Genomic DNA, 57671 nt, shown 5'->3' on the forward strand with positions numbered 1-57671 from the left:
CCTGACAGGCCTCTGCATCAGGCTCCCCATGGCCATATCGGGCATCAAACCGAAAAAACCTGAGCGCTCTCAACGCATCTTCTTCGATCCGTCGTCCTGCTTCTCCGACAAACCGAACACGATGATCGGCAAGATCCTTTAAACCACCGAAATAGTCATGAAGAACGTCATGCCGGTCCAGTGACATGGCGTTGATAGTAAAATCCCGACGCGCCGCATCCTCAGCCCAATCTCCCGTCCAGGAAACAACAGCGTGTCTGCCATCTGTTTCCTCATCACGGCGCAGGGTTGTGATTTCGTAAGGTTCCCCTCGAATCACAGCCGTCACTGTGCCATGCGCCAGCCCGGTGGGGATGGTTTTTATTCCACCGGATTTGAGGATGCTCAGGACATCTGCGGGAGCGTCAGGGGTTGCCATATCAAGGTCATGAACCGGCATACCACGCAGAAGATCCCGCACGGACCCACCAACCAGCCGTGCCTCTGGCAACAAACGCCACACCTCATCCAGACCGCGTCGATCCTTCACGCGGGCCAGAAGTCCCGAAGCCTCTTTCATGGCTGACGTGAAAGCGGGAAAAAACAGTCCTGACTCCAGACCCCCAGACAGGGTTTGCCTTCCGCATGCCCCGGTACGGCCAGCGCCGCGAGTTCGAAATGAACAGAGCGACTGATTCGCGCAAGGATCGGAAAATCGCCCTCACCGTCTCTCAGATGCACATAGGGAATAGAACCGCAGTCATCAGCGGGCCGATCCCAGTCACAGGAGATCGGATGGTCCGGCCCGACGCAGACAAGTTCATCCATATTCGTTCGGAAACAGAGCGTCTGACGCCGCCCACAGCTTCCTTTGAAGTCCATTTCCACAGCAATGTAGGGCACATCCTCCACCTGTATAACACCGCTTTCCATCGGTGTTTTCAGCCAGTATGTGCCCTCCGCATCCCGGGTCAGCATGGACGAAAACATGCAAAGCATCGCTTTCCGCGTTACCGGAGAACCGCGATAGAGCCATGTCCCATCCCGACGGATCAGAAAGGGTAATTGGCGCACACCCTTGCCTTGACCTGCGTCAGAAGTGGTTTCGGATGCCCCTGTCGCGGGGAAAACGTCTGATCGGGAGGCATCCCGACAATCATGCGCGCTCAATTTTCCCTCCGGTTAAAATGAAAACTTCTCTTCTCACACCAAGTTGGGTGCAATCGAGCCTTGATGAAACCCCCACACCTGTCAGACTGGTGATATGAGCGAGCAGCATTATTCTACCGGCGCCTCCGCCGGAACCCTCCAGGGCGAAGCGGATGTGGCCGAGGCCGACCGTCTGGCCCCCGTTCTCCGCGATGTCCATCAGGCTATTGGCGGAATTGTGCTGGGACAGGACCGTGTGATCGAGCAGGTTCTCGTCACGATCCTTTCTGGCGGTCACGCGCTTCTGATGGGTGCACCCGGTCTCGGCAAGACACTTCTCGTCAATACAGCGTCCCGCGTGCTGGGCCTTGATGCGACCCGCATCCAGTTCACGCCTGACCTCATGCCGTCCGACATTACAGGTGCGGAGATTCTGGATCAGGACGTCAACGGACAGCGGGCCTTCCGATTCCTGCCCGGCCCGATCTTTGGACAACTTGTTCTGGCCGACGAAATCAACCGTGCCAGCCCGCGCACCCAGTCCGCGCTTCTACAGGCCATGGCCGAACACCGCGTGACGCAGGGTGGCAAGGATTATGTCCTGCCTTCACCCTTCCACGTTCTCGCGACGCAGAACCCGATTGAGCAGGAAGGCACCTACCCGCTGCCCGAGGCTCAACTCGACCGTTTCATGCTTCGTATTCCGCTGGATTTCCCGAACCGGAATGCAGAGCGCCAGATGCTTCTGCAAACCACGGGCGCCACAACAGCCCACGCCCCTACTCTGATGAACGCAACAACCCTTCTGGCTGCCCAGAAGCTGGTTCGTCGTCTGCCCGTGGGAGACAAGATCGTCGATGCCATTCTGGCCCTGACACGGTCCCTGCGCCCTGAAGATGCTTCTGCGTCCGCTGATGTGCGGGATGCCGTTTCTTTCGGACCAGGCCCACGTGCCGCACAGGCCCTCATGATCGCCACCCGCGCCCGCGCCCTTCTGAACGGTCGTTTGGCACCAAGCCTTGATGACGTCGTGGCATTGGCCGAGGCGGTCCTGTCTCACCGTATCGGGCTTGGCTTCGGTGCAAGAGCTTCTGGCGTGACGGTTGAAGCCCTGATCCGCAAACAGGCCCAGACGATCCTCTGAACCCCGTGAAAAGTCCCACCGAAGCGCTCCGCGGTCTGTTCTCCCGCAAGAACAGCCGCTCCTCAGAGTCCATGACCGCCCCGGCAGAGCGTCTAGCCCTGCCGGCCCTTCTGCTGCATGCTGAAAAGATTGCCGCCAGCCTTCAGGTTGGCACGCATGGGCGCAGACGGGCTGGCAGCGGCGAAGACTTCTGGCAGTTCAGGCCCTACAATGCCGGAGAACCCGCAACGGCCATCGACTGGCGGCAATCCGCCCGGTCCCCGATTGACAACACCTTTTGGGTGCGGGAACGGGAGCGGGAAAACGCACAGTCCCTGCTGATCTGGTGCGACCCGTCTCCGTCCATGGACTGGCGTTCTGCGGGCACGTTGCCTACCAAACGCGAACGCGCCCAACTCTGCACGCTGGCTCTTGCTGGTGCCGCCCTCAGGGGGGGGGAAAAGGCCGGGCTTTTGACGGGGCCGGAAGCGGGACGCACATTCGCTGGCCGTCAGGTGCTTGGACGTCTTGGTGAAGCCCTTCTCCATTCCTCGCCAGATGAACCAGAGCTCCCCCCTCTGGACGGTATCCAGCCGCAAACAGATCTCGTCCTCATCAGTGATTTTCTGTGGGAAGAAGATCGGATTGATGCCGTTCTCAAGCACTGCGCCAACCGACCGGTCTGGACGCATCTGCTGTGTATTCTTGATCCCGGTGAGCGCTCCCTCGACCAGAAGGGACGTATCCGGTTTTCCGGGCTTGAAGGTGGCGTTCTGACCCTTCCCGCAGTTGAGAGCCTCGGGCCAGCTTACGAACAGGCCATGTCCGCGCATCTCACCGCCCTTCAAAGCAGCGCAGGCCGTCTTCACGCGGATTGCATCATGCATGACACCTCACAGGCCCCGCTCCCGGCGCTTCTAGCCCTACATCTTGCCATGGGAGGCGGCCGATGATCTTCCTGTCCCCGCTTCTGCTCCTGGGTCTGCTGGCGCTCCCCGCTCTGTGGTGGCTCGTCCGCGCTACGCCGCCAGCCCCGCAGGAAAAAACCTTTCCCTCCCTACTGCTGCTCAAGCGACTGACAGCCCGGCGTGAAGATGCAGCGCGCTCACCGTTGTGGCTGCTCATTCTGCGGATTGCGGCAGTCGCTCTCGTTATTTTTGGCCTCTCCCGACCAGTCTTTATTCCACACACGAGTGACACAACGAACGGCCCCCTCCTGATCGTTCTCGATGATGGTTGGGCATCCATCCCGCACTGGAATGAACGTGTGGCAGCAGCCTTGTCTTTAGGTCAAACCGCTCTTCGCAATGGCAACCCCGTCACGGTCGTTCATGCTGCCCGATCTTCAGATGGCGCCATGCCTGAACCGTTCACGACACAGGATGGACACGCCCTGTCCGAACATCTGGAGCATCTGCACGCACACTCCTGGCCCGTGGATCGCGCTGGACTTGCAGACCTGCTCCAGAGGGTTGACCTGTCTGACAAGCATGTCGTCGTTCTGTCTGATGGGCTTGCATCCCCCGATGATGCAGTCCTTCAGGCAGCATTAGGCAAGTCGCGCTCCGTACAGGATATGCGCTGGAACGCGTGCGACATCCTGCGTCTGTCGGCAGGCCCTAATTCCGACGGGGCTCTTCACGCCAAAGCTGAAGGCCTGAACTGCCCTTCCCGCGCTGTCACGATTCGCGCGGTTGCCGCCAATGGAGGCACGCTTGCTACCTTCCCCGCACAGGTTGGCGAGGACAAAACCCTCGTACTCCCGGCTCTGCTACGAAATCAGCTCGATCATTTCACGCTCGAAGGTATGAACGGACCAGCTACAACCGTTCTGCTCGGCGACGCCGGTCACCGCCGCCCGGTCGGCCTGCTACAGACACCGGGCGATACCACTCCTCTTATCGGTTCGGCATTCTTCCTGAACCACGCCCTCGATACAGTGTCGGAGCGTCATAACGGCGACGCGAATGCATTGCTCGGTTCGTCCCTTTCCGTTCTGGTCGCAACGGATGGGGCGCTGTCTGGCGACCAGACCCGCAAGCGTGTTCTGGAGTGGGTGCGCCACGGTGGGATGCTGATCCGCTTCGCAGGTCCCGGCCTTGCCGCAGAGCCGTCCTCCCAGCAGGACACATCTTCTGCCGATCCGCTCCTTCCCGTCCCGCTGATGAACGGCATGCGCCAGCTTGGCGGCCCCATGTCCTGGGGGAAACCACAGGCACTGGAGCCCTTTCCGGCCTCTTCGCCTTTTGCTGATCTGAATATTCCTACTGATGTCACAGTCTCCCGTCAGGTTTTGGCAAAGCCTGAAACCGGCCTTCAGGAGCATGTCTGGGCCGCGCTGGCAGACGGAACACCCCTTGTTACCGCCCGTACGGAAGGAAACGGGGAAATCATCCTGTTCCACGTCACACCCTCTCCCGATTGGTCCAACCTGCCCATTTCCGGGCTGTTCCCACAAATGCTGGAACACCTGATTGAACGCTCAGCCGGTGTGGCCGGAAGCGGACCAACCGATCTTGCTCCATGGCGTATGCTCGACAGCGATGGAGGCCTCGTCATGCCTCCCGAAGCCGCACGCTCCATTCGGGCCACTGATCTTTCAAAGACAAACGTTAGCGTAACGCATCCTGCAGGTCTTTACGGCCCAGCGCATGGAACTCGCGCGCTCAATGTTTCCGATCACGCCCCCCCCCTAAAGGAAGAACCTCTGCTTGGAGCCCGCATTACTCCGGACGGCGCGCACCCGGATCGCCCGATCGGACCGTGGCTGCTCTCCGCCGGACTTCTGGTATTGATGGTGGATTTTGTTCTGTCACTCCGACGTCGTGGACTGCTTGGCCCAGTAACCGCATTGCTTGTTCTGATCGCTATGCCACAGGCGCAGGCACAGACAGGCAGCCACACGCCTCCTGCCCTTCCGGCGTCTGCGCCGCAAGCAGCCCTCGAAACCCGTCTCGCCTATGTTCTGACTGGACATGACGATGTGGATGAAGCCTCAAAAGAAGGCCTTCAGGGCCTGTCCGATTATACCAGTGCGCGGAGTTCAGCGACTCTCGGCCATCCGGATGGCGTGACACCCGGCAAAGATGATCTTGCGTTCTATCCAATGCTCTACTGGCCCATTACCGCAGATGCCCAGCCCGATGCTGCTAGGACCAAAGCCCTGAATGCCTTCATGGATCACGGCGGTATCCTGCTGATCGATCAACAGGGCGCAGGCACGGATATGGATGCCGGATCCGGCGGCGCAGTCCGGGCAGCTCTGAAGCGCGTCACGGATGGGCTAGTCATTCCTCCCCTCGCCAAATTGACGGACAAACACGTTCTGGGACACACCTTCTATCTTTTGCACAGCGGTTTTCCCGGCCGGATCAACGGTCAGCCCGTTTATGTCGCCCGCAACGGAGACGAGGCGAATGATGACGTCAGCCCGGTCATCATCGGCAATGGAGACTGGGCACATGCCTGGGCCGTCGATGCATCCGGCAACCATCCTTATGCAGTCCTGCCCGGCGGAGACGACCAGCGCACACAGGCCTATCGCTTCGGGGTAAACATGGTGCTCTACGCCCTGACTGGAAACTACAAAAGCGATCAGGCTCACTACCCTGAAATGCTGCGCCGACTGGGACAGGACAATCCAGATGGGCAGACAAACACAGGCAGCACGGATGAAGACGAGGAGGACGCACCATGACGTTCGATCTCGTTCCTCTTCTGCCGCTCTGGCTGCTCATCACGATTGCAGCCGTCATTACCATAGGCGCAGTGTACGGTTTCATCCGTGGCGCACGTGGGATGATCTGGCGCGCTCTTGCCGTTCTTTTGCTTCTGGGCTGGATGGCGGGACCGCGCTCGCTCCATCCGGTTTTCAAGCCTGTTCCTCAGGATGCGCTCCTGATCGTGGATCGCTCTCCCTCCATGCAGGTTGGCCAAAGAACAGCGCTTGCCGATCAGACTGCCAGCCAGATCATGCAGGATGCCGCTCATCTCCCCGGCCTGACTCTACACCGGATCGACGTTCCCGGAGGCAACGGGAACGGCACACGCCTGTTCGACGCAATGGATCATGCTGACCTGCCGCAGGGTCGCTTTGCCGGTGCAATTGTTGTCACGGACGGGATGGACCATGACGTGCCCGCGCATCTACCTGCGCGATTCCACGGCCCAAATGGGCAGACGCTGCCGATGCATCTCCTTGTGGCGGCCAAGAGAGAAGAAACAGACCGCAGACTACGTATTCTCAGCACGCCGCCCTATGCCATCGTCGGGCAGAACGCGATCATTCGCCTTCAGGTTGATGATCTCGGATCGCCCGCCGTGAAAGAAGCAACGCTGACTGTACGCGCAGGCGATGCCGCCCCTGCGACACGCACGATCCAGACCGGCCAGCCGCAGGACATCACTGTCCCGGTTCAACACCCCGGCGAAACGCTGGTTGGCCTGTCCGTTTCCGCCCTTCCTGGTGAAGCCTCACAACTCAACAACTCTGATGTCATCCGGATCCGCGGCGTGCGGGACAGGCTCCGCGTCCTGCTGGTTTCGGGAGTGCCCAACCAAAGCGAACGCGTCTGGCGCCGCCTTCTGAAAGCTGACCCGTCTGTTGATCTGGTCCACTTCACCATTCTGCGTTCTCCCAACACGGATGACGGCACACCGCTTTCCGATCTCGCGCTGATTCCATTCCCTATTCGGGAACTGTTCCAGGAAAAGATCCGCAGCTTTGATCTCATCATTCTGGATGGGTTCCGAAACAGCAATATCCTGCCCGAAGAGTATCTCACCAACATTGCGGACTATGTGCGCAAGGGAGGCGGCCTGCTTGTTACGGCCGGTCCGGAATTCGTGCAGGACGGGTCTTTGCAGGACACGACACTGGCGCAGGTTTTTCCCGCTCATGTCCCAACGGACGGGATCGTCACCCAGCCTTTCCGCCCCGGCCTTACAGATCTCGGTAAGGCGCATCCTGTCACCGCAGGTCTTGGAAACAGCAGCGACTGGGGGCCTTGGTATCGGTCTGCCAAAGTTGATCAGTCTCACGGGCAGAATCTGATGAGCGGGCCTGACGGCTCTCCTCTTCTTCTACTCGATCGTGTGGAACAGGGCCGCGTGGCCATGCTTCTGTCTGATCAGCTTTGGCTCTGGTCTCGTGGCGAAGGCGGTGGCGGCCCGCAGGCCGAACTGCTCCGTCGCCTGTCCCACTGGCTGATGAAAGAGCCAGACCTTGAAGAAAACCGCCTGACGGCGCGCATCGAAAATGGACAGCTTCTTGTCGAGCGCCATGCTCTTGGCCAGACGACCATCACACCGCAGGCCATGGTGACACTCCCGGATGGCCGGACCCAACCCCTCTCCATGACGGGCGGAAAAGGACTGTGGACTGGCACGCTCCCCGTCAATGGAAACGGAATCTGGACTATCCGGCAGGATGGCCTTGTCGCTTTCGCAAGCCCCGTGTCTCAGGATGCTTTGGAACGGCAGGATCTCCGCGCAACGGCGACCGTCATGGGAGCAACCGCCAACACCTCGGGCGGCAGCCAGAACTGGGCAGGGCTTTCAATCCCGCATCTTCGACAGGTTCAGGCCGGGCAGGATTTGTCTGGATCCGGCTGGATTGGCCTTCCTGTGAGCAAGGCCGCTGTCGCCGGAGAAACGCGGACCCAGGACCTGATCCCTGGATGGCTCGCTCTTGTTCTCGCTCTTGGATGTCTTGGGCTCGGCTGGTGGCGGGAAGGACGCTGATGTTGCGACGTGTGACAAGTTGGGGACGACGATTCTGGAGACTCGCACAGGACTTCAGATCGCAGTATATTGACCCTATGCGACTGCCTCTGACCCTTCCCCGCCTTTTGCTGATTGCCGCCCTGGCAGCCACACCGACAATTTTTGTGCCTTGGCACTCTGCCCATGCGCAGGACGCCGATGACGCAGAGGCTGAACAGGAAGCCGAGGAATCCGCCAAAAAGGCTGAGGCCCGCAAAGCTGCCAAGCGGGCAGCGCCTCCATCAGCATTGCCCGGTGCTGAAGCCTCCGACGATGATGCCGGCCATGCCCGTACGGATACGAACCCGACAACGGCCCTGTTTGATGCCGTCAATCGCGGTTCACTGAACGCGGCCAAGGAAGCCCTGAATCGCGGTGCGGACATGAACGCGCACAACATTCTCGATCAGACGCCCCTCGACATGGCCATCGATCTAAATCGCAACGACATCATGTTCCTGCTGCTCTCCATGCGCACTTACAATCCTGATGGCCGTCTGGAAACAAGCGTTCAGGATAGTGGCGTTCAGATGAAAGGCGGAAGCGGCCATCTGACAATCGGCGGCAGCGCTGCCACCTCAAGCCGCAAGAAAGTTGCTCCACGTTTCGATGAAAAGGGCGCTAGCACTGATCCGGCTTCCGGTTTTCTGGGCTTCGCCGGTCGCTAATCCCTTCATTTTCAGAGACACAAAAAAAGCCGAAAGGAATTTTCTCCTTTCGGCTTTTTTTATTCATCGGCCTATGCGTCATCAGTTCCGAGAGATCGGACGAACACCACCATACTTAATATTTTCGTCCCCCATGGCAGGGGTCCGGGTACGGCTCACGTGCAAGGTAACCTCCAAACACGTTTCAGAAGCCGTACAAGCAGCTCTCTGCAGCTCTTGAAGCTGCAGATGGCGTCTGGGGAAAATTAGCCCACGTTTCGGAGGGCTACACTCTCCTGACGCAGGATATCAATCGGCACCATCTGCCCGTCACGCTCGAAGAACCAGAACGTCCACCCGTTGCAGGACGGCGCATTCGTTAGCATTGCGCCCAGCTTGTGAATGGACCCCCGCTGATTGCCAGACACGAGCGTTCCATCAGGCGTCACCGTCGCCTTCAGGCGTTTCTGACGGTCATAGAGAACTGTTCCAGCAGGCAGAACACCTGTTTCCACGAAACTGCCAAACGGAATACGCGGCATCTCGCGCTTCGCCGGCGTGACGGCGATTTGCTCGGAGGTCAGGCGTTCTTCACGCGCCACACGCTCCCGCGCAGCCTTCACATAATCCGGATGACGCTCGATGCCGACATAATGACGTCCCAGCCGCTTGGCGACGGCAGGCGTTGTGCCGCTTCCGCAGAACGGATCCAGCACGACATCTTCCACATTCGTGGACGCCACAAGCACACGATGCAGCAGGCTCTCAGGCTTCTGGGTGGGATGCAGCTTCAGGCCATGCTCGTTCTTCAGGCGCTCGTTGCCCGTGCAGAGCGGCAGATACCAGTCGGACCGCATCTGAAGATCATCATTCAGCGCTTTCATGGCCTGATAGTTGAACCGATACCGGCTCTGCGGGCTTTTGGCGGCCCAAATCATGGTTTCGTGGGCATTCGTGAAACGACGCCCACGGAAGTTCGGCATGGGGTTGGATTTGCGCCAGATGATATCGTTCAGGATCCAGAAGCCAAGATCCTGAAGGATAGCGCCCAGACGGAACACGTTGTGATAGGAGCCGATCACCCAGATCGTGCCGTCCTTGTCCAGAATACGATGTGCTTCGGACAGCCATTCCCGCGTAAACTTGTCATAGGCGGAATAGTCGTCGAACTTGTCCCAGGCGTCATCAACACCATCGACAACCGTCTCATCCGGGCGACGCAGTTCGCCACGAAGCTGAAGATTATATGGCGGATCGGCAAAGATGCAGTCCACACTGCCATCTGGCAGGGTCTTCATCGTTTCCACGCATTCACCACGCAGGATCTGGTCCACGGGAAGTTCGCCGGTCATGCTGCGTGCGCCTTTGCTTCAATCATGTTTCGGATCGGCGCAAATCCGCGCCTGTGATGGGGCGTAACGCCCCGAATTTTCAGACCGCTCATATGAATGGCAGTGCCGTAACCGGCATTGCGCTCCCACCCATAGGCGTCGTGCCGAACAGCAAGACGGGCCATCAGACGGTCGCGTGTAATTTTTGCGATAATGGATGCTGCTGCGATGGAAAGACTGATGCCATCTCCGCCAATCACCATCTGAATGGGGCACGGCAGCTTCGGGGCGTGCTTGCCATCAACCAGAGCCAGATCAGGCATCCGGCCAAGCCGGTCTAATGCCCGACGCATGGCGAGATGGCAGGCCTGAGCAATATTGATTTTTTCGATTTCGGTTACGGAAGCAGCGCCGATACCCGTCAGAATATCCGGCGTCTGCATGAGCAGGTCATAGGCGACCATGCGCCGCTTTGCCGTGAGCTTCTTGGAATCATCCAGAAGAGCCGAGAGTTTCTCATCAGGCTTGGACGTGAAAGCAACAGCAGCAGCAACCACAGGTCCCGCCAGAGGACCACGCCCTACTTCGTCGATCCCGACGACCAACCCTCCATGGGCGGCTTCAAGGGCGTAATCTGGCATTCCTGAACTGCTCCCCGACCGATCCGGTCAATAAACTGACTACCGAATCGGTTTTGAATCATGGCGACTCGAAAGGGAAGCCCAAAAATGGGTTATTTTTCAGAATAAGCTGTCAAGTGTGTTCCGAAAGACTCTTTCCAGCCGCTTCAGAGGTTCTCTTGGTCTCCGTCTCCATCCGCCGGCGCCGTTGACTGAACAGATCCTGATGCGTGGTGTGCATGTCTCGCCTGCTCACGGATTTCGGGAAAACGGGCAATCGTATCTCCAATGTTGAACACCAGGAGAACCAGACTGACCACCAGCAACGACATCCCTTTCCCAACAACCTGACGACGACGCCAGAAATAGCCAGGCAGAAACAGCCACCACCAGAAACCCGGCGGTGTATTTCCTGCTTCCCGGATGGCATTCCGATCCAAGGTAAATGCTGTAAAAAACAACCCCAGAACCAGAAGCCCGACGATGCCGTTAGTATTCATGCGAGCGGCCTCAGGAACATGTCGCCAGTCCATGATATAAAGTGTCATTCGTCCCATGAGCCATGGGCCAACCAGAAGCACCCAGGCCCAGTGTTCCGACACTTCCGCCTTCGGTCTCAGAAAGCCGGTCAACGGGGACACCAGTCCGGCAGCTGAAGCCGGTCGCCAGCTATCGCCAAACGACGGATTCCAGACCAGTGTTTCCGGCCGGATACGCTGCTGCATGATCAGGCGTAAAATTTCTTCACGGGAAACAGGGCCAGACTGTTGCCCATTGTTCTCGTAAAACCAGTCCATAAAAATAAAGCCTCCCGGATTACTCCGGAAGGCTTCTAACACACGAAGTCATTCGTGCGCGAAATTAGCTGCTCTTACGACCGAACAGCAGACCACCGATAATCATGCCAACAACGGTCGCAATGACGACGGAAATCAGCGGGCGATCCTGAACAAAGGCCGTTGCAGCCTCAAGTTTCGTTTCACCTTCATCATACAGATCGGCGAATTCCTGCTGGGCCATACCCGAAAGCTGATCGAACTTGCCCTCAGCCTGGGTTGCCGTGTCGCCGGTCAGACCACCGATACCGTCCTTGATCTTGCCCTTGGCTTCGTCGAGAAGGCCTTCAGCCTTGGTTGTCGTCGTATCAGCCATGTGTCTCTCCTGTCTCCGGATATGATCCGTTCCTGGTCTTAACGACCTGCGAACCATAGGGTTGCCTCAAGAATATGGTGCGATCATGAAATGGAGCAAGAGAGTAATATCCTGAAAAAGCAACTTGTTAAGGCCAATGGTTTCAGAACCGTTTCCAAACCTGAACAGGATTTAAGGTCTTGTCATGGCAGGGTTGCACAGCCTGCACTATAGAAGAATGACTGACAAAGGGGTGCCCTTCTCAAGCACATCCGGATCCAAGTGTACGGGAAAGACAGAACGATTATGGACGAGCAGACGGCCGGCTCCAGCGACCGCCACCAGAGCAGCAACGCCCAGCCCCTTCCCGCCGCCCGACGTCCCCGTCGGCGCTGGCTCCTCTGGGGGATCGTCGTTCTTGTTCTCCTGCTGATTCTTTTTGCGGTCCTCCGTCCGCACGGAAGGAACGCCGGAGGCGGACACAAGGGCCAATCCGGCGATACACAGCCGGTCGCCGTCGCCACAGTTCATACCGGCGACATGCCAGTAGTTCTTCAGCTTCTCGGCACGGTCGTCCCCGTCACCAACGTCACGATTACCCCTCGTGTCAGCGGCCATATTCTGGACGTGTATTACCAGGAAGGTCAGCACGTTAAGAAGGGCGACGAACTGGAACTGATCGATCCACGCCCCTATGAGGCGACACTGGCGCAATACAAAGGCACTCTCGCCGCAGATCGCGCCCAGCTTGAGAAGGCACGCGTGGACAATGCGCGTTACCAAAAGCTGATCCGTCAAAACTCCACATCAGCCATGACGGCACGGGATCAGGAATTCACAGTCCAGCAGTTGGAAGGCACCGTAAAGTTCGACGAAGCCAATGTCCGCAATGCCGAACTGAACGTGATGTACTGCCACATCATTGCGCCCGTTGATGGACGCGTCGGTATCCGCGTGCTGGATAAAGGAAACTACGTTGCCGCGGGTCAGTCTGGGGGTCTGACGATCCTGACTCAGATGGAACCGATTTCCGTTATCTTCACTGTTCCGCAGAATCAGATCGGCCCCGTTGCTGACAGGCTGCATGACGTCAGTGAACTCCCAGTCGAAGCCTGGAACAGCGACAACACCCAAAAAATCGCCGATGGCACCGTGAAGGCTCTGGACAGTCAGATCGACACTTCAACCGGTACGGTCCGTATGCGTGGCATCTTCACCAATGAAGATGAGCGCCTGTTCCCGAACGAATTCGTCAACGCACACCTGCTTGTCAAGACGCTGCATAATGCTCTGATTGTTCCAGGCAATGCGCTCCAGACCGGTCCCGACGGCCAGTTCCTCTACGTCGTCCAGCCAGACATGACGGTGAAGGACGTCCCCGTGAAGGTGGGTGAGACCGACGACAGCAATGCCGTCATCCTTTCCGGTGTAAAGGCTGGAGACCGTGTGGTGACCGACGGTGTCAGCCATCTGCGCCCTGGCCAGAAGGTGTCGATCCCGGATACGTCCACCAACCAGACCGCTGCCGCAGAAGCCAAGACGGCCGAAACCCATCATCGCCACAGCAACGGCCAGCAGAGCACTGATGCTGCCAAGCACAGCAATGATCCTTCTGCCCCCGATGCCGCTGGCACTCACTGACCGTTCACAGGGAACAGCAAGACCGTGAATCCGTCCCGCCTGTTCATCGAACGTCCGGTTGCCACCAGCCTCCTGATGTTCGCCATCCTGCTGAGCGGTCTGCTCGGCTACCATTTTCTGGCTGTTTCAGCGCTTCCTCAAGTCGAGTATCCGACGATTACGGTCTCGACTTCCTATCCGGGCGCCGGACCAGACGTGATGAGTACATCCGTCACCGCTCCGCTTGAAACGCAGCTTGGTCAGATGCCCGGCCTGGACCAGATGACCTCCCAGTCGTCTGGCGGCGCATCGGTTATTACCCTGCGTTTTGGCCTCGATATGTCCATGGATGTGGCGGAGCAGGAAGTTCAGGCGGCGATCAACAACGCAACGTCCCTGCTCCCGACGGATCTTCCAGCCCCTCCGATCTACGCCAAGGTCAACCCGGCAGACACACCCGTTCTGACACTCGGCATCACGTCCAAAACGATGCCGCTTCCGGAAGTGGAAGACTACGTCAACACGCGTCTTGAGCAGAAAATCAGTCAGATTTCCGGCGTTGGTCTCGTGACGCTATCCGGCGGAAATCGCAAGGCGTATCGCATTCAGGTCAACATCCCGAAGCTGACCTCCTACGGCATCGCCATCGACACCCTGCGCACCATCATCACAACCGTCAACGTCAACTCCCCGACAGGGACTTTTGACGGCCCCAAGCGCTCGACATCACTTCGTATCGACGGACAGATCCAATCCGTGGCGCAGTTGATGAATCAGGTCATTGCTTATCAGAACAATGGTCCGATCCGCGTGCGAGACGTCGCCACCGTTGTGGAAGGCGCCGAGAACAGCCAGCTTGCAGCATGGTCGAATGGAACGCCTGCCCTGATCCTGAACGTACAGCGCCAGCCCGGCGCTAACGTCATCGGAGTTGTGGACAATGTTCTGCGCATTCTTCCGCAACTCAAGCAGGACCTGCCGCCCGGTATTGAAATCACACCCCTGACGGACCGGACCACGACCATTCGAGCCTCTGTCGAAGATGTGGAATACGAGCTTGGCCTGGCCATGGTGCTCGTTGTTGGCGTGATTTTCGTCTTCCTGCGCAACGTCCCCGCTACAATCATTCCAAGCCTCTCGGTCCCACTGTCACTCGTAGGCACGATGGCCGCGATGTACCTGCTTGGCTTCTCGCTCGATAACCTGTCGTTGATGTCCCTGACCATTGCGACAGGCTTCGTGGTCGATGACGCCATCGTGGTGATCGAAAACATTGCGCGTTACATTGAAGCTGGCGAAGACCGTTATACTGCCGCTCTCAAGGGTGCCGGCGAAATCGGGTTTACGATCATCTCGCTAACCGTTTCGCTAATCGCAGTACTAATCCCGCTGCTGTTCATGAAGGATGTCGTAGGGCGTCTGTTCCACGAATTCGCCATGACGCTGTCGATCACCATCGTCATCTCCGCCATCGTGTCCATTACACTGGTCCCGATGATGTGCGCGCGGATGTTGACGGATACGCACGCTCCCTCCGCAAGCCACGGCCTTTGGGGGCGTCTGTCCAACGCAACCGAGCGCGGTATCAACGGCATGATCGCGCTTTATGGTCGTTGGCTTGATGTTGTGCTTCGTTTCCGCGGGCTGACGCTTCTGGTTACGCTGGGAACAATCATTCTGACGGGTGCTCTCGCCTATACGATCCCGAAAGGCTTCTTTCCAACTCAGGATACCGGCGTCGTGCAGGGTATCTCGGTCATGTCGCAGGCGATTTCTTTTGAAGGCATGAAGGACCGTCAGCAGGCCCTTGGGGCGGAAATTCTTAAAGACCCTGACGTCGCCAGCATCTCGTCTTTTGTAGGCATCGATGGCCAGAACATGACGATGAATGTGGGGCGTTTCCTGATCAATCTGAAACCCCGCACCGATCGCACATCTGACCTGACAACCATCCTTCACCGTCTGGGTCAGCTCGGCCAGAATGTGGTTGGAACGCAGCTTTTCGTTCAGCCTATTCAGGATCTGTCACTGGATTCCTCGATCTCCGCAACCCAGTACCAGTTCATGCTGGAAAACCCGGACTATGATACCTTCAAAACGTGGGTGCCGAAGTTTGTGGCTGAACTACAGAAAGAACCCTCCCTCGCGGATGTGACATCCGATCTTCAGGCCGAAGGTCTGGTGGCCCAGCTTTCCCTCGATCGGGCCACGGGCGCACGTTATTCCATCACCCCACAGACGGTCGATAACCTTCTCTATGACAGCTACGGCCAGCGCCAGATCTCCACGATCTACACACAGGCCAACCAGTATCGTGTCATTCTGGAAGCTCTGCCGGAGCTTCAGAACGATCTGACGTCTCTGGATCAGCTCTATCTGCCAGGAATTTCGTCCGAAGCCGGAGGCAGCACATCAGGACCTACACGCCAGCCAACGTCTGGTTTGGTGCCCCTCAAGCAGGTCACAACCATCACGCACAGTCTGGCTCCTCTGCTCATCAGCCATTACGGACAGTTCCCGGCCACAACCATTTCGTTCAACGTCGCCAAGGGATACTCCCTGGGGGCAGCGACGAATGCCATTGAGCGTGTAGAGCAGAGCATCGGCCTGCCGCCTGCCTTCCAGACCGCATTCCAGGGAACAGCAGCCGCATTCCGCTCGTCCCTGACCAATGAAATCTGGCTGGTCATGGCGGCCGTCATCGCGGTCTATATCGTGCTGGGTATTCTCTATGAGAGCTTCATCCACCCGATCACGATCCTGTCCACGCTACCGTCCGCCGCCATCGGGGCGCTGATTGGTCTGTATCTGTTCGGGATGGATCTCGACATCATGGGGATCATCGGCATCGTGCTGCTGATCGGCATTGTGAAAAAAAATGCCATCATGATGATCGACTTCGCCCTTGAAGCGGAACGTCTAGAGGGACACACACCTCTGGAAGCCATCCGGCAGGCCGCATTGTTGCGTTTCCGCCCCATCCTGATGACAACACTCGCCGCATTGTTCGGTGCCCTGCCTCTGATGCTGAGTCATGGCGTCGGATCAGAACTGCGTCGCCCTCTGGGTGTCGCCATCGTTTGTGGCCTGATGCTGTCGCAGATGCTGACCCTGTTCACCACACCGGTCATCTACCTGTTCATGGACGGTATCGGCCGCAGAACCCGTGGATTGCTACAACGCTATCAGGCCAGCCGGACACCTTCTCCAAGCCCGCATAGCAACCCGTGAATCTGATCCGCCTCTTCGTCATGAGGCCAGTCGGGACAACCCTTCTGGCCATTGCGCTCGTGATCGCCGGTATTCTGGGCTATTTCAGCCTTCCCGTTGCCGACCTCCCGAACGTGGACTTTCCAGTCATCATGGTGATGGCGAACCAGCCTGGCGGCTCTCCCTCCGAGATCGCCAGCACGGTTGCCGCCCCGCTGGAGCGCCATCTGGGCGCGATTTCGGGCGTAACAGAAATGACGTCTGAATCTACTGTCAACCAGACGCGCATCACACTTCAGTTCGATCTCTCCCGAGACATCAATGGCGCGGCGCGGGATGTAGAGTCAGCATTGCAGAGCGCAAGACAGGACCTTCCCTCCACTCTTCGCACCAACCCGACCTACGACAAGGCCAATTCCAACGGGCCTCCAGTCGTTGCCATGACATTGACGTCCGATACCCGGACACCACAGGAACTCTACGAATTTGCAAGCAATGTCCTGACCCAGCAGCTCAGCCAGGTTGAAGGCGTCGGAGAAGTTGAAATTCGAGGCAGTTCCCTGCCCGCCGTTCGTGTCGAGCTGAACCCGTTACGCCTGTTTCGCTACGGTATCGGGTTCGAAGACGTCCGAGCAGCTCTCGCGTCAGCAAATGCCCACACCCCTAAAGGCTTCATTGACTCGCACGGCACCCGCCTGATGCTGTCCACGAACGACCAGGCCAGCAAAGCCGAAGACTATCGCGGACTGGTCATTGCCTATCGCAACAGTCAGCCTGTGCGCCTGACAGATGTTGCAGACGTCAATGACAGTGTCGAGGATCTGCGCCAGACGGGCTTTCACAACGGCCAGCGTGCAATCATCTGCACAGTCTTCACGCAGGGAGGAGCCAACGTCATCAAGACGGTGGATGGTATCCGTAGCCGTCTGCCCATTCTTCAGTCTGCATTGCCGGGCAACACCCATCTCAACGTCATGATCGACCGGTCAAAAACCATCCGGGCGTCTCTGAACGATACGAAGCAGACCCTGATTATTGCCGTTGTGCTCGTCGTCATTGTCGTTCTGCTGTTCCTGCGCAGCTTCTCAGCCATTCTCATCCCGGCCGTCGTCGTCCCCGTGTCCATTATCGGAACATTCGGCGCCATGGCGCTGATGGGATACCAGCTCGACAACATGTCTCTGATGGCCCTGACCATCTCCACAGGCTTCGTGGTCGATGACGCCATCGTCGTGCTTGAAAACATCACCCGCTACATGGAGATGGGCCATGAACGCGTGGAAGCCTCCATCCTTGGGGCCAGTGAAGTAGCCTTCACGGTTCTCTCCATCACAGTATCCCTGGTTGTCGTGTTCGCCCCCATCATGTTCATGGGGGGCGTTGCCGGACGTCTGTTCCATGAATTCGCGATGGTGATGGTCATTACCCTGACCATCTCACTGGTGCTGTCGCTGTCGCTGACGCCGATGTTGAGCGCCATGATCCTCAATGTCACACCCGCCAACAGCCAGACACTCTGGGGAAAGATCGGCTCTCTTCTGGAAAGAGCGATCGACGGTATTGCCAAAGGATATGATCGCTCTCTGGGCTGGGGTCTGCGACACCCTTTCCTGATTGTTCTTTCCCTTCCCGCCACACTTCTTCTGGCAGGCATTCTCTTTGTAAAAATGCCCAAGGGCTTCTTCCCGTCTGAAGACACGGGGCAACTCATGGGTCGACTGGTCGCGGACCAGTCCGTGTCGTTCCAGTCTTTGAAAGCGCTTGCCGCCCGCGCCATGAAAGTCGTGGCCGCGGATCGGGATGTGGCTGGTGTCATGGGCGGCGCAGGCGGCCGCTCCGCGAATTCAGCCAATATGTTCATTGCTCTCAAACCCAAAGAAGAACGCAAGGACAGCCTGGCCAGAACCGTTCAACGCCTCAACAGAGCTTTCGCCAATGTCCCGGGAGCCCAGTTGCGCCTGATGGCACCGGGAGCCGTCCGGGTCGGCGCACGGTCTGGAGATGCGTCCTATCAGTATTCTTTGGAAGGACCTTCGGCAGAAGAGCTTTACGAGTGGACGCCCAAAATCGTGGCCGCCCTCTCCAGAATTCCCCTGCTGATGAATGTATCATCCAACGTGGAAGAAGGCGGTCAGGCTATCGCGATTGCCATCAACCGCGATATGAGTTCCCGATATTCCATCACTCCACAGCTGATTGCCAACACGCTCTATGATGCCTTCGGACAGCGTTCAGCATCCGTCATCTACGGCTCCCTGAACCAGTATCATGTGGTTATGGAAGTTGCGCCGCATTACTGGGAGAACTCCGAAACGCTGAAGCAGATGTGGGTCAGCGCATCCGGCGGTACGGCGACAGGGGGAACATCCTCCAACAATCTCCGCGTCAGAGCCAGCACGACATCCAGCACCCTCTCCCAGAGCGAACAATCTTACCTGAACTCCGTGGCCAACGCACTCGCTGGCGGTAAATCTGCGTCAAGCGGATCTGCTGTAACGACCAGTTCCGAAAAGATGGTTCCTCTTGGGGTACTGGGTCATCAACGCATGACCAATACGGCGCTGACAGTGAATCATGATGGCCTGTCCGTCGCCACAACGGTGTCTTTCGATCTGGCGCCCGGCGCCTCGCTGGGCCCGGCCGTTCAGGCCGTCGAAGCCGCCATGGTCAAACTTCATGTCCCACCCACCATTCATGGAGGCTTTGCAGGGAATGCGGCTGCGTTCCAGAAATCCGTCAGCGATGAGCCTTTGCTCATCCTCGCGGCCCTGGCTGCGGTCTACATCGTTCTGGGCATCCTCTATGAAAGCCTCATTCACCCGTTGACCATTCTGTCGACACTTCCCTCCGCAGGTGTTGGCGCATTGCTGGCTCTACAGGTCTTCGGGCAGGAATTCTCACTGATGGCCATGATCGGCGTTATTCTGCTGATCGGTATCGTGAAGAAAAACGCCATCATGCTGATCGATTTCGCCCTGGTGGCGCAACGTGAAGGAGCGACGGCACTGGAAGCCATTCATAAAGCCAGCGTCCTGCGTTTCCGTCCTATCCTCATGACGTCTCTTGCTGCCGCCTTTGGTGCTGTTCCGCTTGTTTTCGGCAATGGATACGGTAGCGAACTGCGGCGGCCTCTCGGCATTGCCATTCTCGGCGGCCTGATGGTCAGCCAACTTCTAACGCTCTACAGCACGCCCGTCGTGTTTCTCTATCTCGATCGTTTTGGAAAGATGCTCGGTCGCGTCCGGCATCATTTTGCCACCCTGCTTCACATCTCGCCCCGGGAAACGGAAATCTGATGACCGCCCTTCGCATGCCTTCCCTGCGCACCCTTCTTCTGGGAGCCGCATCCCTGCCTTTCCTGAGCGGCTGCATGGTCGGACCGAATTATCATCGTCCTTCGGCAGTGATCTCCGCACATTTCAAGGAAGCCCCCCCTCCTGCGGGCTGGAACAAGGCTCAGCCAGATCTGGCCCTTATGCCCAAAGGGGACTGGTGGACAATCTTCAACGATCCTCTTCTGAACGATCTTGAAGAACGTGTCGCAACGTCTAACCAGAGCCTGAAGGAATATGAGGCACAATATCGCAAGGCTGCGGCAACCATCAATTCCATCAAAGCCAGCCTGTACCCAACCCTGAGCGGCAATTTCAGCTTCAATCGCAATTCTCAGGGTAGCAGCGCGACCAGCACCAGTGGCGGCTTCACCTACAGTTCCTCCCAATCCTATACGAGCAATACATGGGCCACTGGTCCATCTGCCAGTTGGACCGTGGACGTCTGGGGCAAAGTACGCCGACAGGTCCAGGAGCAGGTTGCGGCCACACAAGGTGATGCGGCCCTTGTTGCCAGTATGCGCCTGTCTTACCAACTGACGCTGGCACAGGATTATTTCAGCCTCCGCTATCAGGACAGCCTGATTGATCTTTATACACGCAATGTCGGCCTCTATCGGGACAACCTGAAAATCCTGCAAAATCAGCTCGAAGCTGGCGTTGCAGATCCTACCAGTGTCCTACAGGCCAAATATCTTCTGCAATCAACAGAAGCCAGTCTGGCCAATGCTCATATCGCACGCGCGCAGTATGAACATGCTATTGCGATGCTAACGGGTCGGGCACCAGCAGATGTAACTATCGCAACGGCTCTTCTTCCAAAGACCCTGCCCCCAGCGCCTGTCGCCCTCCCCTCCATGATCCTAGAACGCCGCCCAGACGTTGCTCAGGCTGAACGGAACATGGAAGCGTACAATGCAGAAATCGGTTATGCGATTGGCGCTTTCTTCCCAGAAATTACCTTGTCCGCTTCTTACGGCTATAGCGGAAACCCTCTCCAGCAACTGATCCAGACAGCCACACGAACTTGGGGCCTCGGCGCTGCCGCAACCCAGACCATTTTCCAGGGTGGCGCACGAACCGCGGCAGTCCGGGAAGCCGAAGCTGATTACGATAATGCGGTGGCCACTTATCGCCAGACCGTTCTGGCGGCCATGCAGGACACGGAAGACCATATGTCCAACCTGCATTATCTGGCCCAACAACTGACACTTCAGAACCAAGCCGTTGAGAGCGCTCAGGCTGCTGTTCGCGTGTCCATGAATGAATATCTTGCTGGCACCCAGATCTACACCACCGTTATCACCGCCCAGCAGACCGCACTGCAATACGAAGAGACCCAGCTCAATATCCGGCAGCAGCAATTCAATTCCGAAGTGGCTCTTCTGACAGATCTCGGAGGCGGCTGGAGCACAAAAGACCTGCCAACCAAAGCGTCTCTCCAAATGGACAACCCGCTTCTTCCGTCCTTTATCCAGAAAGACAAGAACGGTCGATAAACACAAAAAGGGCGGGACCTTCCGGTACCCGCCCTTTTTTATACCCGTCTAGGGCACTGACACATGTCCTTAGAGAGCATGAAGTCCGGCAACACCTGCAAGAATTGCCAGAACAGCCAGAACCAGGAAGATAATGAAAAACAGCTTCGCAATACCTGCTGTTGCTGCAGAAATTCCTGAAAAGCCGAATACGCCGGCAATGATGGAAATGATGAAGAAAACGATAGCATAGTGCAGCATGGAACATGATCCTTGAATAACAGGTCGTGGTCATGTCGTAACGTCCTATGCCTCAGGAAGGTTTCTTTCCCGAAAAAACAGCTCGCCCCAAGAGCAACCCACTGGCGAATGCGGCCGAAAGCAAGAAAAACGGCTGATCCGCCATCAGGTCTGCCATAAGAGCACGGCTCTCTTTTAGAAATGTGCACGTTTTTTTCTTCATGCTGTCACAATCTACGAGACGATCAGCACCGTCCTGCAAAGAAGAAACCGTTTCATCCAGATATGATGCGAGATCTGCATCCATAATGTTGCACTCCATAATCAACGTATCCAATACATACAAAAACAGGGGCAGTTCGAAAACGAACTGCCCCCACTCTTTGACGGTCGAGCAACAATCTGATGTTGATGGCCTCAGTGGCCGACAGCAGTCGTAGCCTCACCGCGCGCCGTCGCTTCTTCTGTATACCGTCGCGCCTCTGGAGAAATCTTGAGAGCCAAGGTCATACCAGCTGAAGCAAGATAGATCACGGCGAATGTCCAGATCACATAGCTCATGCCAGGACCAAAGATCGCCCCACACAGGGAGACGATAGCAGGCCCGACCCATGTTGACGCACCCGCACCCAAACCCAGAATGGAAAGCGCAGCGGCTTTTTCACGAGGACAAATCTGCGGCATGAGCCCAGAAAGCGGGACAAACGCAGCCACTGTTGCTCCGTAGAAAATACCTGCAGCAGCAACAGCCCAGAAATTCCCCGGGAACCAGAGCGGAACATAATAGAACAGAGGAATGGCAACGAAGCCACCAATGCCACCAAAAACCGACACAACAAACCGATGCCCTAAGGTATCGGCAACCATACCAGACACAAGGTTAAACAGGATGTTGCTCAGGAAGATCAACGACAGCAGGTTCAGCCATTGTTCAAGCGTGAAGTGTAGCTGATCCACGAAGAACGCTGGCATAATGGCAAGAAAAGCATACTCAGACGAGGTATCAATGATGCGAACAATACCCGCAATCGTCGTCTTCGGCTCACGCCACATAATGCTAAGAGAACCGAAAAAAATGTCCTTTGTCGGAATATGATCCGGCAGCAGACGCTTTTTCCCCGTTGGCTCATGTGTAAACAGGAGCGCTACCAAGCCACCAATAATGACCAGCCCCAACGAACACCAGAACGTCTTGAGCTCGCCAATTTGGGGAATGGTGTAACGAGCGAACTGCGATCCCAACGTTGGAAGACCTGCAGAAAACGAAAACCAGAACCAACCCGCAGCCGATCCCAGCATGGCCGCAGGCGTTGCAGCCGCGATCCAAACCAGAAAACCATACGCGAATAGCGGATAGGCAAACCCACGCAACGTATAGAAAAGAAGGATCATCGGGCCATTGTTTGGACCCAGACCGAACGTCAGAAAACCGACTTCCAGAATGGCCCACAGAATCAGACCCAGCCACATAACTTTTTTCGGTCCCATCAGATCAGACAGCGGGCCTGAAAACCACGCCGCAATCATGACCGTGATGCCGTAGAAAGTGAAAAGTTCGTTGACGAAGCCTTGGGAATGACCGTGATGCAGCATGTAAGTGTCAAGATAACCGGCTTCAACACCGTCCCCGACCATGAATAGAAGCTGACCAACAAAAGCCCAGAAAAGGGCGCGTGGGATGCCAAGAATTTCCGCTAGCCCGCGTTTTGGTGCGGCTGTTTCGGACATGTTCATGCTCTCCAGGCGTAGGCGCGTCACGAACCTGCTTCGACCTCATTGCCGAAACAGATATGGGATGCGTCGTTGCGGGCCCTACGAGAGTGCTCGGACCCGTTTCTCAAAATGATGCAGGACAGCGAGGACAGCAACTTGCCGACACTCAGAAAAGGCACTTTCCTCGCCCTAAAGGGCGAGAGAAAAACAGCCGGTCAAAAAACCAGACGTGAATCGTCCTGCAAGAGATGTGGCAAAACTACACACTCGGCACAGAGTTGTGAACCTTAGAATAAAAAAAAGGCCGGTGCATTGCTGCACCGGCCTTTTCCTGTTCCCGAAGAACAAAGCCTCAGGCGGTTTCCTGCTCTTCTGCAACCGGCTTCGGACCGCTGTCCTGACCCTTGGCATCGACATCGCGTTCGACGAGTTCAATGACAGCCATGTCAGCGTTGTCGCCGTAACGAACGCCAGCCTTCAGCACGCGGGAATAACCGCCAGCGCGTGCCTTATAACGCTCAGCAACGGTGCTGAAGAGCTTGCTGACAACAGCCTCATCACGCAGCTGAGCGAAAGCCTGACGACGAGCGTGCAGGTTACCGCGCTTGCCGAGTGTGATCAGCTTTTCAACAACCGGGCGAAGTTCCTTCGCCTTCGGCAGCGTCGTCGTGATCTGCTCGTGCTTGATGAGTGCGACAGCCATGTTGCGGAACATGGCAGCGCGGTGAGAAGAGGTGACATTGAGCTTACGCCCACTCACACCATGACGCATTGCTAGTTTTCCTTACCTTAGAAGTTCTCAGAACGTCTCATCGAGACGCTTGGCCAGATCCTCGATGTTCTCGGGCGGCCAGGCCGGAACGCTCATGCCGAGCGACAGCCCCATACCGGTGAGAACTTCCTTGATCTCGTTGAGCGACTTACGCCCGAAGTTCGGCGTACGGAGCATTTCCTGTTCGGACTTCTGCACCAGATCGCCGATATAAACAATATTGTCGTTCTTGAGACAGTTGGCGCTACGCACCGAAAGTTCAAGCTCGTCAACCTTGCGAAGAAGATTACGGTTGAACGGCAGGTCATCCTGCGGCTCTTCATGCTGGACCGGACGCGGTTCATCAAAGTTGATGAACAGCTGAAGCTGATCCTGAAGAATACGCGCAGCGAGAGCCAGACTGTCCTCTGGCGTTACAGCACCATTCGTTTCCACCGTCAGCAGCAGCTTGTCATAGTCAGTGACCTGACCAACACGGGTCTGCTCGACCTTGTAAGACACGCGACGAACCGGCGAGTAGATAGCATCAATCGGGATCATACCGATCGGTGCGTCTTCCGGACGATTTGCAGCGGCGGCAACATAACCTTTGCCCATGTTGACGGTGAACTCCATTCCGAGCTTCACACCATCATCAAGAGTGCAGATTACGAGGTCAGGATTCATGATCTCAATGTCATGACCAGCCTGAATCTGCCCAGCCGTTACTTCTCCCGGACCAGTTGCCGTGAGAATCATGCGCTTCGGGCCTTCACCATGCATACGAAGTGCGAGCTGCTTAACGTTCAGGACGATGTCCGTCACGTCTTCGCGCACACCAGGAACTGCAGAGAACTCGTGCAGAACGCCATCAATCTGGATGGCAGTTACTGCCGCGCCCTGAAGGGAAGACAGAAGAATACGACGCAGCGCGTTGCCGAGCGTCATACCGAAGCCGCGCTCCAGCGGCTCCGCCACAACGGTGGCGATGCGCGAAGCAACCGGGCCGGGCTCGACTTCAAGCTTCTCCGGCTTGATGAGGGACTGCCAGTTTTTCTGGAGAACCAAGGTCGTGGCCTTTCAAACAACGAAGCCCGCCAATAAAATTGGCGGCACCTGGCCCGCACGGATCGTGCGGTAGAAGATGCAATCAAAAAACATGCTGCGCACCTTTAACAATGCGCAGCACAGCATCACTCAGACGCGACGACGCTTCCGCGGACGGCAGCCGTTGTGCGGGACTGGTGTCATGTCACGGATGGACGTAATCGTGAAGCCAACAGCCTGCAGCGCGCGAAGAGCACTTTCACGCCCCGAACCCGGACCGGACACTTCGATCTCAAGCGTTTCCATGCCGTGCTCGCGAGCCTTGCGGCCTGCGTCTTCTGCAGCAACCTGAGCTGCATACGGCGTGGATTTACGCGAGCCCTTGAAGCCCTGTGCGCCCGAGGAGGACCATGCAATTGCATTACCCTGCGCGTCGGAGATCGTGATCATGGTGTTGTTGAACGTGGAAAGCACGTGAGCAACGCCAGAGATGATATTCTTGCGCTCTTTCTTACGAATGCGCGGTGCTGCGGCCTTGGCCATAATAGAGGTCGTCCTAAAAGTTAGCGAAAAGCGTCAGAGTGAAGCCATCAGGCGCGAATTAGCGCGTGACCTTCTTCTTGCCAGCAATCGCAACAGCCTTGCCCTTACGGGTACGGGCGTTCGTGTGCGTACGCTGACCGCGGACCGGAAGACCGCGACGATGACGCAGACCGCGGTAGCAGCCCAGATCCATCAGACGCTTGATGTTCATGGCTGTCTCACGACGCAGATCACCTTCGACGCGGTATTCGCCGTCGATCAGTTCACGGACCTTCACGATCTCGTCGTCAGACAGTTCGTTTACGCGCTTCGCATCGGGGATCCCGAGCTTGCTGCAGATTGCCTGTGCCGTCGACGGGCCAATGCCGTAGACATAGCGCAGGGCGATGACCACCCGCTTGTTGGTCGGAATGTTTACGCCGGCAATACGTGCCACGCCAATTCTCCCATCGACGCAGCCTTCAAGGCCGCGTCAGCCTGTTTCATGCCCGGCCGAAACCGGATCGATTGCATCGCAGCTGATGTCAGTCCCAGTCCGATTCCGGAACCCAGGCCGCACTCACGCTGCAGATATGTCGAGGGCGCGCAATATACCGGGCACCCCCCTTGAGTCAAATGCCAATGATCACTTTTGCGTGATCATTGGTCATTCAATCAATTTTTTATCGTTTTCCCGAGGATCGCATCGATTTCAGCACCAACTTCATCGACATCAAGCATCCCATCCACACGCTTTAAGCGTCCAGCCTTCTCATAATATGGAAGGATCGGAGCAGTCTGACGACGATAAATATCAAGCCTCGATCGAACAACGTCCGGATTATCATCCGGGCGACGCGTACCGTCCTCAGCAGTCCGGGAAGCGATCCGCTCTACCAGCTGATCCTCAGCAACATCCAGAAGAATGACGGCGTCAATTTTCAGCCCATCCGTACCCAGCATGGCATCAAGTGCTTCTGCCTGGCTTTCAGTGCGTGGAAATCCATCCAGAATGAAGCCTTGCGAGCAATCCGGCTGTGCAATACGGCCTTGAATCATCTTGACCATAATCGGATCGGGGAGAAATTCTCCCCGCGCCATGATCGCTTTTGCTTCCTGCCCAATCGGCGTTCCCGCAGCAACTTCAGCACGAAGCATATCTCCAGTAGAGATTTGCTTCAGACCGTATAGCTGCTCCAGACGCTTCGCTTGAGTTCCCTTCCCTGCACCAGGAGGGCCTAGAAGAATGATATTCATCGACGCTTGCTTCCTCCTGGACCAGAACTTCTAGATCCACGACTGCGCTGCTTACGGATCAATCCCTGATACTGATGCGCTACCAGATGAGACTGGACCTGTGTCACCGTATCAATCGTAACCGACACGATAATGATCAAGCTTGTCCCACCGAAATAAAATGGCACGTTATACTTGCTGATCAAAATCTGCGGCAAAAGGCAGACAACGACGAGGTAAAGTGCGCCGATAGTCGTCAATCGGGACAGAATACGATCGAAATAGGATGCAGTACTTGCTCCTGGACGGATACCGGGAATGAAACCACCCTGTTTGCGCAGATTCTCGGCCGTTTCTTCAGGGTTGAATGTCACAGCAGCATAAAAATACGAGAAAAACAGGATCATTGCTGCGTAGAACAGCATGTAAAGCGGTTGTCCCTGCCCAAGCTGCTGCCCAAGAACAGAAAGCCAGCCCGGCATATTATGGCCGTTCATAAATCCTGAGATCGTCACTGGGATCAGCAGTACCGAAGAGGCAAAAATCGGCGGAATGACGCCTGCAGTATTCACCTTCAGCGGCATATGCGTGGAATCCCCACCGAACATGCGATTGCCGATCTGACGCTTCGGGTACTGAATAACAACCCGACGCTGTGCCTGCTCCATGAACACGATGAACGCTATGGTCGCAATCGCGAGCACAAGGAAAATCATAACAAAGATCGGCGACAGCGCGCCTGTTCGACCGAGCTCAAAAAGGCTGGCCAGAGCGTGCGGCAGATTTGCGACAATACCTGCGAAGATGATCAACGAGATACCGTTGCCAACCCCACGAGACGTGATCTGCTCACCGAGCCACATCAGGAACATCGTCCCACCCACCAGCGTAACAACACAGGAGGCGATAAAGAACATTCCAGGCATAACTACAGCGCTGGCGCCGTGAGAGGTCATGTTTTCCAGTCCGACGGCGATGCCATAGGCCTGGAACAGCGCGATGAAAACAGTAAGATACCGCGTATACTGGTTAAGCTTCTTACGACCGGCCTCACCTTCCTTCTTCATGGCTTCCATCGAAGGTAAAGCCGTAGAGAGAAGCTGAATAATGATGGAGGCACTGATGTAAGGCATGATGTTCAGGGCGAACACAGTCATGCGTCCGAGAGCGCCACCCGTGAACATGTCGAACATGCCCAGAATGCCACCCTGATGCTGTGCCAGCAGCTGACCCATCACCGTCGCATCAACACCAGGAACAGGAATGTATGTTCCCAGTCGGTAAACGATGAGAGCCAGAAGCGTAAACCAGATACGCTTCTTGAGTTCAGTCGCCTTGGCAAAGGAACTCATATTGAGATTGGCGGCGAGCTGCTCTGCTGCGGAAGCCATCCACCTGTCCTTTCATGAAAACAGCGCCACCGCACATCTGCACGGGACGCTGTTCACTATCTAACCATACCCCGGATAAATCCGGGAGAGGAGAACTCAGGCCTCAGCCTGAACTTCCTTCTTCGGTGCAAGCACCTTTACGGAGCCACCAGCCTTCTCAACAGCAGCAAGAGCTGCTGCGGAAGCGCCGTCAACTTCAATGGTCAGACCATGCGTAAGTTCACCCTTCGCAAGAAGGCGAACACCATGGGTCTTGCCGTTGACAAGACCTGCAGCGCGCAGAGTAGATTCCGTAACAGGAGCAGCCTTATCCAGCTTACCTGCCTCGATAGCCTTCGAAATAGCACCAAGGTTCACCGGAGCATATTCCTTGCGGAAGATGTTCACAAAACCACGCTTGGGCATACGGCGATACAGCGGGAGCTGACCACCTTCGAAGCCATTGAGAGAAACACCCTCACGAGCCTTCTGACCCTTAACACCACGTCCGGAGGTCTTACCCTTGCCGGAACCGATGCCACGTCCAAGACGCTTCTTGCGATAACGAGAACCCTCGTTATCGCGGAGTTCGTTAAGGTTCATTTCAACCCTCCACCTTGATGAGGTGGGCAACCTTGCGGATCATTCCACGTACGGCAGCAGTATCTTCGAGCGTACGGGTGGAACCGATACCGCGCAGACCGAGACCAACAATGGTCTCTGCCTGGCCCGGTTTACGACCAATGACAGAAGCGATCTGCGTCACCTGAACGGTCTTACCGTTTTCAGACATTTGCAGCCTCCTCAGTCTGGGCCTGCTCACGCTTGCCAAAAAGCTCAGCAGCCTTCTTGCCACGACGCGAAGCGACGTTGCGTGGGCTGCTTGCCTTTTCAAGGGCAGCGAAAGTAGCCTTGATCATGTTATGCGGGTTACGCGTTCCGAGGCTCTTGGCGACAACGTCGTTAACGCCCAGGCTCTCGAAAACCGCACGCATCGGACCACCAGCGATGATACCCGTACCAGCTTCAGCCGCACGGACAACAACCTTACCAGCGCCGTAATGACCGAACGTATCATGATGGAGGGTACGACCTTCCTTCATTGGTACGCGGATCATTGTGCGCTTTGCACGCTCAGTTGCCTTGCGGATGGCTTCCGGAACTTCACGGGCCTTACCTGCACCGTAACCAACGCGCCCCTTCTGATCGCCAACGACAACCAGCGCTGCGAAAGCAAAGCGACGGCCACCCTTAACAACCTTGGCAACACGGTTGATAGTTACGAGCTTGTCGACCAGATCATCGCCCTGCTCGCGCTCACGACCACCACGGCCGCCTTCTCTTGGCTCACGTGCCATGTGTGATCCTCCTTAGAACGAGAGCCCGCCCTCGCGGGCAGCCTCTGCCAGGGCCTTGACCCGGCCATGATAGACATAGGCGCCGCGATCGAACACGACGGCTGTTACACCAGCTGCCAGGCCACGTTCTGCGATCAGCTTGCCGATCACTGAAGCTGCATCCACGTTGGCACCGGTGTTGCCACTGCCGCGAAGCTCTTTTTCCAGCGTTGAAGCGCTGGCGAGCGTACGACCCTGTGCATCGTCGATGATCTGGGCGTGAATGTGCTTGCTGGAACGGAAGACCGACAAACGCGGCCGGCCGCCGCTCTTGCGACGAAGCTGGAAACGCAGCCGCTGACGGCGACGTTCCTGCAATCCTTGCTGCGATGCCATTACTTCTTCTTACCTTCCTTGCGACGCAGAACTTCCGTCTCGTAACGGACGCCCTTACCCTTGTAAGGCTCAGGCTTACGGAAGCTGCGAATATCGAGAGCAACCTGACCAACGCGCTGCTTGTCGTGACCTTCAACGACAATAGCGGTTGGGCGCGGCGTTGTGATCTTGATACCGGCCGGGATGGGATAAACGACATCGTGCGAGAAGCCGAGGTTCATCACCAGATTAGAGCCCTGAACAGCAGCACGGAAACCCGTACCCTGAATTTCAAGCCCTTTGGTGAAGCCAACAGACACACCCTTGACCATGTTAGCGATCAGAGCGCGGGTTGTTCCCCACATCGTCCAGTTATCACGGGAACGACGACCAACCGGAGCAACTGCAACAGAGTTAGCTTCAATGGTCACGTCCACATGACGGGAAACCGGAAAGCTCAGTTCACCCAGCTTGCCTTTGGCGGTGAAAACACCGTCAACAACAGCAACCTGAACGCCTGCCGGAACTTCTACAGGATATTTACCTACGCGAGACATGCGACCCTCCTCAGAAGACGCGGCAGAGAACCTCGCCGCCAACATTGGCAGCGCGGGCCTCGACGTCCGAAAGGACGCCACGCGGGGTGGACAGGATCGACACACCAAGGCCGGCATAAACGCGCGGAAGTTCCTTGATCTTCGAATAGACACGACGGCCAGGCTTGGAAACCCTATGGATTTCCTTGATGACCGGCTGTCCTTCAACGTACTTCAGCTCGATACGGAGCTGGGATACGCCCTTGCGGACTTCTTCCGTGGAGAAACCACGGATGTAACCTTCACGCTTCAGAGCCTCAAGCACGTTCGTGCGAAGCTTGGAAGCAGGCGCAACGCATGCAGCATGACGGGCACGCTGAGCATTACGGATCCGGGTAAGCATATCACCCAGTGGATCAGACAACGACATTCGATCTATCCCTTACCAGCTCGACTTGACCATGCCAGGAATCTGGCCGGCAGACGCAAGATCACGCAGAGCGATACGGCACAGCTCGAACTTACGATAGTTAGCACGGGGACGACCGGTCAGCTTGCAACGAAGACGAACACGCGTTGCGGATCCGTTACGTGGCATCTGTGCCAGCTTAAGAGTCGCTTCAAATCGGTCTTCAACCGAAAGGGAACGATCCTTGATGATGTTTTTAAGAGCGGTCCGCTTTTCCTTGTCGCGCTTCGCAAGAGCTGCGCGATGGTTATTACGGTTAACCGCTGAGATCTTCGCCATCTCGAATTTTCTCCCGGAACCTGTCAGGCCTATCCCGACGGTTTTCCAATCAGCGTGTCTATAAAGGAAAGCGGCCTCCCAATGGAAGGCCGAATCCTTATTTTAGTCGCGATCGGTCTGAAAAATTACCTGATCAACCTGCGAATGGCAGATCGAAGGCCTTTAGCAGAGCCTTTGCTTCGGCATCGGTCTTTGCAGTGGTCACGAAAATGATATCCATGCCGCGAACAGCATCGATCTTGTCATATTCGATTTCCGGGAAAACAATCTGCTCCTTGATACCCATGGCAAAGTTGCCACGGCCATCAAAGCCCTTGTTTGCCGGAAGGCCACGGAAGTCACGAATGCGAGGCATAGCGATCGTCACGAGACGGTCAAGGAACTCATACATACGCTGACGACGCAGAGTAACCTTACAACCGATCGGAAGACCTTCACGGATCTTGAAGCCAGCAATAGCTTTGCGAGCAAGCGTCTTTACAGGCTTCTGACCTGAAATAGCTGCCATTTCAGCAACAGCTGCATCCAACTTCTTCTGATCGCCAGCAGCTTCACCGACACCCATGTTCAGCACGATCTTCTCGAGCTTGGGAACCTGCATCGGGTTTGCGTAGCCAAACTGTTCCTGAAGCTGCTTACGAAGAAGCTCTTCGTAACGCTGCTGCATACGCGGCAAAGCGGTGTTATTATCGCTCATTTTTGCGTTCCTCAGCCTTCGATCACTTCGCCGGTTGCCTTGGCAACACGAACCTTGCGACCGTCTTCAAGAACACGGAAACCAACACGCGTCGGCTTGCCGCTCTTGGGATCAACCAGCTTCAGGTTGGAAAGATGGATCGGCATTTCGCGCTCGATGATTCCACCTTCTCCACCCATACGGTTGGGCTTCGTATGACGCTTGGCAACAGCCACACCACGCACAACAGCTTTTTCGGCTTTTGGCATAACGGCGAGAACTTCGCCACGAACGCCCCGGGACTTCCCGGAGAGAACGAGGACCTGATCGCCCTTTTTAATACGTGCAGCCATTACAGGACCTCCGGCGCCAGGGAGATGATCTTCATGAACTTGCGAGCACGCAGTTCACGAACGACCGGGCCAAAGATACGCGTGCCAATTGGCTCCTGCTGCTTGTTGATAAGCACAGCAGCATTCTTGTCGAAACGGATCGCAGACCCGTCTGCACGACGCACCGGGTAGGATGTACGAACGATAACGGCCTGATGGACGTCACCTTTCTTCACCTTACCACGGGGAATGGCTTCTTTTACGGATACGACAATGATGTCGCCGACCGAGGCAGTCTTCCGCTTGGAGCCGCCCAGCACCTTGATGCACTGCACCCGACGCGCACCGGAATTGTCGGCGACGTCAAGGTTGGTCTCGGGATGAATCATGTGCCTACCCCCTTATGCGCTGACGGAAGAGGAAGCCGAAGCCATGTCCTCTCCGTTGCGTGCGACGACAGACCAAGTCTTGCGCTTGGAGATCGGAGCGCATTCTTCAATGCGAACCAGGTCACCAATCTGGCAGACGTTGGCTTCATCATGGGCCGCATACTTCTTGGAGCGGCGGATGAACTTCTTATAGAGCGGGTGCATAATACGACGATCGACAAGAACGGTAACCGTCTTGTCCATCTTGTCGCTCGTTACCCGCCCTGTCAGGACGCGCCTTGGCATCGTCCGTCTCCTCTCAGGACTTTGCGGCGGACGTTTGGGCGCCCGCACGGTTCTTCGATTGGTGAGCCAGCGTCTTGATGCGTGCGACGGCACGACGCACGACCTTAACGCGGCTGGTGTTTTCCGACTGCCCCGTGGCAGCCGCAAAACGGTGGTTGATCTGTTCACGCTTCAGGTCGATGAGCAGAGCATTCAGCTCGTCCTCGCTCTTCGCGCGCAGATCTGCAGGCTTGTACGTGTCGGCCATCTTACGCGTCTCCGATACGCTGAACGAACTTGGTCTTGATCGGAAGCTTTGCAGCTCCCAAGCTCAGTGCCAAGCGGGCGACTTCCGGCGGAACGCCTTCAATCTCGAACAGGATACGACCTGGCTTGACACGAGCTGCCCAGTACTCTGGGGAACCCTTGCCGGAGCCCATACGCACTTCTGCAGGCTTTGTCGAGACCGGAAGGTCCGGAAAAATACGAATCCACACGCGACCGGCACGCTTCATCGCACGAGTAATAGCACGACGGGACGCTTCGATCTGACGGGCCGTGATCCGCTCTGGCTCAAGAGCCTTCAGACCATATGCACCGAAGTTCAGCTGCGTTCCGCTCTTTGCCAGGCCGTGGATACGGCCCTTATGGGCTTTACGAAACTTTGTCCGCTTTGGGGAAAGCATGTTGTTAAATCCTCAATCAGCACCAGCAATGGAACTGTAGGCTTGCGCCTACAGTTCAACGTTGCGGAGCCTGCTCCGCGGCACGACGGTCCTGTGCCAGGGGGTCATGAGCCAGGATCTCACCCTTGAAGATCCAGACCTTCACGCCGCAGGTTCCATAAGTCGTCTTGGCCGTCGCCGTGCCATAGTCGATATCAGCGCGAAGCGTATGCAGCGGCACACGTCCCTCACGATACTTCTCGTCACGTGCGATTTCGGCCCCACCCAGACGTCCGCTGCAAGTAATACGGATGCCCTGGGCGCCCAGACGCATTGCAGACTGGATTGCGCGCTTCATGGCGCGACGGAAAGCAACACGACGTTCCAGCTGCTGAGCGATGTTCTCAGCCACTAGTGTTGCATCAATTTCCGGCTTGCGGATCTCAACGATGTTCAGCGCTACGTCGGTCTTCGCCATACGGCTCAGTTCCTTACGCAGTGCGTCGATGTCTTGACCCTTTTTGCCGATCACGACGCCCGGACGGGCAGCGTAGATCGTCACGCGAGGCTTCTTGGCAGGACGCTCAATAACGACGCGGGAAACGCCGGCACCCGAGAGCTTACGACGCAGGAATGCACGAAGCTTCAGGTCTTCATGAAGAAGACGAGAATAATCTGCACCTGCGTACCAGCGGCTGTCCCAGGTACGGTTTACACCGAGCCGAAGCCCGATTGGATTGACCTTATGTCCCATGGATCAAGCTGCCTTCTGCTCTTCGTTCGTTTCCGAGACTTCTGCAGCTTCGGCAACAACAATCTTCAGGTGGCTGAAGAACTTCTCAACGCGAGCCGAGCGACCACGGCCACGGGCGTGAAAACGCTTCATGACAATGGACTTGCCGACTTCGGCCGTCTTCACAACCAAACGGTCAACGTCCAGCTGATGATTGTTCTCAGCGTTGGCCACAGCGCTCTCAAGAGTCTTCTTGACCTGCTGCGCGATACGACGACGCGAGAAGGTCAGAGCGGCAATAGCCTTGTCAGCTGGCTGGTTACGGATCATGGCCGCAACCAGGTTCAGCTTACGCGGGCTAACACGGATATTGCGCGTGATTGCCTGCGCTTCCGTATCAGCGAGCGTGCGGATGTGCTTCGGCTTGCTCATTTTCAGCCCCGCTTCGACTTCTTGTCAGAGCCATGACCGGTGTAGGTCCGTGTCGGTGAGAATTCACCGAACTTATGACCGACCATGTTCTCCGTGACCTGCACAGGCAGGAACTTGTGACCATTATAAACGCCGAACGTAAGCCCGACGAACTGCGGCAGGATCGTGGAACGACGCGACCAGATCTTGATCACTTCATTACGACCAGAAGCACGAGCTGCTTCTGCCTTGCCGAACAGATACCCGTCAACGAACGGGCCCTTCCAGACGGAACGTGCCATCTCTGTTTGCCCCCTCTTACTTGCCGGACTTACGGCGACGGATGATCAGGCTATCCGTCTTCTTGTTAACACGCGTCTTGTAACCCTTCGTCGGAACGCCCCACGGCGTAACCGGATGACGGCCACCAGAGGTACGACCTTCACCACCACCATGCGGGTGATCGACCGGGTTCATGACAACACCACGGTTGTGCGGACGACGTCCGAGCCAGCGGGAACGTCCAGCCTTACCCATATGCTGGTTCATGTTGTCTGGATTAGAGACAGCACCAACCGTTGCCATGCATTCCCCACGGACAAGACGCAGTTCACCGGACTGCAGCTTGATCTGAGCGTAACCGGCATCTTTACCGACCAGCTGTGCATACGTTCCAGCAGAACGGGCCAGCTTGCCACCAGCGCCAGGCTTCAGTTCAATGTTGTGCACGATCGTACCGACCGGCATTGCACCGAGGGACATCGCATTGCCTGGCTTCACGTCAGTGTGCGCACCAGAGATAACGCGGTCACCAGCCTTGATACGCTGCGGAGCCAGAATGTAGGCCAACTCGCCGTCATCATACTTGATCAGTGCGATGAAAGCCGTACGGTTCGGATCGTACTCAAGACGCTCGACCGTTGCACCAACATCAAACTTGCGACGCTTGAAATCGACATAACGATAGGACTGCTTGTGCCCGCCGCCACGGAAACGAACTGTCGTACGACCGTGATTATTACGGCCGCCAGACTTGTTCTTACCTTCCGTCAGCTGCTTGATCGGCTTGCCCTTCCAGAGCTCGCTACGATCAATCAGCACGGTGCCGCGTGTGCTCGGCGTCGTGGGATTAAAGTGCTTTAGTGCCATGGTTGATTACCCCGCGTCAGCCCAGCTTCGCTGTAAGGTCAATGGACTGACCTTCTGCAAGCTGCACATACGCCTTCTTGATGTCAGAGCGGCGACCAGGACGACCCTTGACGCGCTTCGTCTTACCCTTCTGGACCAGCGTATTCACACCGGTAACCTTAACATTGAAGAGCTTCTCGACAGCGGCCTTGATCTGCGGCTTGGTTGCAGTCGTGGCGACCTTGAAAACAACCTGATTACGCTCGGAAAGAAGCGTAGCCTTTTCCGTGATCAGCGGCGAACGGACTACATCATACAGAGCTTCCTGAGACATGTTCTCAGCAGTCTTACGTGCGTTCATGACGATAGACAGGGTCATGCCAGGCGCTCCTTAAGACCCTCAAGACCGGCACGGGTAATAACCAGCACATCGTGGTTGAGGATGTCATAGACGTTCGCACCGATTGTCGGCAGCACGTCGATCTTCGGCAGGTTAGCAACTGCACGAGCAAACTGCTCATCAACTGCGCCATCGACGATCAGAGCGGACGACCAGCCAAGTGCCTTCAGCTTTGCAGCAGCTTCACGCGTCTTGCTGACGCCGTTTGCTGTATCAAGCACAACCAGCTTGCCATCGGCGGCTTTCTGCGAAAGAGCAGAAATCAGACCCAGACGACGGACCTTCTTGGGAAGGTCATAGCCATGATCGCGCACAACCGGACCATGTACAACGCCACCCGTACGGAACTGCGGAGCGCGCAGCGAACCCTGACGAGCAGAACCCGTACCCTTCTGGCGGAAAGGCTTCTTGGTTGTACCGGAGATCTCACCCATGCCCTTGGTGCGATGCGTACCAGCGCGGCGCTTTGCCAGCTGCCAGTGAACAACACGCGCCATGATGTCAGCACGCGGAGAAACCGCGAAAATCTCTTCTGGAAGCGCGACTGAGCCTGCGCTGCCATTATCGAGGGTTTTGATATCGTATTCCATGCCCCTCGCCCTCAACCGGCGGCCGCCACGACTGCAGCCGGATACGGCGCATCGGCATGGCGTGCCTTCTTGATTGCATCGCGAATCAGCACAACGCTGTTTTTCGCACCAGGAATCGCGCCTCTGACCATAATCAGATTACGCTCTTCATCCACGGCAGCCACTTCAAGGTTCAGCGTGGTAACACGCACATCACCCATGTGACCTGCCATCTTCTTGCCCTTGAAGACCTTACCAGGATCCTGGCGCTGGCCCGTAGAACCATGAGAACGATGGCTGATGGACACGCCGTGGGAGGCTTCAAGACCAGCGAAGTTATGACGCTTCATAACACCCGCAAAGCCTTTACCCTTACTCTGACCCGTGACGTCAACTTTCTGCCCAACCACGAAATGGTTCGCAGACAGCTTCGTGCCAGCCTCAAGCAGAGCATCTTCCGCAACGCGGAACTCTACGAGGGTATTCTTCGGCTCAACCTTGGTACGGGCGAAGTGGCCACGGTTTGCCTTGGTGACATTTTTCACCTTGGCATTACCAAGACCGAGCTGAACGGCGGTATAGCCATCTCGTTCATTCGTGCGAGCGTCTACAACCTGAACTTCGTCAAGATGCAGAACTGTCACAGGCACATGAGTGCCATCTTCCTTAAACAGCCGGGTCATCCCCAGCTTTTTTGCAATCAATCCGGTACGCATCGTCTGGACCTTAGAGTTTGATCTCGACATCAACGCCAGCGGCGAGGTCGAGCTTCATGAGGGCGTCCACGGTCTGCGGGGTCGGCTCGACAATGTCGAGCAGCCGGCGGTGAGTCCGAATTTCGAACTGTTCGCGGCTTTTCTTATCCACGTGTGGCGAACGGTTCACCGTGAACCGTTCGATATGCGTCGGCAGCGGGATCGGACCCCGAACCCGCGCACCCGTACGCTTCGCCGTGTTTACGATCTCTTTGGTACTGTTGTCCAGCACGCGATGATCGTACGCCTTAAGGCGAATGCGGATGTTCTGGTTGTCCATAGTCTTAATTCGTCCAACTCAAAAATTCGGGTCTCGTCCTACTGCCATTGCATCTGAAAGGGAACCCCGGCCAGAAATAAATCTGGCCGGGGCTTCCATATCAACGGCGAAACGCAGGACTTAGGCGCTGATGGAAGAAACCACGCCTGCACCCACGGTGCGTCCACCTTCGCGAATTGCGAAACGCAGACCTTCGTCCATGGCGATCGGAGCAATCAGCTCGACATCCATAGCGATATTGTCACCCGGCATGACCATTTCCGTGCCTTCCGGCAGCGTCACGACGCCCGTGACGTCGGTCGTGCGGAAATAGAACTGCGGGCGATAGTTCGTGAAGAACGGTGTATGACGACCACCCTCTTCCTTCGTGAGGATGTATGCCTCAGCCTTGAACTTCTTGTGCGGGGTGATGGAACCCGGCTTTGCAAGAACCTGGCCACGCTCAACGTCTTCACGCTTCGTGCCACGAACCAGTGCACCGATGTTGTCACCAGCTTCACCGCGATCAAGCAGCTTGCGGAACATTTCGACGCCCGTGCAAGTCGTCTTCGTCGTGTCCTTAAGACCAACGATTTCAACTTCGTCACCAACGTTGATCACGCCACGCTCGACACGACCCGTCACAACCGTACCACGACCAGAAATCGAGAACACGTCTTCGATTGGCATCAGGAACGGACGGTCAACCGGACGCTCCGGCTGCGGGATGTACGTGTCAACGGCTTCCATCAGCTCGAGAACACGATCTTCACCGATAGCGGCGTCACCGTCTTCAAGCGTTACAAGAGCGGAGCCCTTGATGATGGGGATATCGTCGCCAGGGAACTGGTAGGAAGACAGAAGTTCGCGAACTTCCATTTCCACGAGCTCGAGAAGCTCCGGATCGTCAACCTGATCAACCTTGTTCAAGAAGACAACCAGAGCCGGAACACCGACCTGACGTGCCAGCAGGATGTGCTCACGTGTCTGCGGCATCGGGCCGTCAGCAGCGGACACAACCAGAATTGCGCCGTCCATCTGAGCGGCACCCGTGATCATGTTCTTCACATAGTCAGCGTGACCAGGGCAGTCGACGTGAGCGTAGTGACGGTTCTTCGTCTCGTACTCAACGTGAGCCGTGGAAATGGTGATACCACGTGCACGCTCTTCAGGAGCTGCGTCGATCTGGTCATACGCCTTAAATTCGGCGCCGCCGCTCTTCGCAAGTGTCTTGGTGATTGCAGCAGTCAGCGAGGTCTTGCCGTGGTCGACGTGACCAATGGTGCCGATGTTGCAGTGCGGCTTCGTCCGCTCGAATTTAGCCTTTGCCATCGTCTATCTCCAAAACCCTGCCTCCCACGAGGCAGAGATAAGACTGAAAGTTCTTTCCAGTGAGCATCCGGTAGATTCCCGAATGCTGCCGGAAGCCCTTTAGCGGGTTCTGATTACCAGCGATAGTGGCTGAATGCCTTATTGGCTTCAGCCATACGGTGGGTGTCTTCGCGCTTCTTTACAGCAGCGCCACGATTGTTGACCGCGTCCATTAGTTCGTTGGACAGGCGCTCCTGCATCGTGTTCTCACCGCGCTTGCGGGAGGCATCGATCAGCCACCGGATCGCCAGAGCCTGACGGCGCTCAGCGCGCACTTCAACAGGCACCTGATAGGTAGCACCACCAACACGACGTGAACGGACTTCAACAGCCGGCTTCACGTTGTCCAGAGCCGAGTGGAACATAGCCACTGGATCAGCGGTTGCACCACCACGGTGACGCAGAACCTCAAGCGCACCGTAAACGATGCCCTCGGCGGTGGATTTCTTTCCATCGTACATCAGAGCGTTCATGAAACGCGTAATGACGATGTCTCCGAACTTCGGATCGGGAAGGATCTCGCGCTTTACGGCGCGGTGACGGCGACTCATTCCAAATACCTCTTACTTCGGACGCTTCGCGCCATACAGCGAACGACGCTGACGACGCTTTGCGATGCCCTGCGTGTCGAGCACGCCTCGCAGGATGTGATAACGCACACCAGGAAGATCCTTCACGCGGCCACCACGGATCAGCACAACGCTGTGCTCCTGAAGGTTATGACCTTCACCCGGAATGTAGCTCACGACCTCATACCCGTTGGTCAGACGCACCTTGGCGACCTTACGCAGAGCGGAGTTCGGCTTCTTTGGCGTTACCGTGTACACGCGCGTGCAAACGCCACGCTTCTGGGGGCATCCCTGTAGTGCAGGGACCTTGTTCCGCTTTGCGGCCGGCTCACGGCCGTTCGCGATCAACTGGTTGATGGTCGGCATGCGCCCTTCCCAATCCTTGTCCTATTCCGGACAGAAAGCACCAGACTTTCTGCCATGACATTTTATTCAAATCGACATGCGGCTGAACCGCCTGCCTATCCCACATTTGGAAAGGGAAACAGCTGAAGCCATTTCCCTCCTTTTGTAGCCTGCGGCCTTGGCATTCCCTGAAATCAGGTTAGCGGCACCACATGCGATTCTTTGTCTTCGACGGCTTTAATTTCGCCTCTTCAGGCGGGAGTAGCCGAGGGCGCGGAACCTACGAAGGGTTCCGCGCTGAGTCAAGTGTTTCGGCCAGAAATGAACCGATTCTGAGGAGAGAGTTCCTGGAATCGGCACATTTACCCTCTCTGCCCTTCCCTTCAGAAGAGAACAGAGAGGTTTTCATCACTCTGCTGCGTCTTCCACTTCGGCCGTGGAACGGCCGACACGATGGCGATCCTGACTGGCAGCGATGCCACGAAGACGGTTCATAACGCTACCCGTACCTGCCGGGATGAGACGACCCACAATGACGTTTTCCTTGAGGCCATTAAGCGTATCGACCTTGCCGGACGTAGCAGCGTCAGTAAGCACGCGTGTGGTCTCCTGGAAGGAGGCTGCCGAGATAAAGGACTGCGTCTGCAGGGAAGCCTTGGTGATACCCTGAAGGACCGGCATAGCCACTGCCGGGGTATCGCCATTTTCCTGAAGGCGCTGATTCTCAATCTCGTATTCAATCCGATCAACGGTTTCGCCAATCAGATAGGTCGAATCACCTGGCTCAAGAATTTCAACCTTCTGCAGCATCTGACGAACAATGACCTCAATATGCTTGTCATTGATCTTCACGCCCTGCAGTCGGTAGACATCCTGAATTTCATTGACCAGGTAATCCGAAAGCGCTTCGACACCCATGACCTTCAGAATGTCATGCGGCACACGCGGACCATCGACCAGTGGGTCACCCTTCTGAACAAAGTCGCCTTCCTGAACGGAAACGTGCTTGCCCTTCGGGATAAGGTACTGGGTTTCTTCGCCAGTTTCGTCATTTTTGACAATGACACAACGCTTGGACTTGTAGTCCTTGCCAAACTCGATGCGACCATCGCCTTCGGCAATGATTGCATGATCCTTTGGACGACGGGCTTCAAAGAGTTCGGCAACACGCGGCAGACCACCGGTAATGTCACGCGTTTTGGAGCCTTCACGCGGAATACGGGCAAGAACGTCACCAGCATGAACTTCCGCACCATTTTCAATAGACAGAATACTGTCTGGTGAGAGGAAGTAGCGGGCGTCGTTGCCATTGGCGAGCTTGACCACATTCCCTGCAGCATCCTTGAGCTGCAGGCGCGGACGAAGATCCACACCCTTGGAAGCCTGCTTGTAGTCAACAACAACCTTGGAACTGAGGCCTGTGACCTCATCCATACGCTCGACGAGCGTGATGCTGTCGATCAGGTCAAGGTATTCAACTGTGCCAGCCTGTTCGGTGATGATTGGCAAGGTGTACGGATCCCACTCAGCCATTTTCTGGCCACGTGCAACTGCTTCGCCCTCACCCACCATTAGTCGGGCGCCATAAGGCACACGATAGCGCGCGCGCTCAACGCCATTCTCGTCGGTCAGGAGGATTTCGCAGTTACGCGACATCACAACCAGAACCTTCTGAGAGTTTTCGACCACGTTGCGATTCTTAATCGTCACAACACCGTCGCGAGATGCCTCAACCATTGACTGCTCGGCACCACGCGTAGCCGCGCCACCAATATGGAAGGTACGCATTGTCAGCTGTGTACCCGGCTCACCGATGGACTGTGCGGCGATGACGCCAACAGCTTCACCAATGTTTACGGGTGTACCGCGAGCAAGGTCACGACCATAGCAATGTGCACAAATTCCGACGCGGCTATCACATGTGAGAACCGAACGGATTTCCATGCTTTCGACACCAGCCTTTTCGATGAGCTCTGCTTCGGGCTCCTCGATTAGCGTGTTGCGAGGCAAAAGAACTTCATGCGTCACAGGGTGCAGCACATCCTTGGACGTCGTACGACCCAGGATACGCTCGGAAAGAGATGCAACGACTTCACCGCTGTCCATCACCGCACGAACCGTCAGACCGCGCTCTGTACCGCAATCAGGCTCAACGATGATGCAATCCTGCGCAACGTCAACAAGACGACGTGTCAGGTATCCAGAGTTCGCGGTCTTCAGAGCCGTATCAGCAAGACCCTTACGGGCACCGTGACTTGACGTGAAGTAATCAAGAACCGACAGACCTTCTTTGAAGTTTGCGATAATCGGCTGCTCGATGATCTCGCCCGAAGGCTTCACCATCAGACCGCGCATACCCGCAAGCTGCTTCATCTGAGCCGGCGACCCACGAGCACCAGAGTGGCTCATCATCCAGACAGAGTTCGTCGGCTTGCCAATGACCTGCTTGGAGATTTCCTTCAGCATGGCTGCCTGCACTTCGTCCGTGCAACGCGACCAGGCATCAACCACCTTGTTGTAGCGTTCGCCAGCCGTGATCAGACCATCCTGATACTGCTGCTCAAACTCCTTGACCTCTTCCGATGTCTTGCCAACCAGCGTTGCCTTCTCGGCCGGAATGATCATGTCATCCTTACCGAAGGAAATACCAGCACGCGCAGCATGCTTGAAACCAAGGCCCATGAGACGGTCACAGAAGATCACAGCTTCCTTCTGACCACAGTGACGATAGACCGTATCGATGACATCAGACACGTTCTTCTTCGTCAGCTGCTTATTGATCAGGCTGAACGGAATCGCGGGATGCTTCGGCAGGATCTGCGCAATAAGCGCACGTCCCGGCGTCGTCAGAATCGTCTGGCGGATCGGGTTACCGTTTTCATCAACCGTCGGAAGACGCAGACGGATGTTGTCATGAAGCTGCAGAGAACCGGCGAGCATGGCGCTCTCGATTTCTGCCACATCAGAATAAGCCGGTGGAGCAGCCTTGACGACCTTACCGTCTTCAATGACGGCCTCATCCGGTGTCTCACGATACTCGGGAACTTCAAGGCTCAGATAGTACAGCCCCAGAACGATATCCTGAGACGGCACGATAATCGGCTTGCCGTTTGCAGGGCTGAGGATGTTGTTCGTGGACATCATCAGCACGCGCGCTTCGAGCTGTGCTTCGAGCGACAGCGGAACGTGCACGGCCATCTGATCGCCGTCAAAGTCGGCATTGAACGCGGTGCAGACCAGCGGGTGAAGCTGAATCGCCTTACCTTCGATCAGGGTCGGCTCGAACGCCTGAATGCCAAGACGGTGAAGCGTCGGGGCGCGGTTCAGCATCACGGGATGCTCGCGGATAACCTCTTCAAGGATATCCCAGACTTCCGGACGCTCTTTCTCCACCATGCGCTTTGCAGCTTTGATGGTGGTAGCGTGACCGTACTTCTCCAACTTGGAGTAGATGAACGGCTTGAAGAGCTCGAGCGCCATCTTCTTCGGAAGGCCGCACTGGTGCAGCTTCAGCTCCGGACCGACCACGATAACCGAACGACCAGAGTAGTCGACGCGCTTACCGAGAAGGTTCTGACGGAAACGACCCTGCTTGCCCTTCAGCATGTCAGACAGGGACTTCAGCGGACGCTTGTTGGCACCCGTAATCGCACGCCCACGACGACCGTTATCAAACAGTGCATCAACAGCTTCCTGAAGCATACGCTTTTCGTTGCGGACAATGATATCCGGCGCACGAAGTTCGATCAGACGCTTCAGACGGTTGTTACGGTTAATGACGCGACGGTAAAGATCGTTCAGATCGGACGTTGCGAAACGACCACCATCCAGCGGCACCAGCGGACGCAGTTCCGGCGGGATCACCGGAATAATGTCCATGATCATCCAGTCCGGACGCGAGCCACTCTCAACGAATGCCTCAACAAGCTTCAGACGCTTGACCAGTTTCTTGCGAGCAGCTTCAGACGTGGCCTTGCGCAGCTTCTTGCGCATCATCGTCTTCTCGGAATCGCCTTCCATGACTTCAGCGTCATAGTCAAACGGATCCGGCAGCCCCTTTGCCTTGGCCGCAAGGCTCAGCTCGCGTTCCTGCGCATTCGGAATGCCCCAGTCGTAGCTAGACAGCGCACGCTTGATCGCCTCGGCACCAATCCCAACGTCAATGCCCGCATCCGGATATTCGTCGAGCAGATCTTCGCAGCGGATTTCATCCAGAAGATACTGATCGCGCTTCTTGCCATTCTTGTAAGAGTCGATCTGATCGGAATCACAGACACCCTTATCGAGAATGAGGAACTTCTCGAAATAGAGAACCGGCTCAACGTCCTTGAGCGGCAGATCCAGCATCGTGGCGATACGGCTCGGCAGCGACTTCAGGAACCAGATATGCGCAACAGGGGAAGCAAGTTCGATATGCCCCATGCGCTCACGGCGCACCTTGGCAAGCGTAACCTCAACGCCACATTTTTCGCAGACAATGCCACGAAATTTCATGCGCTTGTACTTACCGCACAGGCATTCATAGTCCTTGATAGGACCAAAAATGCGTGCACAGAAAAGCCCGTCACGCTCTGGCTTGAACGTACGGTAGTTGATGGTCTCCGGCTTCTTGATTTCGCCGTAGGACCAGGAGCGGATCTGCTCACTGGAAGCAAGCTGGATCTTGATCTGATCAAAGCTGACTGATTGACCAGCCTGACCCAGGATTTTCATGAGTTCGTTCATGCGCCGAAACCCCAATGTGCACCGCGGCGTCCCGCGGGCACTTCAAAATTGAACCGTGAAGCGAGAGGGGAGCGAGACAATTAAATCTCGCCCTGCTCGAGTTCGACATTCAGGCCGAGAGACTTCAGTTCCTTGATCAGAACGTTGAAGCTCTCCGGAATGCCAGCTTCGAAGTCGTCCTGCTCGCGCACGATAGCCTCGTAGACCTTGGTACGGCCGGAAACGTCATCCGACTTCACCGTCAGCATTTCCTGCAGCGTATAAGCCGCACCATATGCTTCGAGCGCCCAGACTTCCATTTCACCAAAGCGCTGACCACCGAACTGCGCCTTACCACCCAGCGGCTGCTGTGTGACCAGAGAGTACGGACCGATGGAACGTGCATGGATCTTGTCATCGACAAGGTGATGCAGCTTCAGCATGTAGATGTAACCAACGGTAGTCTGGCGTTCAAATGTCTCGCCCGTACGACCATCGATCAGCTGAGACTGACCCGACTTGTTCACACCGGCCTTTTCCAGCATGCCTTCGATGTCCGGGATGGAAGCACCATCGAACACCGGGGTAGCAATCGGAAGACCCTTGCGAAGGTTGTTGGCCAGCTCGATAAGCTGCTCGTTCGGCAGAGTAGCAACGTCGGTTTCGAAGATTTCGTCTCCGTACACGTCCCGCAGACGATCAAGCAGTTCCTGCTTGCGCTCACCAGTCCGCTGATACTCGTCAACCATCTCACCGATGCTTGCACCGATATTGGCACAAGCCCAACCCAGATGGGTTTCAAGGATCTGACCGATGTTCATGCGCGACGGCACACCCAGCGGGTTCAGAACGATGTCAACCGCCTGACCATTCTCAAGGAACGGCATGTCTTCGACAGGAACGACGCGGGAAACGACACCCTTGTTACCGTGACGACCGGCCATCTTGTCACCCGGCTGAAGCTTACGCTTCACAGCAACGAAGACTTTAACCATCTTCATCACACCAGGCGGCAGTTCATCACCGCGCTGCAGCTTTTCAACCTTGTTGTCAAAACGCGCAGTGATGCGACGGACAGCTTCATCAAACTCGGAACGCAGTGTTTCGAGTTCAGCAGTCACCTCATCAGAAGAGACCGAGATGTTGCGCCATGCCGCACGAGGATGCTCATCCAGAACTTCAACCGTGATCGGCGTACCGGAACGAATTCCCTTGAAGCCAGCACCAGCAACCTGGCCAACCAGACGCTCACGCAGACGATTGTGGAAACTACGCTCCTGAATTGAACGCTCGTCATCCCGGTCCTTGGTCAGGCGTTCAATTTCGGAGCGCTCGATTGCCATCGCACGCTCGTCTTTATCGACGCCGCGACGTGAGAAGACGCGAACATCAACAATTGTACCGGTCGTGCCAGGCGGGAGCTTCAGGGACGTATCACGAACGTCAGAAGCCTTCTCACCGAAAATGGCGCGAAGAAGCTTCTCTTCCGGCGTCATCGGGCTTTCACCCTTTGGCGTCACCTTGCCGACAAGAATATCACCCGGATTCACCTCGGCGCCGACATAGACAATGCCTGCCTCGTCAAGGTTACGAAGAGCTTCCTCACCGACATTTGGAATGTCGCGTGTGATTTCTTCCTGACCCAGCTTCGTATCACGAGCCATGACTTCAAATTCTTCGATATGGATCGAAGTGAAGACGTCATCGCGTGCAATACGCTCGGAAATGAGGATTGAATCCTCAAAGTTGTAACCGTTCCAAGGCATGAACGCGACAAGCACGTTACGACCCAGAGCCAGTTCGCCAAGCTCGGTGGACGGACCGTCAGCAATAATGTCACCAACGTGAACTGTGTCGCCAACCTTCACCAGCGGACGCTGATTAATGCAGGTAGACTGGTTCGAACGCATGTACTTGCGCAGACGATAGATATCGACACCCTGCGTCGAACCCGCATCGTCAGTCGCACGGACAACGATACGTGCACCATCGATCTGATCGATAATGCCACGACGCTTAGCGACGATCGTCGCACCGGAGTCACGCGCAACAGCCGCTTCCATGCCCGTACCAACCAGCGGGGCATCGGCCTTCACCAGCGGAACAGCCTGACGCTGCATGTTTGCACCCATGAGTGCACGGTTCGCGTCATCGTTCTCGAGGAACGGAATGAGAGCCGCCGCGACAGACACAAGCTGCTTCGGGGAGACGTCGCAAGCCGTAACCTGCTCAGGCGGAACAACACGGAAGTCACCAGACTTACGAACGGAAACCAGTTCGTCCGTCAGGTGGCCATCGGCGCTCTGCTTGGCATCAGCCTGTGCAACAACAAGCTTCTCTTCCTCCATGGCAGAAAGATATTTCCAGCCATCCTGAAGAACGCCATCCTTAACCAGACGATACGGCGTTTCAATGAAGCCGTACTTATTGACCTTGGCATACGTCGAGAGCGAGTTGATCAGACCGATGTTCGGACCTTCAGGCGTCTCGATCGGGCAGATACGACCGTAATGCGTCGGATGAACGTCACGGACTTCGAAGCCTGCGCGCTCACGGGTCAGACCACCCGGGCCAAGCGCCGAAAGACGACGCTTATGCGTCACTTCGGAGAGTGGGTTGGTCTGGTCCATGAACTGGCTGAGCTGTGAAGAACCGAAGAACTCACGAACCGCAGCCGCAGCCGGCTTTGCATTGATCAGGTCATGCGGCATGACCGTATCAATATCGACCGAACCCATACGCTCACGAATGGCACGCTCCATACGGAGCAGGCCGACGCGATACTGATTCTCCATCAGTTCGCCCACAGAACGAACGCGACGGTTACCAAGGTTATCAATATCGTCGATCTGACCGCGACCATCCTTCAGGTCGCACATGATCTTGATCGTACGCAGGATATCTTCCTTGCGCAGCACACGGAGGGTATCCGGCGCATCGACATCGAGACGCATGTTCATCTTGACACGACCAACAGACGACAGGTCGTAGCGGTCCTGATCAAAGAAGAGACCACGGAACATCGCTTCAGCGGTTTCCTTGGTCGGCGGCTCACCTGGACGCATGATGCGATAAATATCGATCAGCGCTTCATCGCGGCTGGTATTTTTGTCAACGGAAAGCGTGTTGCGGATCCACGGACCATGCGAACCGTCGACCGAAAGCGTAGGAAGTTCCGTGATGCCAAGCTCTTCAAGAGCGACAAGACGATCTTCCGTCAGCTCCTCACCAGCTTCACCGTAGATCTCACCTGTGTGCTCATTGACAAGATCATAAGCAAGGTAGCGACCGAGAACATCCAGACGGCCAACCTGAACCACACGGGTCTTTTCCGCAATCTTGCGGACCATACGAGCAGTCAGCTTGGCGTCTGCCTCAGCGACCACTTCACCTGTGTCAGCATCAACCAGCGGGCTGAGCAGCTTCTGGCCACGGAATGCTTCTGGCTCGAAAGGACGGGCCCAGCCATCCCCCATCCGGGTGAACGGAACCATGTCATAGAAGTAGGACAGGATTTCATCCTGATCCATACCGCGAATGTCGAGACCTTCGACATCTCCGCCTTCTGCAATCTTCTGGTCACGCTGCGCGATGTAGTTCGCACCTTCAAGTGCGTACAGAAGCGTCGTGACAGGAAGCTTACGCTTGCGATCGATACGAACGTAGATCAGGTCCTTGGCATCGAATTCGAAATCGAGCCATGAACCACGATATGGAATCACACGGGCAGCAAAGAGATACTTACCCGAAGAATGCGTCTTGCCCTTATCGTGATCGAAGAAGACACCTGGGCTACGATGCATCTGAGATACGATGACGCGCTCGGTACCGTTGATAATGAAGGTACCGTTGTCTGTCATGAGCGGCATATCGCCCATGTAAACCGGCTGTTCCTTCAGATCATGAATGGAGCGCGAACCCGTATCTTCATCAATGTCCCACGTCGTAAGACGCAGAATGACCTTCAGCGGCGCTGCGTATGTCAGACCACGCTGAATGCATTCCTCAACGTCGTACTTCGGCTCTTCGAACTCGTAAGATACGAAGTCCAGACGACCGCGACCAGCAAAGTCATTAATTGGGAAAACCGAGCGGAAAACTTCCTGCAGACCGGAGTTCTGACGTGCGTCAGGACTCACATTCATCTGCAGGAATGCCTCATAGGAGGCGCGCTGCACATCGATCAGATTGGGCATCGGCGCAATTTCGGGAATGCGCCCGAAGCTTTTGCGGATCCTCTTGCGTCCCGTGAACGATTTGGTGATCGCGTTCATCTATCTTGCCCTCTGCACCAGACCTTCGAGTCGCCCGGGACTTCGCTGACAGACAACCGCCTGACACGACACGGACGACCGGAACGACCGGCTTTCAGTAATTTCAATACGTGGCGAGCCGCGTATTATACTCTTATTTCCACCAACGGCAAATCGGGCGGGAACCGCATGCGATCCCCGCCCTATCCGTCTGCTTTCGCAGAGACCGCCCCTCAGAGAGAAAGCGGCCCGATCAAGTTGATTACTTGATTTCGACCTTGGCGCCGTTGTCTTCCAGGGTCTTCTTGATCTTCTCGGCTTCGTCCTTGGACACGCCTTCCTTGACGGTCTTCGGTGCGCCTTCGACCAGGTCCTTGGCTTCCTTCAGACCCAGACCCGTGATGCCACGGATTTCCTTAATCACGTTGATCTTCTTGTCGCCAGCAGCGGCCAGAACAACGGTGAATTCGGTCTGCTCTTCAGCCGGAGCTCCACCAGCAGCCGGACCAGCAGCAGCAACTGCAACAGGAGCAGCAGCAGAAACGCCCCACTTCTCTTCGAGAAGCTTGGAAAGTTCAGCAGCTTCGAGAACGGTCAGAGCGGACAGCTCTTCAACAATCTTTGCCAGATCGGCCATGGTCTTATCCTAAGTGATGCACTGTTTGAATGGGTTCAAATCTACGCCGCAGCGTTGATTTTACTCTTAAGCGGCTTCGCCGGTCTTGGCATAGGCGCCAAAGACGCGAGCAAGCTGGCCTGCCGGAGCCTGAACAACGCCTGCGATACGCGTAGCGGGGGTCTGAATCATACCCACCAGCTTTGCACGCAGCTCGTCCAGAGACGGCAGTTCGGCCAGAGTCTTGATTCCGTCGACGCCAAGCGTCTGCGAACCAAGAGATCCACCGAGAACTACAAGCTTGTCATTCGTCTTGGCGAACTCGACAATCACCTTTGCAACTGCAACCGGGTCTTCAGACCAGGCAAGAGCCGTCGGCCCCTTGAGCAGCGGCGCGATGCCGTCGAATTGGGTCCCATCCAGAGCACGGCTGGCCAGCCGGTTCTTCGCAACCTTGTATGTCGCACCTGCCGCACGAATGCGTCGACGCAGCTCGGTCACATCAGCAACCGTCAGACCCTTGTTCTGGGTGACGATGACCATGGACGTGCTGCCAAACACATCGGCGAGGAACTCGACAAAGGCCCGCTTTTCCGTACGGTCCATAACCTGTCTCCTCGTCAGTCTGGAATACTCCAGACCAGGTTACCCATGGAGCACCTTCATTGCTGAAGATCCTCCGCTCGCCTGTCCACAGAAGTGAGCGAACCCAGCGCATCGTGGTAAAACCACCAAAACACTGGCGCCCCGCCTGACGCTCGCTGCCTCATGAGAAGCATTTAAAACATCGAAATGTTACGCGCGGTCTTGGACAGGTTTGGAAGCGACCCGCTAGCGCGCCGCCCCTACGCCACCATACCAAAGCATGGTGTCATTCCTTGTTGGGGGCTTTCTATAGAAAGCCCCCACTTCGATCAAGCCTCGAAGCTGGAAACGTCAACGCGAACGCCCGGACCCATCGTGGAAGACAGTGCCGCCTTCTTCATGTAGGTGCCCTTGGCGCCAGATGGACGCGCCTTCTGCACAGCGTCAACGAGAGCATTGATGTTCTCGATCAGCTTGGCCTCATCGAAAGATGCCTTGCCAACGCCAGCATGAACAATACCAGCCTTTTCGGCACGGTATTCAACCTGACCGGACTTGGCAGCCGTGATGGCACCCTTGACGTCCATGGTCACCGTGCCGAGACGCGGGTTCGGCATCAGACCACGCGGACCAAGGATCTTACCAAGACGACCAACCAGAGCCATCATGTCAGGCGTTGCAATGCAGCGGTCGAAGTTGATTTCGCCAGCCTGGATCTTCTCAGCCAGATCTTCTGCACCGACAACTTCTGCACCAGCAGCCAGAGCTTCTTCAGCCTTGGCGCCACGTGCAAACACGCCAACGCGCAGAGTCTTGCCCGTGCCGTTCGGCAGGGAGATCAGACCACGGACCATCTGGTCAGCATGCCGCGGGTCGATGCCGAGGTTCAGAGAGATTTCGATCGTCTCGTCGAACTTTGCCTTGGCATTGCTCTTCACCAGAGCCACAGCTTCAGCAAGAGTGTACGGCTTGTTACGCTCGACAGTTGCCTGTGCGGCGTTCAGACGCTTGTTCTTTGCCATGGTATCAGCCCTCCACCACGTTCAGGCCCATCGACTTGGCGGAACCTGCGAGCATGCGCACAGCACCATCGATGTCGTTGGCGTTCATGTCCTTGAACTTCGTCTCAGCGATCTCGCGAAGCTGAGCCGTCGTCACGGAACCAACCGCAGCGGACTTACCAACCGTCTGGCTACCCTTGGAAATCTTGGCAGCCTTCAGAAGGAAGTACGTGTTCGGCGGGGTCTTCGTGATGAAAGAGAACGTACGGTCTGCATAAGCGGTGATGACGACCGGGATCGGCATACCTGGCTCAAGCTGCTGCGTCTTCGCGTTGAACTCTTTGCAGAACTGCATGATGTTCAAGCCGCGCTGACCCAGTGCCGGACCAACTGGCGGAGATGGATTGGCTTTACCAGCCGGGATCTGAAGCTTGATGTAGCCAACAACTTTTTTGGCCATATCCGGGACTCCCCATTTGTTTCGTTCCCGAACCGCGGTTTAACGGAGTCGGCTGACCCGCCTCCTCCCGCGTTCGAAGTGAGGCGGTCCCCTAGACCGCTTTCACCTAATGCGTCAAGCTTTTATCCGCATGATCGCCGCGCAGATCATTGTCCACTGCGGATTCATGGCTGTCTATCCCCGCGACTGGCTGAGGCTTATGCAGTCCTTCGTACTGGAACGCACCAAACGGATCGATCTGCTTTACACCCGGCAGTTCGCTGGAATCCCAGCCACCACCCAGAGCCCGCACCAGACGCACCGTTGCCTGGATCTGGGACGTTTGCGTCTGAACCAAAGCAAGACGAGCCTGCAACGCATCCTGCTGAGCTACAAGTGCATCGAGATAGTTTGACAGACCGCCAGTGTAGAGGGCCATCGTCATACTCTGCGTCCGAAGGGCAGCTTCCACGGCACGCTGCTGCTGATCCTGCGCAATTTTGTACTGGCCACTCTGCGTCAGGCCATTTTCCACATCCTGGAATGCAGACAGCACAATCCCACGATACTCATCCACAGTCTGCCGATACTGAGACCAGGACCGCTGCAATGCTGCGCGGCGCAAACCACCAGTGAAGGCAGGCTCCACAGCCTGCACAGCAATTTTCCAGAAAGCACGCGAAATACTGGCGAGATCGAAGCCGCCATCCTCAAAACCGCCATCCGCACTCAGCGTAATGCGAGGATAGAACGCCGCACGAGACACACCGATAGCACGAGACGCAGCTGCCATTCTCCGCTCGGCAGCAGCAATATCAGGCCGACGCTCCAAGAGAGACGACGGCAGACCCGGGTTCACCTTCACCACACCAAAATGCATCTTCACATCCCGAACCGGCGCAATGTGGAAGCCTGCCGGAGCGGTATTCAGCAGAACGGCAATCGCGTTCTCCATAACCCTGCGCTCTGCCAACAGATTGCTCTGGGCCGCCATGGCTGAATAAAGCTGGTTTTCTGAACGGGACACATCCAGTCCAGCACCAATGGCTCCAGCCTGACGCAACTCCGTGATTTCTACAGCAGCCCGAAAGTAATGGATCGAGTCTTCGTAGACCGCATTCTGGGCATCCAACCCCCGCAACGCGATATAGTCACTGGCAAGTTCAGCCTCGAGACTCAGCTTGGCCAGCGCGTAATCAGCAGCCGTCGCCTGAGCGAGATTTTTTTCCATCCGTGTGGAGTTCCGGATGGAATCCCAGAAATCCGGCTCCCACGTCGCAGCACCGCTATAGGCCTGGTTGGACTCATAAACGAGCGACGTACTTCTGTTCGGGTTATTGAAGAGCCGCCCAAGAGAGCCTTTGTTGTAGCTCATATGTGCAGAGCCAGTGAGTTGAGGGTAGAGCTTGCTTTCCGCCTCCCTCGCCACGTCACGCGCCTGTGTGAACGCTTCTGCCGCAACCTGCAGATCTGGATTGACCTGCAGCATCTTGGTTTCCATGCCGTTCAGTATGGGATCATGAAACATGGTCCACCAATCACTGCGGATCATGTCATCCGCAGGATGGGCATTGGCCATGACCCCCTTTCCTTCCCATCCTTCCGGATAAAGGAACTTCTGAGGATGATAGTCCGGCGCCAGATTGCAGGACGCCAGCCCAATGGACAGGACGCCTGCCAAAGCCGTCACAACATGACGGCGCGGCCGCGTAAAATATCCGCGCTTCAGATCGGTCAGTCTCATCAACGGGATCCAGCCTCATCCGGATTGGCATCATGCGAACGCACCGATTTCTGATCCTCTTCCTGCTGGGCCTTGGTCGGAACATTGTAGCCCGGCGTCGTCGGGACAACGCGAACCTCATCCCCTTCCAGCAGATCAGCCGTCGGGTTGGCAATAAGCTGGTCATCCTTCGTCACACCACTCAGGATCTGAACCGTCGTGCCGAAATTGATTCCAACCGTTACATTCACCAGATGCACATGTCCGTTAATGACCTTAGCAACCTGCATACCCTGTGCCCGGAAAATAATCGCACCCTCCGGCAGAATCAGAATATCCGGATTGCCAGGCGCCGAAATGTGGGCTGTTGCATAGGAGTTCGGCCATAGCAGATTATCTTCGTTCCCAATCGTCAACTCTGTCGTCACTGTACGGGTCGCCGCATTGAACGCGTTGGCCGTAGCAAGGAAAGTCGCCTTGAAACGACGGCCAGGATATTGCGGAACAGACAGATCAGCCGTGATTTTTGGGGAAATTACGCTTGCGAAGTCCTGTGGCACCGATACGAACACACGCATCCGATGTACGTCCGCCACCGAAAACAGTTCGGATGCTGAACCACGTGAATTTACGTTGCCGCCGCCCGCATTAACATAATCACCGACGTTGACCAGGCGAGAGGTCACGATGCCATCAAACGGCGCAACGATCTTCTTGAAGTCTTCCAGCGCCTGAAAACGCTCGACCTCATGTTCAGCAGCTTCAAGCTCGGCTTTCTGCGCCGCAGCGTTAGCAGCCTGAACATCAACTTCCTGCCGGGAAACTGCCTGCGTCCCCTTCAACGCCGTCCAACGCTGCGTCGTAATGACTGCAAGGTTATAGCGGGCAAGAATAACATTGTAATGAGCTTTGGCCGCCTGAAACTGGGCATCAATGCTTGGCGTGCTGATCTCGGCAAGAACATCGCCACGCTTCACATGCGCGCCATAGTCCTTGTACCACATTTTCACATAGCCAGAGACCTGTGCGTAGATCGGCGCTTCATACCAGGCCGCGAGATTAGCTGGCAGATCGACCTGTCGTGTCTTTGGACCATCCTGCGGAGAAATCAGCGTTACCGGTGGAATGGCCGCTTCCTCGGTAACACCAGACAACGAGTGATAGTGCACACCGCGCTCAATGATCCCCCATGCCGCCAGGATAATGGCCACGAGAACGACACCAAGCAGGATCAACCTGTTACGCAGAGCGCTGCCACTCTTCGGTTCTTGCCCCTGAGGCATCATCTGGCCCTGTTCAGAAGAATGGTTCACGCGCGGTCTCCTTCTGGCCCAGCAGGCCGCTTGTAATGAATCAGGGCAAAAACACAGGGCACGAACAGCAGAGTAGCAATGGTTGCTACCAACAGGCCGCCAATAACAGCTTTGCCCAGAGGGGCGTTGGAAGAATTACTGATCGACATCGGAATCATGCCGATCATCATGGCAAGCGCCGTCATCAGAACCGGTCGGATACGTTCATACCCGGCCTCAAGCGAGGCCAGCAGAACATCTCCATGATGGTCCAGACGTTCACGGGCGAATGAGACCACCAGAATGGCATTCGCTGTCGCTGTGCCCATACACATGATGGCACCCGTCAACGCCGGCACCGACAAGGCAGTATGCGTCAGGAACAGGCTCCAGGAAATACCACCCAAAGCACCTGGAAGCGCCGTGATGATGACAAACGGATCAAGCCAGGACTGAAAGTTTACGACGATAATCAGATAAACCAGCGCAATGGACAGCGCGAGACCACCAATCAACTGCACATAGGCATCGTTCATCGTTACCGCCTGACCGCGCACGACAAGCGTCGAGCCATGCGGCAGATTCTTGCGCTCACTTTCCACCACACTTTTTACAGTGCGGGACAACGTACCGAGATCCGTACCTTCCGGGGCGGCATAGATATCGAACACAGGCATGATGTTGTAATGCGAGACCTCTGCTGGCGTCCCGGTTTGCTGAAGCTCAGTCAGAGCCCCCAGAAGCTGAGGCGTCTGGTTCGTTGGATTGCCATCGCCCTTGTCAATGGGAACGATTTCGAGATCGTTCATCGTCTGAAGATAGTTCGCCGGAGTCTGCACATCGATAAGCTGTGAGGTTCCCTGCGCATTCAGATAGTAAGTCTGACCAACCTGGGCACTGCCCGACAGCGTCACAAGCGAGTTCAGCGCCACATCCCGCTGCGTGATGCCTGTACCAAGCGCAAAGCTTCGACGGTTGTTCACCATTAGCGTCGGCTGCGTCATTGGCTGCTGTATCGATACATCCGTAATGCCGGGAATATGACGCATTTTCTTGGCCAGACGCGTTGCAAAAGCAAAGTTCGCCTGAAGATCACGTCCGGAAATCTGTACGTCGATCGGGGACGGCAAACCAAAATTCAAAATCTTCGCCGTCATGTCACCCGGCTGGAATGTGAAGATCGTTCCAGGGAAAGCATCGGTCAGACCCTTGCGAATTTTCTGACGATATTCCGGAATCGGACTTTCATCATTCTTCAGCTGGATCGTGATGTCGCAGTCCTGCGCCCCCGTCGTCGGAGACGGCACCATGGCCTGGTTCAACTGACTGAACGGCAGACCACAGTTGTTCACCACATTCTCGACCTGACCCGGCAGAATCTTGCGGAGTCGCTTCTCAGCCAGACCGGCAATCTTACCCGTCTCTTCAATACGGGTTCCGATGGGCGCCCGCATATGCATCTGGATCGTTCCGGATTTGATTTCCGGGAAGAAGTCCTGTCCGACGAACAGCAACAGCGCCATGGAGGCCACAGCAGCCAGCAGGAACATTGTCACGAACCGCCCGCGAATGGCGATCAGTCCAGACAGAACGCCTTTGTAATGCTCCCGGAAGCTGCTGAACCGCTTTTCGAAACCCCGCTGGAAACGTCCGAAAATGCCGGGCTTGCGATGGTGCCATTCCGGATCACGATGCATCTGGACCTGAGCCGGAAGCAGCCAGTTCGCCATCGTCGGCACCAGCGTCCGCGACAGAATAAACGACGCAACCATCGCAAAGATGATGGCTTCAGCCATAGGCATGAATAGCCAGCCCGAAACGCCCGTCAGTTCGAACAACGGCAGCCAGACGATACAGATACAGGTGGTCGAAACGAAGGTTGGCACAACAATCTGGTTGGATGCGTCAATGATCGCATCCTCAAGCTCTTTCCCCATTTCAAGGTGAGCATCAATATTCTCGATCATGACCGTCGCGTCATCCACAAGAATACCAACGGCAAGAGCCAGACCACCCAGTGTCATGACATTGATCGACTGCCCAGCGATGCTCAGGCCGATCATGGATGACAACATCGCCAGTGGAATGGAGGTCGCGACGATCACCGTAGACCGCCAGGATCCCAGAAAAAGCAGAACCGTCAAACTCGTCAGGATCGCAGCCGTGATCATTTCACGGACCACATCAAACACGGATTCCTTCACGAAACCTGACGCGTCCGTCAGTACGTTCAGGGTCGTTCCAGCCGGAAGCGTTGCCTTGATCTGAGGAAGAAGGGCTTTCACGCCTGCCACAACAGAAAGCGTAGATGCATCCCCGCTCTTGAGGATCACAATAAGAACAGCCTGCTGGCCCTTCACCAGCACCGCGTTGATCTGTGGCGGTCCTCCCCTGTGCACCCACGCAACATCACGCAAATAGATGACCGAATTACCAACCTGCTTGATCGGCATCTTGTTGAAGACTGACAGGTCCAGCGGCGTGGAGTTGGTCTTTACCATCCAGTCAATCGCACCAACCTTCTGGTCACCAGCAGGCAGGACGATGTTTTGCCGGTTCAAAGCGTTTGCCACGTCTTCGGGAGACAGCCGATGCGCCAGAAGCTTGATGGGATCAATGTCCACCATGATGTCCGGAGCAAGACCGCCATACGGATTTGGAATGGCAGCTCCCGCAACCGGCACCAGCGCAGGCCGGATCAGGTTGGACGCCATATTGTAAATTTCCGACCCGGACATGGTGGGATTATTCACCTGCAGAGTCAGAACCGGGACAGACGATGCATCCAGCGCAATAATCAGCGGAGGCGTCGCACCCGTTGGCATCTGTTTGATAACAGTCTGAGACACAGAGGTAATCTGCGTCTGGGCAACAGCGGTATCCGTCCCAGGCTGAAAAAAGACCTTTACAATACCTCGCCCGTAATAAGACGAA

The 57671-nt window shown here is 56.3% G+C and carries 56 protein-coding genes (2 of these 56 cut by a window edge); 9 read left to right on the forward strand and 47 right to left on the reverse strand.

Features of this window, described 5'->3' with window-relative positions:
* Positions 1-559 carry the beginning of a CCA tRNA nucleotidyltransferase gene (locus GJA01_RS04045; RefSeq protein ID WP_062504595.1) on the reverse strand. The gene continues 653 nt to the left of window position 1, outside the view, so the window shows 559 of its 1212 coding nt (coding positions 1-559); it begins with the start codon at positions 557-559; the stop codon falls past the left edge of the window.
* Positions 556-1149, reverse strand: coding sequence for a DUF1285 domain-containing protein (locus GJA01_RS04050; protein WP_062504593.1), 594 nt, complete (start codon positions 1147-1149; stop codon positions 556-558). Before GJA01_RS04050 ends, GJA01_RS04045 begins: the two co-directional genes overlap by 4 nt.
* 94 nt (positions 1150-1243) lie before the next feature.
* Here GJA01_RS04050 and GJA01_RS04055 point away from each other — a divergent pair, with 94 nt between their 5' ends.
* From GJA01_RS04055 to GJA01_RS04075, 5 genes are all read left to right on the forward strand, one after another.
* On the forward strand, positions 1244-2272 hold the full coding sequence (locus GJA01_RS04055) for an AAA family ATPase (protein ID WP_062504591.1): 1029 nt from the start codon (positions 1244-1246) through the stop codon (positions 2270-2272).
* A gap of 5 nt (positions 2273-2277) precedes the next feature.
* Positions 2278-3204, forward strand: a complete 927-nt coding sequence (locus tag GJA01_RS04060; RefSeq protein WP_062504588.1) for a DUF58 domain-containing protein — start codon at positions 2278-2280, stop codon at positions 3202-3204.
* Positions 3201-5948 (forward strand): DUF4159 domain-containing protein, encoded by a 2748-nt coding sequence (locus GJA01_RS04065; RefSeq protein ID WP_062504586.1) that lies wholly within the window; start codon positions 3201-3203, stop codon positions 5946-5948. The genes GJA01_RS04060 and GJA01_RS04065 overlap by 4 nt, the downstream gene beginning before the upstream one ends.
* Entirely contained in the window at positions 5945-7993 is a 2049-nt protein-coding gene (locus GJA01_RS04070) for a glutamine amidotransferase (RefSeq protein WP_099282273.1), read from the forward strand. Before GJA01_RS04065 ends, GJA01_RS04070 begins: the two co-directional genes overlap by 4 nt.
* Before the next feature lie 77 nt (positions 7994-8070).
* Positions 8071-8682 carry an ankyrin repeat domain-containing protein gene (locus tag GJA01_RS04075; protein WP_062503699.1) on the forward strand — a complete coding sequence of 204 codons (612 nt, stop codon included), beginning with the start codon at positions 8071-8073 and terminating at the stop codon, positions 8680-8682.
* Positions 8683-8927: 245 nt separating this feature from the next.
* On the opposite strand, the gene GJA01_RS04080 is transcribed toward GJA01_RS04075, so the two are convergent.
* From GJA01_RS04080 to GJA01_RS04095, 4 genes are all read right to left on the reverse strand, one after another.
* Positions 8928-10013, reverse strand: coding sequence for a site-specific DNA-methyltransferase (locus GJA01_RS04080; RefSeq protein ID WP_062503701.1), 1086 nt, complete (start codon positions 10011-10013; stop codon positions 8928-8930).
* Complete coding sequence (locus GJA01_RS04085; RefSeq protein ID WP_062503702.1) at positions 10010-10633, reverse strand: ribonuclease HII; 624 nt, start codon at positions 10631-10633, stop codon at positions 10010-10012. The genes GJA01_RS04080 and GJA01_RS04085 overlap by 4 nt, the downstream gene beginning before the upstream one ends.
* Before the next feature lie 146 nt (positions 10634-10779).
* On the reverse strand, positions 10780-11409 hold the full coding sequence (locus tag GJA01_RS04090) for a DUF4339 domain-containing protein (RefSeq protein WP_062503704.1): 630 nt from the start codon (positions 11407-11409) through the stop codon (positions 10780-10782).
* 64 nt (positions 11410-11473) lie between these two features.
* Positions 11474-11764 carry a CsbD family protein gene (locus GJA01_RS04095; protein WP_010502078.1) on the reverse strand — a complete coding sequence of 97 codons (291 nt, stop codon included), beginning with the start codon at positions 11762-11764 and terminating at the stop codon, positions 11474-11476.
* 285 nt (positions 11765-12049) lie between these two features.
* Between GJA01_RS04095 and GJA01_RS04100 the strand changes: the two genes are divergently transcribed.
* From GJA01_RS04100 to GJA01_RS04115, 4 genes are read left to right on the forward strand one after another with little or no spacing between them, the layout of a single operon-like run.
* Complete coding sequence (locus GJA01_RS04100; protein ID WP_010502081.1) at positions 12050-13384, forward strand: efflux RND transporter periplasmic adaptor subunit; 1335 nt, start codon at positions 12050-12052, stop codon at positions 13382-13384.
* Positions 13385-13408: 24 nt separating this feature from the next.
* Entirely contained in the window at positions 13409-16594 is a 3186-nt protein-coding gene (locus tag GJA01_RS04105) for an efflux RND transporter permease subunit (protein WP_062503706.1), read from the forward strand.
* Positions 16591-19869 (forward strand): efflux RND transporter permease subunit, encoded by a 3279-nt coding sequence (locus GJA01_RS04110; RefSeq protein WP_062503708.1) that lies wholly within the window; start codon positions 16591-16593, stop codon positions 19867-19869. Before GJA01_RS04105 ends, GJA01_RS04110 begins: the two co-directional genes overlap by 4 nt.
* Positions 19869-21404, forward strand: a complete 1536-nt coding sequence (locus GJA01_RS04115; RefSeq protein ID WP_062503710.1) for an efflux transporter outer membrane subunit — start codon at positions 19869-19871, stop codon at positions 21402-21404. Before GJA01_RS04110 ends, GJA01_RS04115 begins: the two co-directional genes overlap by 1 nt.
* A gap of 69 nt (positions 21405-21473) precedes the next feature.
* On the opposite strand, the gene GJA01_RS04120 is transcribed toward GJA01_RS04115, so the two are convergent.
* The 41 genes from GJA01_RS04120 to GJA01_RS04325 form a co-directional block, all read right to left on the reverse strand.
* On the reverse strand, positions 21474-21644 hold the full coding sequence (locus GJA01_RS04120; RefSeq protein ID WP_007282750.1) for a DUF1328 domain-containing protein: 171 nt from the start codon (positions 21642-21644) through the stop codon (positions 21474-21476).
* 396 nt (positions 21645-22040) lie between these two features.
* Positions 22041-23357, reverse strand: a complete 1317-nt coding sequence (locus GJA01_RS04130; protein WP_010502094.1) for an MFS transporter — start codon at positions 23355-23357, stop codon at positions 22041-22043.
* A gap of 331 nt (positions 23358-23688) precedes the next feature.
* Positions 23689-24108 (reverse strand): 50S ribosomal protein L17, encoded by a 420-nt coding sequence (gene rplQ / locus GJA01_RS04135; protein WP_062503712.1) that lies wholly within the window; start codon positions 24106-24108, stop codon positions 23689-23691.
* Between the two features lie 27 nt (positions 24109-24135).
* On the reverse strand, positions 24136-25155 hold the full coding sequence (locus GJA01_RS04140; protein ID WP_007282745.1) for a DNA-directed RNA polymerase subunit alpha: 1020 nt from the start codon (positions 25153-25155) through the stop codon (positions 24136-24138).
* Between the two features lie 129 nt (positions 25156-25284).
* On the reverse strand, positions 25285-25677 hold the full coding sequence (gene rpsK, locus GJA01_RS04145; RefSeq protein ID WP_007282744.1) for a 30S ribosomal protein S11: 393 nt from the start codon (positions 25675-25677) through the stop codon (positions 25285-25287).
* Between the two features lie 58 nt (positions 25678-25735).
* Positions 25736-26113, reverse strand: a complete 378-nt coding sequence (gene rpsM, locus GJA01_RS04150) for a 30S ribosomal protein S13 (protein ID WP_010502104.1) — start codon at positions 26111-26113, stop codon at positions 25736-25738.
* A 218-nt stretch (positions 26114-26331) separates the two neighbouring features.
* Positions 26332-26913, reverse strand: coding sequence for an adenylate kinase (locus GJA01_RS04155; RefSeq protein ID WP_010502106.1), 582 nt, complete (start codon positions 26911-26913; stop codon positions 26332-26334).
* A complete protein-coding gene (gene secY / locus GJA01_RS04160) occupies positions 26910-28283 on the reverse strand; it encodes a preprotein translocase subunit SecY (protein ID WP_007282741.1) in 1374 nt (457 codons plus the stop codon). The genes GJA01_RS04155 and secY overlap by 4 nt, the downstream gene beginning before the upstream one ends.
* Positions 28284-28379: 96 nt before the next feature.
* Positions 28380-28865 carry a 50S ribosomal protein L15 gene (rplO, locus tag GJA01_RS04165; RefSeq protein ID WP_010502108.1) on the reverse strand — a complete coding sequence of 162 codons (486 nt, stop codon included), beginning with the start codon at positions 28863-28865 and terminating at the stop codon, positions 28380-28382.
* Position 28866: 1 nt separating this feature from the next.
* Complete coding sequence (gene rpmD, locus GJA01_RS04170; RefSeq protein ID WP_007282739.1) at positions 28867-29055, reverse strand: 50S ribosomal protein L30; 189 nt, start codon at positions 29053-29055, stop codon at positions 28867-28869.
* Positions 29048-29620 (reverse strand): 30S ribosomal protein S5, encoded by a 573-nt coding sequence (gene rpsE / locus GJA01_RS04175; RefSeq protein ID WP_007282738.1) that lies wholly within the window; start codon positions 29618-29620, stop codon positions 29048-29050. Before rpsE ends, rpmD begins: the two co-directional genes overlap by 8 nt.
* 12 nt (positions 29621-29632) lie before the next feature.
* Positions 29633-29995 (reverse strand): 50S ribosomal protein L18, encoded by a 363-nt coding sequence (rplR, locus tag GJA01_RS04180; RefSeq protein WP_010502109.1) that lies wholly within the window; start codon positions 29993-29995, stop codon positions 29633-29635.
* Entirely contained in the window at positions 29995-30531 is a 537-nt protein-coding gene (gene rplF / locus GJA01_RS04185; RefSeq protein WP_010502110.1) for a 50S ribosomal protein L6, read from the reverse strand. The genes rplR and rplF overlap by 1 nt, the downstream gene beginning before the upstream one ends.
* A gap of 10 nt (positions 30532-30541) precedes the next feature.
* Positions 30542-30940 (reverse strand): 30S ribosomal protein S8, encoded by a 399-nt coding sequence (gene rpsH, locus GJA01_RS04190; protein ID WP_010502111.1) that lies wholly within the window; start codon positions 30938-30940, stop codon positions 30542-30544.
* 12 nt (positions 30941-30952) lie between these two features.
* The gene (gene rpsN / locus GJA01_RS04195; protein ID WP_007282734.1) at positions 30953-31258 is read right to left on the reverse strand and encodes a 30S ribosomal protein S14; all 306 of its coding nucleotides are present in this window, start codon (positions 31256-31258) and stop codon (positions 30953-30955) included.
* Positions 31259-31391: 133 nt separating this feature from the next.
* Positions 31392-31955 (reverse strand): 50S ribosomal protein L5, encoded by a 564-nt coding sequence (gene rplE / locus GJA01_RS04200; RefSeq protein WP_023943122.1) that lies wholly within the window; start codon positions 31953-31955, stop codon positions 31392-31394.
* An 11-nt stretch (positions 31956-31966) separates the two neighbouring features.
* On the reverse strand, positions 31967-32287 hold the full coding sequence (gene rplX / locus GJA01_RS04205) for a 50S ribosomal protein L24 (RefSeq protein WP_007282732.1): 321 nt from the start codon (positions 32285-32287) through the stop codon (positions 31967-31969).
* Positions 32287-32655 carry a 50S ribosomal protein L14 gene (gene rplN / locus GJA01_RS04210; RefSeq protein ID WP_007282731.1) on the reverse strand — a complete coding sequence of 123 codons (369 nt, stop codon included), beginning with the start codon at positions 32653-32655 and terminating at the stop codon, positions 32287-32289. Before rplN ends, rplX begins: the two co-directional genes overlap by 1 nt.
* 12 nt (positions 32656-32667) lie before the next feature.
* Positions 32668-32940, reverse strand: coding sequence for a 30S ribosomal protein S17 (gene rpsQ / locus GJA01_RS04215; RefSeq protein WP_010502113.1), 273 nt, complete (start codon positions 32938-32940; stop codon positions 32668-32670).
* A gap of 13 nt (positions 32941-32953) precedes the next feature.
* Positions 32954-33187: a 50S ribosomal protein L29 gene (gene rpmC / locus GJA01_RS04220; protein WP_010502114.1), complete on the reverse strand. Its 234-nt coding sequence runs from the start codon at positions 33185-33187 to the stop codon at positions 32954-32956.
* A gap of 1 nt (position 33188) precedes the next feature.
* Positions 33189-33605, reverse strand: a complete 417-nt coding sequence (gene rplP, locus GJA01_RS04225) for a 50S ribosomal protein L16 (RefSeq protein WP_007282728.1) — start codon at positions 33603-33605, stop codon at positions 33189-33191.
* Positions 33606-33660: 55 nt separating this feature from the next.
* The gene (rpsC, locus tag GJA01_RS04230) at positions 33661-34338 is read right to left on the reverse strand and encodes a 30S ribosomal protein S3 (RefSeq protein WP_007282727.1); all 678 of its coding nucleotides are present in this window, start codon (positions 34336-34338) and stop codon (positions 33661-33663) included.
* A gap of 3 nt (positions 34339-34341) precedes the next feature.
* On the reverse strand, positions 34342-34749 hold the full coding sequence (gene rplV / locus GJA01_RS04235; RefSeq protein ID WP_010502117.1) for a 50S ribosomal protein L22: 408 nt from the start codon (positions 34747-34749) through the stop codon (positions 34342-34344).
* Between the two features lie 2 nt (positions 34750-34751).
* Positions 34752-35030 (reverse strand): 30S ribosomal protein S19, encoded by a 279-nt coding sequence (gene rpsS / locus GJA01_RS04240; protein WP_007282725.1) that lies wholly within the window; start codon positions 35028-35030, stop codon positions 34752-34754.
* A 16-nt stretch (positions 35031-35046) separates the two neighbouring features.
* Positions 35047-35877, reverse strand: a complete 831-nt coding sequence (rplB, locus tag GJA01_RS04245; RefSeq protein ID WP_023943125.1) for a 50S ribosomal protein L2 — start codon at positions 35875-35877, stop codon at positions 35047-35049.
* A gap of 16 nt (positions 35878-35893) precedes the next feature.
* A complete protein-coding gene (locus GJA01_RS04250) occupies positions 35894-36190 on the reverse strand; it encodes a 50S ribosomal protein L23 (protein ID WP_010502122.1) in 297 nt (98 codons plus the stop codon).
* Positions 36191-36231: 41 nt separating this feature from the next.
* Positions 36232-36846 carry a 50S ribosomal protein L4 gene (gene rplD, locus GJA01_RS04255; protein ID WP_023943129.1) on the reverse strand — a complete coding sequence of 205 codons (615 nt, stop codon included), beginning with the start codon at positions 36844-36846 and terminating at the stop codon, positions 36232-36234.
* 11 nt (positions 36847-36857) lie between these two features.
* Positions 36858-37541 carry a 50S ribosomal protein L3 gene (rplC, locus tag GJA01_RS04260; protein ID WP_062503713.1) on the reverse strand — a complete coding sequence of 228 codons (684 nt, stop codon included), beginning with the start codon at positions 37539-37541 and terminating at the stop codon, positions 36858-36860.
* A gap of 10 nt (positions 37542-37551) precedes the next feature.
* Positions 37552-37860: a 30S ribosomal protein S10 gene (gene rpsJ / locus GJA01_RS04265; RefSeq protein WP_007282720.1), complete on the reverse strand. Its 309-nt coding sequence runs from the start codon at positions 37858-37860 to the stop codon at positions 37552-37554.
* A 120-nt stretch (positions 37861-37980) separates the two neighbouring features.
* Positions 37981-39171, reverse strand: coding sequence for an elongation factor Tu (gene tuf, locus GJA01_RS04270; protein ID WP_010502155.1), 1191 nt, complete (start codon positions 39169-39171; stop codon positions 37981-37983).
* A 113-nt stretch (positions 39172-39284) separates the two neighbouring features.
* Positions 39285-39761, reverse strand: coding sequence for a 30S ribosomal protein S7 (gene rpsG / locus GJA01_RS04275; RefSeq protein ID WP_010502156.1), 477 nt, complete (start codon positions 39759-39761; stop codon positions 39285-39287).
* A 12-nt stretch (positions 39762-39773) separates the two neighbouring features.
* Complete coding sequence (gene rpsL, locus GJA01_RS04280; RefSeq protein ID WP_010502158.1) at positions 39774-40145, reverse strand: 30S ribosomal protein S12; 372 nt, start codon at positions 40143-40145, stop codon at positions 39774-39776.
* A gap of 387 nt (positions 40146-40532) precedes the next feature.
* Positions 40533-44849: a DNA-directed RNA polymerase subunit beta' gene (rpoC, locus tag GJA01_RS04285; RefSeq protein WP_062503714.1), complete on the reverse strand. Its 4317-nt coding sequence runs from the start codon at positions 44847-44849 to the stop codon at positions 40533-40535.
* Positions 44850-44929: 80 nt separating this feature from the next.
* Positions 44930-49102, reverse strand: coding sequence for a DNA-directed RNA polymerase subunit beta (gene rpoB, locus GJA01_RS04290; RefSeq protein ID WP_062503715.1), 4173 nt, complete (start codon positions 49100-49102; stop codon positions 44930-44932).
* 241 nt (positions 49103-49343) lie between these two features.
* Entirely contained in the window at positions 49344-49718 is a 375-nt protein-coding gene (gene rplL, locus GJA01_RS04295) for a 50S ribosomal protein L7/L12 (RefSeq protein WP_062503716.1), read from the reverse strand.
* A gap of 66 nt (positions 49719-49784) precedes the next feature.
* Positions 49785-50303 carry a 50S ribosomal protein L10 gene (gene rplJ, locus GJA01_RS04300; protein WP_010502165.1) on the reverse strand — a complete coding sequence of 173 codons (519 nt, stop codon included), beginning with the start codon at positions 50301-50303 and terminating at the stop codon, positions 49785-49787.
* 308 nt (positions 50304-50611) lie between these two features.
* Positions 50612-51304 carry a 50S ribosomal protein L1 gene (gene rplA, locus GJA01_RS04305; protein ID WP_010502167.1) on the reverse strand — a complete coding sequence of 231 codons (693 nt, stop codon included), beginning with the start codon at positions 51302-51304 and terminating at the stop codon, positions 50612-50614.
* A 4-nt stretch (positions 51305-51308) separates the two neighbouring features.
* Entirely contained in the window at positions 51309-51743 is a 435-nt protein-coding gene (rplK, locus tag GJA01_RS04310; RefSeq protein WP_008852418.1) for a 50S ribosomal protein L11, read from the reverse strand.
* A gap of 106 nt (positions 51744-51849) precedes the next feature.
* Complete coding sequence (locus GJA01_RS04315; protein WP_023943140.1) at positions 51850-53466, reverse strand: efflux transporter outer membrane subunit; 1617 nt, start codon at positions 53464-53466, stop codon at positions 51850-51852.
* Complete coding sequence (locus tag GJA01_RS04320; protein ID WP_373317466.1) at positions 53466-54731, reverse strand: efflux RND transporter periplasmic adaptor subunit; 1266 nt, start codon at positions 54729-54731, stop codon at positions 53466-53468. The genes GJA01_RS04315 and GJA01_RS04320 overlap by 1 nt, the downstream gene beginning before the upstream one ends.
* A gap of 23 nt (positions 54732-54754) precedes the next feature.
* Positions 54755-57671: the 3' portion of an efflux RND transporter permease subunit gene (locus GJA01_RS04325; RefSeq protein ID WP_061932387.1), read on the reverse strand. The gene runs 251 nt beyond the window's last position; only the last 2917 of its 3168 coding nucleotides appear in the window; its start codon lies off the right edge, out of view; it ends in the stop codon at positions 54755-54757.

Source organism: Gluconobacter japonicus, from assembly GCF_002723975.1.
GTDB classification, from domain to species: domain Bacteria; phylum Pseudomonadota; class Alphaproteobacteria; order Acetobacterales; family Acetobacteraceae; genus Gluconobacter; species Gluconobacter japonicus.

Bases quoted from the DNA above. Each gene is read 5' to 3' on its own strand.
- rplN (WP_007282731.1), bottom strand. From the start codon at position 32,655: ATGATTCATCCCGAGACCAACCTTGACGTCGCCGACAATTCCGGTGCG.
- rpoB (WP_062503715.1), bottom strand. From the start codon at position 49,102: ATGAACGCGATCACCAAATCGTTCACGGGACGCAAGAGGATCCGCAAA.
- GJA01_RS04055 (WP_062504591.1), top strand. From the start codon at position 1,244: ATGAGCGAGCAGCATTATTCTACCGGCGCCTCCGCCGGAACCCTCCAG.
- rpsC (WP_007282727.1), bottom strand. From the start codon at position 34,338: ATGGGACATAAGGTCAATCCAATCGGGCTTCGGCTCGGTGTAAACCGT.
- GJA01_RS04090 (WP_062503704.1), bottom strand. From the start codon at position 11,409: ATGGACTGGTTTTACGAGAACAATGGGCAACAGTCTGGCCCTGTTTCC.
- GJA01_RS04320 (WP_373317466.1), bottom strand. From the start codon at position 54,731: ATGATGCCTCAGGGGCAAGAACCGAAGAGTGGCAGCGCTCTGCGTAAC.
- rplC (WP_062503713.1), bottom strand. From the start codon at position 37,541: ATGCGTACCGGATTGATTGCAAAAAAGCTGGGGATGACCCGGCTGTTT.
- GJA01_RS04120 (WP_007282750.1), bottom strand. From the start codon at position 21,644: ATGCTGCACTATGCTATCGTTTTCTTCATCATTTCCATCATTGCCGGC.
- rpsS (WP_007282725.1), bottom strand. From the start codon at position 35,030: ATGGCACGTTCCGTCTGGAAGGGCCCGTTCGTTGACGGGTATCTGTTC.
- GJA01_RS04130 (WP_010502094.1), bottom strand. From the start codon at position 23,357: ATGAACATGTCCGAAACAGCCGCACCAAAACGCGGGCTAGCGGAAATT.
- rplJ (WP_010502165.1), bottom strand. From the start codon at position 50,303: ATGGACCGTACGGAAAAGCGGGCCTTTGTCGAGTTCCTCGCCGATGTG.
- GJA01_RS04095 (WP_010502078.1), bottom strand. From the start codon at position 11,764: ATGGCTGATACGACGACAACCAAGGCTGAAGGCCTTCTCGACGAAGCC.
- rplF (WP_010502110.1), bottom strand. From the start codon at position 30,531: ATGTCTCGCGTAGGTAAATATCCTGTAGAAGTTCCGGCAGGCGTTCAG.
- rplP (WP_007282728.1), bottom strand. From the start codon at position 33,605: ATGCTTTCCCCAAAGCGGACAAAGTTTCGTAAAGCCCATAAGGGCCGT.
- GJA01_RS04100 (WP_010502081.1), top strand. From the start codon at position 12,050: ATGGACGAGCAGACGGCCGGCTCCAGCGACCGCCACCAGAGCAGCAAC.
- rplB (WP_023943125.1), bottom strand. From the start codon at position 35,877: ATGGCACTAAAGCACTTTAATCCCACGACGCCGAGCACACGCGGCACC.
- rplV (WP_010502117.1), bottom strand. From the start codon at position 34,749: ATGAGCAAGCCGAAGCACATCCGCACGCTCGCTGATACGGAAGCGCAG.
- rpsQ (WP_010502113.1), bottom strand. From the start codon at position 32,940: ATGCCAAGGCGCGTCCTGACAGGGCGGGTAACGAGCGACAAGATGGAC.
- rplK (WP_008852418.1), bottom strand. From the start codon at position 51,743: ATGGCCAAAAAAGTTGTTGGCTACATCAAGCTTCAGATCCCGGCTGGT.
- rplR (WP_010502109.1), bottom strand. From the start codon at position 29,995: ATGGCATCGCAGCAAGGATTGCAGGAACGTCGCCGTCAGCGGCTGCGT.
- GJA01_RS04155 (WP_010502106.1), bottom strand. From the start codon at position 26,913: ATGAATATCATTCTTCTAGGCCCTCCTGGTGCAGGGAAGGGAACTCAA.
- GJA01_RS04080 (WP_062503701.1), bottom strand. From the start codon at position 10,013: ATGACCGGCGAACTTCCCGTGGACCAGATCCTGCGTGGTGAATGCGTG.
- GJA01_RS04065 (WP_062504586.1), top strand. From the start codon at position 3,201: ATGATCTTCCTGTCCCCGCTTCTGCTCCTGGGTCTGCTGGCGCTCCCC.
- GJA01_RS04070 (WP_099282273.1), top strand. From the start codon at position 5,945: ATGACGTTCGATCTCGTTCCTCTTCTGCCGCTCTGGCTGCTCATCACG.
- secY (WP_007282741.1), bottom strand. From the start codon at position 28,283: ATGGCTTCCGCAGCAGAGCAGCTCGCCGCCAATCTCAATATGAGTTCC.
- rpoC (WP_062503714.1), bottom strand. From the start codon at position 44,849: ATGAACGAACTCATGAAAATCCTGGGTCAGGCTGGTCAATCAGTCAGC.
- rplA (WP_010502167.1), bottom strand. From the start codon at position 51,304: ATGGCAAAGAACAAGCGTCTGAACGCCGCACAGGCAACTGTCGAGCGT.
- rpsJ (WP_007282720.1), bottom strand. From the start codon at position 37,860: ATGGACAACCAGAACATCCGCATTCGCCTTAAGGCGTACGATCATCGC.
- GJA01_RS04315 (WP_023943140.1), bottom strand. From the start codon at position 53,466: ATGAGACTGACCGATCTGAAGCGCGGATATTTTACGCGGCCGCGCCGT.
- rpsK (WP_007282744.1), bottom strand. From the start codon at position 25,677: ATGGCCAAGGCCGCAGCACCGCGCATTCGTAAGAAAGAGCGCAAGAAT.
- rpmC (WP_010502114.1), bottom strand. From the start codon at position 33,187: ATGGCCGACACGTACAAGCCTGCAGATCTGCGCGCGAAGAGCGAGGAC.
- rplL (WP_062503716.1), bottom strand. From the start codon at position 49,718: ATGGCCGATCTGGCAAAGATTGTTGAAGAGCTGTCCGCTCTGACCGTT.
- GJA01_RS04115 (WP_062503710.1), top strand. From the start codon at position 19,869: ATGACCGCCCTTCGCATGCCTTCCCTGCGCACCCTTCTTCTGGGAGCC.
- rpmD (WP_007282739.1), bottom strand. From the start codon at position 29,055: ATGTCTGAAAACGGTAAGACCGTTCAGGTGACGCAGATCGCTTCTGTC.
- rpsE (WP_007282738.1), bottom strand. From the start codon at position 29,620: ATGGCACGTGAGCCAAGAGAAGGCGGCCGTGGTGGTCGTGAGCGCGAG.
- rpsL (WP_010502158.1), bottom strand. From the start codon at position 40,145: ATGCCGACCATCAACCAGTTGATCGCGAACGGCCGTGAGCCGGCCGCA.
- rplX (WP_007282732.1), bottom strand. From the start codon at position 32,287: ATGGCTGCACGTATTAAAAAGGGCGATCAGGTCCTCGTTCTCTCCGGG.
- GJA01_RS04250 (WP_010502122.1), bottom strand. From the start codon at position 36,190: ATGTCTCAGGAAGCTCTGTATGATGTAGTCCGTTCGCCGCTGATCACG.
- rplD (WP_023943129.1), bottom strand. From the start codon at position 36,846: ATGGAATACGATATCAAAACCCTCGATAATGGCAGCGCAGGCTCAGTC.
- rplE (WP_023943122.1), bottom strand. From the start codon at position 31,955: ATGAGCGATAATAACACCGCTTTGCCGCGTATGCAGCAGCGTTACGAA.
- rpsN (WP_007282734.1), bottom strand. From the start codon at position 31,258: ATGGCGAAGATCTCAGCGGTTAACCGTAATAACCATCGCGCAGCTCTT.
- rplO (WP_010502108.1), bottom strand. From the start codon at position 28,865: ATGAACCTTAACGAACTCCGCGATAACGAGGGTTCTCGTTATCGCAAG.
- rpsH (WP_010502111.1), bottom strand. From the start codon at position 30,940: ATGTCGTTGTCTGATCCACTGGGTGATATGCTTACCCGGATCCGTAAT.
- rpsG (WP_010502156.1), bottom strand. From the start codon at position 39,761: ATGAGTCGCCGTCACCGCGCCGTAAAGCGCGAGATCCTTCCCGATCCG.
- rplQ (WP_062503712.1), bottom strand. From the start codon at position 24,108: ATGCGTCATGGTGTGAGTGGGCGTAAGCTCAATGTCACCTCTTCTCAC.
- tuf (WP_010502155.1), bottom strand. From the start codon at position 39,171: ATGGCAAAGGCTAAATTCGAGCGGACGAAGCCGCACTGCAACATCGGC.
- GJA01_RS04075 (WP_062503699.1), top strand. From the start codon at position 8,071: ATGCGACTGCCTCTGACCCTTCCCCGCCTTTTGCTGATTGCCGCCCTG.
- GJA01_RS04085 (WP_062503702.1), bottom strand. From the start codon at position 10,633: ATGCCAGATTACGCCCTTGAAGCCGCCCATGGAGGGTTGGTCGTCGGG.